49 protein-coding genes (2 of these 49 cut by a window edge) are annotated in these 57,671 nt (G+C 65.3%); 19 read left to right on the plus strand and 30 right to left on the minus strand.

Going from position 1 to position 57,671, the window contains the following annotated elements:
• From QQZ18_RS15350 to QQZ18_RS15405, 12 genes are all read left to right on the plus strand, one after another.
• Nucleotides 1–960, plus strand: partial view of an FGGY family carbohydrate kinase gene (locus QQZ18_RS15350; protein ID WP_284541786.1) — the 3' portion only. Its footprint begins 504 nt before the window's first position; the window shows 960 of its 1,464 coding nt (coding positions 505–1,464); its start codon lies beyond the left edge, outside the window; its stop codon occupies nt 958–960.
• 327 nt (nt 961–1,287) lie between these two features.
• The gene (locus QQZ18_RS15355) at nt 1,288–2,310 is read left to right on the plus strand and encodes a LacI family DNA-binding transcriptional regulator (protein WP_284541899.1); all 1,023 of its coding nucleotides are present in this window, start codon (nt 1,288–1,290) and stop codon (nt 2,308–2,310) included.
• A gap of 48 nt (nt 2,311–2,358) precedes the next feature.
• Complete coding sequence (locus QQZ18_RS15360) at nt 2,359–3,600, plus strand: ABC transporter substrate-binding protein (RefSeq protein ID WP_284541787.1); 1,242 nt, start codon at nt 2,359–2,361, stop codon at nt 3,598–3,600.
• A gap of 163 nt (nt 3,601–3,763) precedes the next feature.
• On the plus strand, nt 3,764–4,684 hold the full coding sequence (locus tag QQZ18_RS15365; RefSeq protein ID WP_284541788.1) for a carbohydrate ABC transporter permease: 921 nt from the start codon (nt 3,764–3,766) through the stop codon (nt 4,682–4,684).
• Nucleotides 4,681–5,544, plus strand: a complete 864-nt coding sequence (locus QQZ18_RS15370) for a carbohydrate ABC transporter permease (protein ID WP_284541790.1) — start codon at nt 4,681–4,683, stop codon at nt 5,542–5,544. Before QQZ18_RS15365 ends, QQZ18_RS15370 begins: the two co-directional genes overlap by 4 nt.
• 26 nt (nt 5,545–5,570) lie before the next feature.
• On the plus strand, nt 5,571–7,538 hold the full coding sequence (locus QQZ18_RS15375) for a glycoside hydrolase family 127 protein (protein ID WP_284541791.1): 1,968 nt from the start codon (nt 5,571–5,573) through the stop codon (nt 7,536–7,538).
• Between the two features lie 5 nt (nt 7,539–7,543).
• Nucleotides 7,544–8,611 (plus strand): ABC transporter ATP-binding protein, encoded by a 1,068-nt coding sequence (locus QQZ18_RS15380; protein ID WP_284541900.1) that lies wholly within the window; start codon nt 7,544–7,546, stop codon nt 8,609–8,611.
• 199 nt (nt 8,612–8,810) lie between these two features.
• A complete protein-coding gene (locus QQZ18_RS15385) occupies nt 8,811–10,739 on the plus strand; it encodes an autotransporter assembly complex protein TamA (protein ID WP_284541792.1) in 1,929 nt (642 codons plus the stop codon).
• A gap of 10 nt (nt 10,740–10,749) precedes the next feature.
• Nucleotides 10,750–14,673: a translocation/assembly module TamB domain-containing protein gene (locus QQZ18_RS15390; RefSeq protein ID WP_284541794.1), complete on the plus strand. Its 3,924-nt coding sequence runs from the start codon at nt 10,750–10,752 to the stop codon at nt 14,671–14,673.
• A gap of 192 nt (nt 14,674–14,865) precedes the next feature.
• Nucleotides 14,866–15,795 carry an aldo/keto reductase gene (locus tag QQZ18_RS15395; protein ID WP_284541795.1) on the plus strand — a complete coding sequence of 310 codons (930 nt, stop codon included), beginning with the start codon at nt 14,866–14,868 and terminating at the stop codon, nt 15,793–15,795.
• 62 nt (nt 15,796–15,857) lie between these two features.
• Nucleotides 15,858–16,709: an aldo/keto reductase gene (locus tag QQZ18_RS15400; RefSeq protein WP_284541796.1), complete on the plus strand. Its 852-nt coding sequence runs from the start codon at nt 15,858–15,860 to the stop codon at nt 16,707–16,709.
• Nucleotides 16,710–16,819: 110 nt separating this feature from the next.
• Nucleotides 16,820–18,529, plus strand: a complete 1,710-nt coding sequence (locus QQZ18_RS15405) for an ABC transporter ATP-binding protein (RefSeq protein ID WP_284541797.1) — start codon at nt 16,820–16,822, stop codon at nt 18,527–18,529.
• On the opposite strand, the gene dmeF is transcribed toward QQZ18_RS15405, so the two are convergent.
• From dmeF to QQZ18_RS15435, 6 genes are all read right to left on the minus strand, one after another.
• Nucleotides 18,511–19,443, minus strand: a complete 933-nt coding sequence (dmeF, locus tag QQZ18_RS15410; RefSeq protein WP_284541798.1) for a CDF family Co(II)/Ni(II) efflux transporter DmeF — start codon at nt 19,441–19,443, stop codon at nt 18,511–18,513. The genes QQZ18_RS15405 and dmeF overlap by 19 nt on opposite strands.
• A gap of 9 nt (nt 19,444–19,452) precedes the next feature.
• Nucleotides 19,453–19,992 (minus strand): metal/formaldehyde-sensitive transcriptional repressor, encoded by a 540-nt coding sequence (locus QQZ18_RS23720; RefSeq protein ID WP_342398925.1) that lies wholly within the window; start codon nt 19,990–19,992, stop codon nt 19,453–19,455.
• Nucleotides 19,993–20,158: 166 nt separating this feature from the next.
• Complete coding sequence (tnpA, locus tag QQZ18_RS15420; protein WP_446728664.1) at nt 20,159–20,596, minus strand: IS200/IS605 family transposase; 438 nt, start codon at nt 20,594–20,596, stop codon at nt 20,159–20,161.
• A gap of 208 nt (nt 20,597–20,804) precedes the next feature.
• Nucleotides 20,805–21,863, minus strand: a complete 1,059-nt coding sequence (locus QQZ18_RS15425; RefSeq protein WP_284541800.1) for a substrate-binding domain-containing protein — start codon at nt 21,861–21,863, stop codon at nt 20,805–20,807.
• Nucleotides 21,864–21,963: 100 nt separating this feature from the next.
• Entirely contained in the window at nt 21,964–23,016 is a 1,053-nt protein-coding gene (locus QQZ18_RS15430) for an ABC transporter permease (RefSeq protein ID WP_446728654.1), read from the minus strand.
• Nucleotides 23,017–23,044: 28 nt separating this feature from the next.
• On the minus strand, nt 23,045–24,562 hold the full coding sequence (locus tag QQZ18_RS15435) for a sugar ABC transporter ATP-binding protein (RefSeq protein ID WP_284541801.1): 1,518 nt from the start codon (nt 24,560–24,562) through the stop codon (nt 23,045–23,047).
• Between the two features lie 205 nt (nt 24,563–24,767).
• On the opposite strand from QQZ18_RS15435, the gene mtnK reads away from it, so the two are divergent.
• Both mtnK and mtnA read left to right on the plus strand, forming a co-directional pair.
• A complete protein-coding gene (mtnK, locus tag QQZ18_RS15440; RefSeq protein ID WP_284541802.1) occupies nt 24,768–26,057 on the plus strand; it encodes an S-methyl-5-thioribose kinase in 1,290 nt (429 codons plus the stop codon).
• 107 nt (nt 26,058–26,164) lie between these two features.
• Complete coding sequence (mtnA, locus tag QQZ18_RS15445; protein ID WP_284541803.1) at nt 26,165–27,265, plus strand: S-methyl-5-thioribose-1-phosphate isomerase; 1,101 nt, start codon at nt 26,165–26,167, stop codon at nt 27,263–27,265.
• Between the two features lie 119 nt (nt 27,266–27,384).
• Here mtnA and QQZ18_RS15450 read toward each other — a convergent pair whose 3' ends face one another.
• The gene (locus tag QQZ18_RS15450) at nt 27,385–28,404 is read right to left on the minus strand and encodes a sugar-binding transcriptional regulator (protein WP_284541804.1); all 1,020 of its coding nucleotides are present in this window, start codon (nt 28,402–28,404) and stop codon (nt 27,385–27,387) included.
• Nucleotides 28,405–28,548: 144 nt separating this feature from the next.
• Between QQZ18_RS15450 and QQZ18_RS15455 the strand changes: the two genes are divergently transcribed.
• Nucleotides 28,549–29,259, plus strand: coding sequence for a class II aldolase/adducin family protein (locus QQZ18_RS15455; RefSeq protein ID WP_284541805.1), 711 nt, complete (start codon nt 28,549–28,551; stop codon nt 29,257–29,259).
• A 13-nt stretch (nt 29,260–29,272) separates the two neighbouring features.
• Here the strand turns inward: QQZ18_RS15455 and QQZ18_RS15460 are convergent, their stop codons facing one another.
• From QQZ18_RS15460 to QQZ18_RS15520, 13 genes are all read right to left on the minus strand, one after another.
• Nucleotides 29,273–30,235 (minus strand): FAD:protein FMN transferase, encoded by a 963-nt coding sequence (locus tag QQZ18_RS15460; protein ID WP_284541806.1) that lies wholly within the window; start codon nt 30,233–30,235, stop codon nt 29,273–29,275.
• A gap of 8 nt (nt 30,236–30,243) precedes the next feature.
• Nucleotides 30,244–30,780 carry a nitrous oxide reductase accessory protein NosL gene (locus QQZ18_RS15465; protein ID WP_284541807.1) on the minus strand — a complete coding sequence of 179 codons (537 nt, stop codon included), beginning with the start codon at nt 30,778–30,780 and terminating at the stop codon, nt 30,244–30,246.
• Nucleotides 30,777–31,613, minus strand: a complete 837-nt coding sequence (locus tag QQZ18_RS15470) for an ABC transporter permease (protein ID WP_284541808.1) — start codon at nt 31,611–31,613, stop codon at nt 30,777–30,779. Before QQZ18_RS15470 ends, QQZ18_RS15465 begins: the two co-directional genes overlap by 4 nt.
• Nucleotides 31,610–32,524 carry an ABC transporter ATP-binding protein gene (locus tag QQZ18_RS15475; RefSeq protein ID WP_284541809.1) on the minus strand — a complete coding sequence of 305 codons (915 nt, stop codon included), beginning with the start codon at nt 32,522–32,524 and terminating at the stop codon, nt 31,610–31,612. The genes QQZ18_RS15470 and QQZ18_RS15475 overlap by 4 nt, the downstream gene beginning before the upstream one ends.
• A gap of 1 nt (nt 32,525) precedes the next feature.
• Nucleotides 32,526–33,845 (minus strand): nitrous oxide reductase family maturation protein NosD, encoded by a 1,320-nt coding sequence (locus tag QQZ18_RS15480; RefSeq protein ID WP_284541810.1) that lies wholly within the window; start codon nt 33,843–33,845, stop codon nt 32,526–32,528.
• An 8-nt stretch (nt 33,846–33,853) separates the two neighbouring features.
• A complete protein-coding gene (nosZ, locus tag QQZ18_RS15485; protein ID WP_284541811.1) occupies nt 33,854–35,767 on the minus strand; it encodes a TAT-dependent nitrous-oxide reductase in 1,914 nt (637 codons plus the stop codon).
• 23 nt (nt 35,768–35,790) lie between these two features.
• The gene (locus QQZ18_RS15490) at nt 35,791–38,034 is read right to left on the minus strand and encodes a NosR/NirI family protein (RefSeq protein ID WP_284541812.1); all 2,244 of its coding nucleotides are present in this window, start codon (nt 38,032–38,034) and stop codon (nt 35,791–35,793) included.
• Between the two features lie 101 nt (nt 38,035–38,135).
• A complete protein-coding gene (locus tag QQZ18_RS15495; RefSeq protein WP_284541813.1) occupies nt 38,136–39,314 on the minus strand; it encodes an NnrS family protein in 1,179 nt (392 codons plus the stop codon).
• Nucleotide 39,315: 1 nt separating this feature from the next.
• Nucleotides 39,316–39,744: a pseudoazurin gene (locus QQZ18_RS15500; RefSeq protein ID WP_284541814.1), complete on the minus strand. Its 429-nt coding sequence runs from the start codon at nt 39,742–39,744 to the stop codon at nt 39,316–39,318.
• Between the two features lie 160 nt (nt 39,745–39,904).
• Entirely contained in the window at nt 39,905–40,771 is an 867-nt protein-coding gene (locus QQZ18_RS15505; RefSeq protein ID WP_284541815.1) for an energy transducer TonB family protein, read from the minus strand.
• A 37-nt stretch (nt 40,772–40,808) separates the two neighbouring features.
• Nucleotides 40,809–41,246, minus strand: coding sequence for a TonB system transport protein ExbD (gene exbD, locus QQZ18_RS15510; RefSeq protein ID WP_284541816.1), 438 nt, complete (start codon nt 41,244–41,246; stop codon nt 40,809–40,811).
• A gap of 51 nt (nt 41,247–41,297) precedes the next feature.
• Entirely contained in the window at nt 41,298–42,041 is a 744-nt protein-coding gene (gene exbB, locus QQZ18_RS15515; protein WP_284541817.1) for a tonB-system energizer ExbB, read from the minus strand.
• 4 nt (nt 42,042–42,045) lie between these two features.
• Entirely contained in the window at nt 42,046–42,498 is a 453-nt protein-coding gene (locus QQZ18_RS15520; RefSeq protein ID WP_284541818.1) for a Tat pathway signal protein, read from the minus strand.
• A 572-nt stretch (nt 42,499–43,070) separates the two neighbouring features.
• On the opposite strand from QQZ18_RS15520, the gene QQZ18_RS15525 reads away from it, so the two are divergent.
• The 4 genes from QQZ18_RS15525 (at nt 43,071) to QQZ18_RS15540 (ending at nt 47,662) form a co-directional block, all read left to right on the plus strand.
• On the plus strand, nt 43,071–44,198 hold the full coding sequence (locus QQZ18_RS15525; RefSeq protein WP_284541819.1) for a GNAT family N-acetyltransferase: 1,128 nt from the start codon (nt 43,071–43,073) through the stop codon (nt 44,196–44,198).
• A 72-nt stretch (nt 44,199–44,270) separates the two neighbouring features.
• Complete coding sequence (locus QQZ18_RS15530) at nt 44,271–45,230, plus strand: aldo/keto reductase (protein WP_284541820.1); 960 nt, start codon at nt 44,271–44,273, stop codon at nt 45,228–45,230.
• 48 nt (nt 45,231–45,278) lie between these two features.
• Nucleotides 45,279–46,916, plus strand: a complete 1,638-nt coding sequence (locus QQZ18_RS15535; protein ID WP_284541821.1) for a GMC oxidoreductase — start codon at nt 45,279–45,281, stop codon at nt 46,914–46,916.
• On the plus strand, nt 46,913–47,662 hold the full coding sequence (locus tag QQZ18_RS15540) for a WecB/TagA/CpsF family glycosyltransferase (protein WP_284541822.1): 750 nt from the start codon (nt 46,913–46,915) through the stop codon (nt 47,660–47,662). The genes QQZ18_RS15535 and QQZ18_RS15540 overlap by 4 nt, the downstream gene beginning before the upstream one ends.
• On the opposite strand, the gene QQZ18_RS15545 is transcribed toward QQZ18_RS15540, so the two are convergent.
• The 10 genes from QQZ18_RS15545 to QQZ18_RS15590 form a co-directional block, all read right to left on the minus strand.
• The gene (locus tag QQZ18_RS15545) at nt 47,625–48,851 is read right to left on the minus strand and encodes a glycosyltransferase (protein ID WP_284541823.1); all 1,227 of its coding nucleotides are present in this window, start codon (nt 48,849–48,851) and stop codon (nt 47,625–47,627) included. The two genes, QQZ18_RS15540 and QQZ18_RS15545, sit on opposite strands and share 38 nt — an antisense overlap.
• On the minus strand, nt 48,848–49,735 hold the full coding sequence (locus tag QQZ18_RS15550; RefSeq protein WP_284541824.1) for a glycosyltransferase family 2 protein: 888 nt from the start codon (nt 49,733–49,735) through the stop codon (nt 48,848–48,850). The genes QQZ18_RS15545 and QQZ18_RS15550 overlap by 4 nt, the downstream gene beginning before the upstream one ends.
• Nucleotides 49,732–51,012: an O-antigen ligase family protein gene (locus tag QQZ18_RS15555; protein ID WP_284541825.1), complete on the minus strand. Its 1,281-nt coding sequence runs from the start codon at nt 51,010–51,012 to the stop codon at nt 49,732–49,734. Before QQZ18_RS15555 ends, QQZ18_RS15550 begins: the two co-directional genes overlap by 4 nt.
• Nucleotides 51,009–52,253, minus strand: coding sequence for a lipopolysaccharide biosynthesis protein (locus tag QQZ18_RS15560; RefSeq protein ID WP_284541826.1), 1,245 nt, complete (start codon nt 52,251–52,253; stop codon nt 51,009–51,011). The genes QQZ18_RS15555 and QQZ18_RS15560 overlap by 4 nt, the downstream gene beginning before the upstream one ends.
• A complete protein-coding gene (locus tag QQZ18_RS15565; protein WP_284541827.1) occupies nt 52,250–52,960 on the minus strand; it encodes a polysaccharide deacetylase family protein in 711 nt (236 codons plus the stop codon). The genes QQZ18_RS15560 and QQZ18_RS15565 overlap by 4 nt, the downstream gene beginning before the upstream one ends.
• Nucleotides 52,950–53,612, minus strand: coding sequence for a sugar transferase (locus tag QQZ18_RS15570; RefSeq protein WP_284541828.1), 663 nt, complete (start codon nt 53,610–53,612; stop codon nt 52,950–52,952). The genes QQZ18_RS15565 and QQZ18_RS15570 overlap by 11 nt, the downstream gene beginning before the upstream one ends.
• Nucleotides 53,609–54,706, minus strand: coding sequence for an endo-1,4-beta-xylanase (locus tag QQZ18_RS15575; RefSeq protein ID WP_284541829.1), 1,098 nt, complete (start codon nt 54,704–54,706; stop codon nt 53,609–53,611). The genes QQZ18_RS15570 and QQZ18_RS15575 overlap by 4 nt, the downstream gene beginning before the upstream one ends.
• Nucleotides 54,707–55,699, minus strand: a complete 993-nt coding sequence (locus tag QQZ18_RS15580; protein ID WP_284541830.1) for a UDP-glucuronic acid decarboxylase family protein — start codon at nt 55,697–55,699, stop codon at nt 54,707–54,709.
• Nucleotides 55,700–55,729: 30 nt separating this feature from the next.
• Entirely contained in the window at nt 55,730–57,127 is a 1,398-nt protein-coding gene (locus QQZ18_RS15585) for a GumC family protein (RefSeq protein WP_284541831.1), read from the minus strand.
• A gap of 304 nt (nt 57,128–57,431) precedes the next feature.
• Nucleotides 57,432–57,671, minus strand: the 3' portion of a protein-coding gene (locus QQZ18_RS15590; RefSeq protein WP_284541832.1) for a YbaK/EbsC family protein. The gene runs 219 nt beyond the window's last position; only the last 240 of its 459 coding nucleotides appear in the window; the start codon falls outside the window, past its right edge — the gene reads right to left on this strand; the stop codon is at nt 57,432–57,434.

Raw genomic sequence — 57,671 nt, forward strand, 5'->3', positions numbered from 1 at the left:
TGGAACTTCACCGGTGGCGCGATCCACGCCACCGACCACTCCAATGCCAGCCGCACCCAGCTCTTCGACACCGAGGCGCTTGCGTGGAGCGACGAGCTCTGCGCGCTGTTCGGCGTGCCGAAGGCCATGCTGGCCGACGTGAGATCCTCCGACAGCCGCTTCGGCGAGACGTCGGCCAACGTGACCGCCTTGCCGGCCGGCATTCCGGTCCACGGCATGATGGGCGACTCGCACGCCGCCCTGTTCGGCCATGGCGTGCGCGAACCGGGCACCGTCAAGGCAACCTACGGCACCGGCACGTCGCTGATGTCGCTGGTACCGAAACGCGTCCGCTCGCGTCACGGTCTTTCGGGCACGATCGCCTGGAGTCTCGGCGGCCGCGTGTGGCACGCCCTTGAGGGCAACATCTCGGTTTCCGGCCAGACGGTCGCCTTCATGGCATCGCTTCTCGGCGTGAAGGACGCCGCAGAGCTTGCCGAGCTCGCCATGACTGTGCCGTCGAGCAACGGCGTCACCTTCATTCCGGCGCTGGTCGGGCTCGGGGCGCCGCATTGGCGCAACGATGTGCGCGGGGAAATTTCCGGTCTGGCGCTCGGTACCCAGCCCGCGCATCTGGCCCGCGCCGCCGTCGAGGCCGTGGCCTTTCAGGTGGCGGACGTGTTCTCGGCCATGGAGGCCGACATCGGCGCTCCGCTCTCGGGTCTGTCGGTCGATGGCGGCGCTTCGCGCAATGACTTCCTGATGCAGTTCCAAGCCGACATTCTCGACCGGCCGCTTCGCCGCGGCAAGTTCCCCGAGGTGAGCGCCCTTGGTGCCGCCTCGGTGGCTTTCCATGGCCTGGGTCTCGGCATGACGACCAGCGGCGAGGGACAGACTCTGTTCGCGCCGGCGATGCCAGCAGACACGCGCCAGGCACACCTTGCCGGTTGGCGCAAAGCGATCGACCATCTCCTCGCCTGACGAACGGCGCGGGCAGGGCTTCAACCGGACGGCGGGACGATTCCACGGAATCGTCCCGCCGTTTTCTGTCGTCCACCGGCCCCGTCCGTGATGACCGAAGCAGACGCTGACCGTCAGCTTTTAGTCTAGCCATCGGCGCTGCAACCGTCGTCCATTTCTTGTCTCTGGTTCAAAAAGAGTGAGTAAAAACCTGTACCGCCAATGACATGGGCCACATGACGGCTTAGCAAGCACCAAAACTCAAAGCGACATGAGAAAATGTTTTCTCATATTGACTTCACCTAAGAGAAAAGGTTTTTTCATCTCCAACAAGCGAGGGAGGAAAAACTGAGCGTCACCAGTGGCAAGCGCGGGCGGGTCACGATCCACACCGTGGCGGCGCTGGCGGGCGTATCGATCTCGACGGCCTCTAAGGCGCTCAACGACAGCGGCCGGATGAGCGCCGAGACGCGGGAGCGGGTGAAGAAGGTGGCGCAGGAGGTCGGCTTCCGGCCAAATGCGTTGGCGCGTGGCCTGATCACCAAGCGCAGCTTCACCATCGGCCTTCTGACCAACGACACCTATGGCCGTTTCACCCTGCCGGTGATGGCCGGCGTATCGGAGGAACTGGTTGGGCACGGCGTATCGGTCTTTCTGTGCGCCATCGAGGACGACCCGGAGCGGGCGCGCGTCCACGTCGATGCCATGCTCGACAAGAGCGTCGACGGCATCATCGCCTCCGGCAAGCGCCTCGACCGGCAACTGCCGGTGGATCTGACCGGCCTCGCCGTGCCGGTGGTCTACGCCTTCACCAAGGGGCCGGCGGACGGAGTGACGCTCCGCTCCGATGACGAACAGGGCGCCCGGTTGGCCGCCAGGTGTCTGATCGACGCCGGCTGTCGGCGGATCGTCCACGTCACCGGCCCAAAGACCTTCCAGTCGGTGCGCGAACGTGCCGACGCCTATCGTACCGCGATCGACGGACCGCCCGAGGTCCTTCATGGCGTCTGGGCGGAAGCTTGGGGACACGAAGCCGTGGAGCAGCTCTGGGAGCGCGGCGGGGAGAGGCCGGACGGCATCTTCTGCGGCAACGACCAGATCGCCCGGGGTGTGGTCGACGCCCTGCGCGAGCGCGGCATCCGGGTGCCGGATGACGTGGCCGTGGTCGGCTTCGATAATTGGGACATCGTGGCGGCGCAGACGCGACCGCCCCTGACGACCGTGGACATGAACCTCAGGACGCTCGGCCGGGAAGCCGGCCGGCTGGTGCTGGCGATGTCCGAGGGCCGCGAAGTGCAGTCCGGCATTCGCAAGCTGCCGTGCTCGCTGGTGGTCCGCCAGTCTTGCCGAGGCGCGGAAGCCCCGGCCTGAAGCGGTGATTTTCGCGGGGGAGAGGAACCCGCTTAGGAGGAGAGAGCAATGAGAATCAACAAGCTGCTGGCCGCGGCCAGCCTCGTCACGTTCTGTTTCGCCGCCGGCGCGGCGCAGGCCGAAACGCTGCAGATGTGGGTGCGCAGCGGCATCGGCGCCTCGTTCACCAAGCTGGTCGAGGCCTTCAACGCCAACCACGAAGACAAGATCCAGATGACGGAGGTCCCCTTCTCCGAGCTGGTGCAGAAGTATGCCACCGCCATCGCCGGTGGCCAGGCGCCCGACGCCCTGTCGCTCGACCTGATCTACAACCCCGCTTTCGCGGCGGCCGGACAGCTCGAAGACCTGACCGACTGGGCCAAGGCCCTTCCCTACTTCTCGGCGCTGTCGCCGAGCCACGTCAAGCTCGGCACCTATGAGGACAAGATCTACGGCCTGCCGCTGTCGGTCGAGACCTCGGTGTTCGCCTGGAACAAGGACCTCTACAAGAAGGCCGGCCTCGACCCGGACAAGGCGCCGACCACCTGGGAAGAGATTTCCGAGAATGCCAAGAAGATCCGGGCCCTCGGCGACGACACCTACGGCTTCTACTTCTCCGGCGGCGGCTGCGGCGGCTGCATGATCTTCACCTTCACCCCGCTCACCTGGGGCGCCGGTGCCGACATCCTGTCGGAAGACGGCAAGAAGGCGACGCTTGATACGCCGGAGATGCGCAAGGCGGTGGGCTACTATCGCGACATGGTCAAGGCGGGTGTCGTTCCGCCGGGCGCCGCTTCGGATACGGGCACCAACTTCCTGTCGATCACCAACGGCAAGATCGGCCAACAGAACCTTGGCGCCTTCGCCATCGGAACGCTGGTCACGGAGCATCCGGACATCCACTTCGGCGTGACGCTGATCCCGAGCGTCGACGGCAAGACGTCGTCGTTCGCCGGCGGTGACAACTTCGTCATCACCAAGGGCTCGCCGCGCGCCGGCATCGCCAAGACCTTCCTCGAGTATGCCTATTCTCTCGAAGGGCAGAAGGTGATGGCCAAGTACGGCAGCCTGCCGACCCGTTCGGACATCGCCGCCGAGGTGCTGAAGGATCTCGATCCGCGCATGCAGGTCGGCGTCGATGCCATCGCCGTCGCCAAGACCCCCTACACGCTGCAGTTCAACGACCTGATCAACAGCGCCAACGGTCCGTGGGCCTCCTTCACCAACGCCGCCATCTTCGGTGACGACGTCGACGGTGCCTTCGCCACCGCTCAGGAAGAGATGCAGAGCATCATCGACAACGCCCAGTAGGGGCCTCTTGCGACCGACCGGCCGGACACCTCCGGCCGGTCCCTCCCTCGGAGCGACGCCGGTCCGCTCGCGACCCGTCCGTGCCCGACCTCCCTGGTTTTGCCCATCCGCCACGTCGCGACCTCCGCGACCTCACAGGCGAATGACAAGAAGAGCGGCAGCGATGACCCTCGCCGAAAGCCTATCCCCGCCCTCCAACCGGCGTCGACCCAAGCGACGGTCGCAATGGAAGGGGCTTCTCTACATCGCGCCGGCCATGGCGCTGGTGATCGTCTTCTTCATCCTGCCGGTGCTGTTCACCTTCTGGATGAGCCTGCACAAATGGCCGTTGCTCGGCGAGCCCAAGTTCATCGGACTCGGCAACTACATCCGGATGGTCTCCGACAGCCGGTTCTATTCGGCGCTGGGCTTTACCGCCTACTATACGGTGATCATCACCATCGCCATCTTTGCGCTGGCCTTCCCGCTCGCCATCTTCGTCGAGCGTCAGCGGCGAATGGTCGGCGTCTACCGGACGGCGATCTTCATGCCGGTGGTGGTGGGCCTCGCCTCGGCGTCGCTGCTCTGGGTGTGGTTCGCCAACGTCGACAGCGGCTTTCTCAATCCGCTGCTCGCCTGGCTCGGAATCGTCGACCTCAAGACCAACTTCTTCGCCAGCTTCGACAGCGCCTTCTTCATCATCTGCCTGATGGTGGTCTGGAAGGTCGCCGGCTTCACGATGATCATCCTGCTCACCGGCCTGCAGGCCATCCCGACGGAACTCGGAGAAGCGGCGCGCATCGACGGCGCCAACCGCTGGAAGCGCTTCTTCTACGTGACGCTGCCCCTGATGCGGAAGACCATGGCGTTGTCGCTGATCCTGTCGGTGACCGGCTCGATCCTCGCCTTCGACCAGTTCTACATCATGACGGCCGGCGGACCGCAGAACAAGATGATCTCGGTGGTCTACTACATCTTCAACCAGTCCTTCGTCTCCTTCAACCTCGGCTACGGCGCGGCCATGTCGCTGGCGCTCCTGGTCATCCTGGTGCTGATCAGCATCTTCCAGCTCTGGCTGCTGCGCGTCGGGGAGGACCGGGCATGACCACCAAGAAAGAAGCTCGCGCCCGTCGGGCACTCATCGGGGCCAGCGGCTACCACGGCACCGGCATCCTGCTTGCCGTGTTCTTCCTGGCGCCGTTCGCCATCACCATTCTGTCGTCCTTCCGTCACGGCACGGAAGCGCGGCTGCCGCCGATACCGCCATGGCCGACCAACGGCTTCAGCCTCGACGCCTACCGCAGTCTCGACAGCTTCGGCGCCGGCGTCTGGCAGCACACGCTCAACTCGGCGGCGGTGGCGATCGGCACCGCCCTGTTGACGGTGATCGTCAGCCTGCTCGCCGGCTACGGTTTCTCGCGCTATCGTTTCATGTTCAAGAACGCGCTGTTCGTGCTGATCATCGCCACGCTGATGATCCCGTTCCAGTCGATCCTGACGCCGCTGTTCATCATCCTCGCCAAGCTGGGCCTCAACAACTCGCTGATCGGGCTGACGCTGGTCTACGTGACGCTGCAGCTGCCGTTCTCGGTGTTCATGATGCGCAACGCCTTCGACGCGGTGCCGAAGGAAATAGAGGAGGCCGCTCGCATCGACGGCGCCCGCGATCTGAAGCTGCTCGTCCGCGTTCTGCTGCCGCTGGTGCTGCCGGGCATCGTCACCGTCGCCATCTTCGCCTTCCTCAACTCCTGGAACGAGTTCCTGGCCGCCCTGGTGCTGCTGTCCGACAACTCGAAGTTCACGCTGCCGATCCTGATCTCGGCCGTGCGCGCGGGCCGGCTCGGCGCCATCGATTGGGGCGCCGTGCAGGCGGGCGTGACGGTGATGAGCGTGCCCTGCCTGTTCGTCTTCCTGCTCCTGCAACGCTACTACATGCGCGGCCTGATGGCCGGCGCCGTGAAGTGACATCTTCCCGCACTGGAATACCGATCATGACCAAGACCAAGAGAGACCGTCAGTTCCGCCCCGTCCCCGTTCCGTCCGTCGTGCTCGGCGGTCTGTTCGGCACCCGTCAGGATGCCGTCTGCGAGACGACGGCCGAAACCCTGCTGGACCGCTGCGTCCAGGCGGGCATGTTGAAGGCGATCGACGTCGACCAGCCGAGCCCCGGCGTCGTCATTCCCTACCACTCGATGAGCCCGACTGTGCCGGCCACCGAGCATAAGGCCATGGTCTCGACCCAGATGTTCTGGGACAGCGACCTGGGAAAATCGATCGAGACGGTGGCCTATTCGCTCTACCGCAAGCCCAACCCCAAGCTCGAGGCGCGCGTCGACGCCATCATCGATCTCTATGGCAAGCTGCAGCGCGAGGACGGCTATCTCAATTCCTGGTACCTGCGCGTGGTGCCAGGCCGCGAGTGGACCAACCTTCGCGACACGCATGAGCTTTATTGCGCCGGGCACCTGATCGAAGGCGCGGTCGCCTACTATCAGGCCACCGGCAAGCGCAAGCTGATGGACATCATGTGCCGTTATGTCGACCACATCATCGACAAGTTCGGCCACGGTCCGAACCAGATCGCCGGCTATTGCGGACATGAGGAAATCGAGCTGGCATTGGTCAAGCTCGCCCGCGCCACCGGCCAGCAGAGATACATGGACCTGTCCAAGTATTTCATCGACGAGCGCGGCACCGAACCCCACTATTTCGACATCGAGGCCCAGCGCGACGGCCGCGATCCGAAGAACTTCGTCTTCGGATCCTACCACTACAACCAGTCGCACCAGCCGGTCCGCGACCAGAAGAAGGTCGTCGGACATGCGGTGCGCGCCATGTATCTCTATTCGGGAATGGCGGACATCGCCACCGAGTACAGCGACGACACGCTGACCAAGGCCCTCGAAACGCTTTGGGACGACCTCGTCACCAAGCAGATGTACGTCACCGGCGGCATCGGACCCTCGGCGGCCAACGAGGGCTTCACCGACTACTACGATCTGCCCAACGAGAGCGCCTATGCGGAGACCTGCGCATCGGTCGGCCTGGTGTTCTGGGCGAACCGCATGCTCGGCCGCGGTCCCAACCGGCGCTTCGCCGACATCATGGAAGTCGCGCTCTACAATGGGTCGCTGTCCGGACTGTCGCTCGACGGCAAGACCTTCTTCTATGAGAACCCGCTCGAAAGCGCCGGCAAGCATCACCGCTGGATCTGGCATCGCTGCCCGTGCTGCCCGCCCAACATCGGCCGTCTCGTCGCCTCCATTGGCTCCTACATGTACGCCGTCGCCGACGACGAGATCGCCGTGCATCTCTATGGCGAGAGCTCGGTGAAGGCCGAGGTGGCCGGCACGAAGATCGAGCTCAGCCAGGCCACGCGCTATCCGTGGCACGGGACCGTGCGGCTGACGCTGAAGGTGGAGAAGCCGACGCGCTTTGCCATCTCCCTGCGCATTCCCGGTTGGGCGAAAGGCGCCAAGCTTTCGATCGATGGAGGGGCTGTGGACCTCGCCTCGATCATGGTGGACGGGTACGCTCGCATCGAACACGAATGGACCGGCAGCGAAGTCATCGATCTCCACCTGCCGCTGATCCCGCGCGCGCTCTGGGCCGATCCGCGCGTGCGCCAGGATACCGGCCGCCTCGCGCTGATGCGCGGACCGCTCGTCTATTGCGCCGAAGGCGTGGACAACGGCGAAGGCCTCAATGCTTTCACCGTCACGGGCGACCCGGCCAAGGCGGGCGAGAGCGAGCTGGCCGAGCTCGGCGGCGCGGTCGCGCTCGACGTCGAGGCGACGCGTGACGTCAGCACCGGGTTCGAGGGCTCGCTCTACCGCGAAACCCCGCCGGCGACGCAGCCCGCCAAGATTCGCTTCGTGCCCTACCACCTCTGGGACAACCGTGCTCCCGGCGAGATGCTCGTCTGGATGCGGGGCGGCCCGAAGAAGACCGGAGCGTGACGACCATGTCGGAGAACGGGGTTCAGCTGACCGAGGTGCGCAAGAGCTACGGCTCGATGGAGGTCATCCACGGCGTCAACCTTTCGATCCCCGATGGCGCCTTCGTGGTGTTCGTCGGTCCGTCGGGTTGCGGCAAGTCGACGCTCTTGCGCATGATCGCCGGCCTTGAAGAGGTGACCGACGGCGAGATTGCCATCAAGGGTCGCGACGTCACCGACGTCGATCCGTCGCAGCGCGGCATTGCCATGGTGTTCCAGAGCTACGCGCTCTATCCGCACATGACGGTCCGCGACAATCTGGCCTTCGGGCTGAAGATGCAGCGCACCGACAAGGCGGTGATCGACGAGCGGGTGGCGGCGGCGGCCGCCATCCTGAAGATCGAGCAACTTCTCGACCGCCGCCCTGGCCAGCTTTCCGGCGGGCAGCGGCAGCGTGTCGCCATCGGTCGGGCGATCGTGCGCCAGCCGGAGGTGTTCCTGTTCGACGAGCCGCTGAGCAACCTCGATGCCGAGCTGCGCGTCTCCATGCGCGTCGAGATCGCCCGGCTGCATCGCGAACTCGGCAACACGATGGTCTACGTGACGCACGACCAGACCGAGGCGATGACACTCGCCGACGTGATCGTCGTGCTGCGCGATGGCCGGGTGGAACAGTCGGGATCGCCCCGCACGGTCTACGAGGATCCCGACAACGCCTTCGTGGCCGGCTTCATCGGCTCGCCGCGCATGAACCTTCTCGACGCCGTCTGGCGGGGCAATGGCAAGGTGGAGCTTGCCGGGCGGAGCGAGGATGCGGCAATCGTCGGTGCCGGTTTGACACCGGGCGACAAGGTGACCTTCGGCCTGCGGCCGGAACACCTGATCGTCGGTGCCGCCGGCGGCATCGAGGCACGCGTCGACGTGCTCGAATATCTCGGCGGCACGCGCTACCTCTATTGCCAGCTCACCGACGGCCAACCGCTGATCGTCGAGTATCGGGACGGACCGGACGTCCGCTCCGGCGACACCATCACGCTCGGCTGTCCACCGGACCGGCGCTACATATTCAACGAAGGCGGCTCACGAATCCGCTGACCTCTCCTCCAAACTCCAAGAGGCAACTCGGCCCGCGCTCCCCCTCGCGGGCCTTTTCTCGTCGTTTCGACCAGCAGGACGAATTGCGATGATTGGCATCTTTCCTGTTCGGTAACCTCAATTTATTCTAATCCCCTCGAACGAGGTGCCGGCACCAAGCCGGTCGTCGTGCGTCGTGTGAGTTGGAAGGGGCGTTTTCATGCGGGCCAAAGGGAAGAGATTACCCCCGACCATCGCCCGCCTCGTCGCCGTGGCGGCGTCTCTGCTCTCCGCCCCCCTGCTGTCGGGCGAAGCCACCGCCTTCGAGCTTTTCGGCCATCGCTTCTTCGAGGCGGAGCCCGACCCCGACATTTCGCCCGACGCCCAGCGCTACACCGTGGCGATCGATACGGTCGGCGCCGACGACGACCTGCACGCGGCGGTGCTCGCCGCCTCGGCTCTCTGGTCCGGCCGCGACCAGACGCCGCCACCCTCGACGGCCGCCTTCCTCAGCCGTGTCAACGCCGAGTATGCCCGCGTCACCGCCGCCCTCTACAGGGCCGGGCACTATGGCGGCACCGTCGACATCACGATCGACGGTCGCGATCCCGATTCGGTCGCGCCTGATTCGACCTTGCCGCAACCGGTGAAGGTCGCGATGCGCGTGACACCGGGGCCGCTCTTCCGCTTCGGCAAGGTGGAGATCACCGGCGCACCGCCGCTTGGGCAGGAAGACGCCGACTTCGTAAAGTCGACGCCGGCCGAGATCGGGCTTGCCGCCAGCGAGCCGGCACGGGCCGGCGCCGTGACCGGGTCGGAGAAGCTGTTGATCGACGCTTGGCGACGGCGCGGCCATCCGCTGGCCAGCATCGTCAAGCGCGACACAGTCGCCCAGCACGATACCTCCACGCTCGACGTGGCGATCACCGTCGATCCTGGTCCGGCGGCGACCTTCGGGCCGCTCGCGGTCACCGGCACCAGCCGCATGAACCCCGAGTATACCGCATGGATGGCCGGCATCGAGCCCGGCACGCCATACGACCCCGCCGCCATCGAGCGCGGGCAGAAAAACCTCCGGCGACTTCAGGTGTTCTCCAGCCAGCGCATCGAGGAAGTGAAGACACTCGGCCCCAACGGCGAGCTGCCGCTGACCCTCAACGTCGCCGAACGGCCGCTCCGCGTGTTCGGCGGCGGCGTCAGCTACGCCACCGAGGACGGTGCCGGTCTCGAAGCCTACTGGCAGCATCGCAATTTGTGGGGACATGCCGAATCTCTCAGGCTGTCCGGTGCGGTGAACGGCATTGCCGGCGTCGACCCCAAGGATTTCAACTACAATCTCTCGGCCACCTTCACCCGCCCGGGCGTCATCACCCCGTTCACCGATTTCAACGCCGCGCTGGGGGCGACGCGGGAAACGCCCGACACCTACACCGAGACCGCGGTCACCGCGAAGGTGGGGTTGACCCACGCTATCACCGAGCAGCTTTCCGCCTCGTTGGGCCTCGGCGTCACCGCCTCGCGCGACGAGGACTCCCAGGGCACCGACAAGTTCCTGTTCACCGGTCTTCCGCTCGGCCTCACCTACGACAGTCGAGACGACAAGACGGATCCGCACGAGGGGTTCAACGCCAAGGCAAGCCTCGAACCGTTCTACGAGGCCAACTTCGGCAATGCCGGCGTCATCGTCGACGCATCCGTCGCGTCCTACTGGCCGGTCGATCGCGACGGTCGCTTCGTGATCGCCGGGCGCCTCGCCGCCGGCTCGATCCTCGGGGCGCCGATCGACGAGATGCCCAATGGCCGCCTCTACTACGCAGGCGGCGGGTCGTCGGTACGTGGCTATGCCTATCGCAGCCTTGGGCCGGAGAAGAACGGCGCCGTGACGGGCGGCCTGTCGCATCTCGAAGGATCGCTCGAAATGCGCGCCAAGGTGACCGACAGCTTCGGCGTGGTCGGGTTCGTCGATGCCGGCAACGCCTTCGCATCGAGCTACCCCGATTTCTCCGAGAGCCTGCGGCTCGCAGCCGGTGGTGGCCTTCGCTACTATACGGGGCTCGGACCGGTGAGGCTCGACGTGGCGGTGCCACTCGATCCCAAGCCGGGCGACTCCGCTTTCGGCCTCTACATCGGCCTCGGCCAGAGCTTCTGAGGAGGCCCACATGAAACTCAAAGCCGCCCTCCTCGTCCTTTCCGTCCTGGCCATCGGTCCGCTGGCCCTGACGTTCGCCGGCGCGCAAGAGGACGACAGCGCCGAAAAAGGCTCCTTCGTCCGCTTCGTCGAAGACAAGATCTCGACGCCCGATCGCAAGATCGAACTCGGCGCCATCGATGGCGCCCTGTCGTCGGACGTTCGCCTTGCGTCGATCACCGTATCCGACCGCGAAGGCGCATGGCTCCGGATCGAAGGCGTTCACCTCGTCTGGAGCCGACTGGCGCTGCTGCGCGGCAACCTTGATGTCGACAGCCTGGAAGCCGAGAAGATCGAGGTCGTCCGCAAGCCGCTGCCCGCCGAGACCGTCGATCCGGCGGCGAGCGAAGGCTTCGCCATGCCGGATCTGCCTGTGGCGGTAAAGGTCGGACGTCTTGCCGCCCCCAACGTCGTCCTCGACGCGTCGGTGCTCGGCGAGGAAGCCCGGCTCGCGGTCAACGCATCCGCCAACCTTGCCGATGGCTCGCTCGACGCCAACCTCGCTGTCAGCCGAACAGACAGCAAGCCCGGCGAACTGTCGCTCAAGGCGGCCTATTCCGCCGAGACCAAGGCGCTCGACTTCGACCTCAAGGCCGACGAGCCGGCGGACGGCATCATGGCCACCCTCCTGAACCTGCCGGGCAAGCCGTCGGTCGGCCTGACGCTGAAAGGCGCCGGCCCGCTTGACGATTTTGCCGCCGACTTGACGCTGGCCACCGATGGGGTCAACCGACTGGCCGGGCGCACCACCATCGCCCGCGACGGCAATGGGTACCGCTTCGGCTCGGCACTGGCCGGCGATCTCGCGGCCCTGGCGCAACCCGATTACGCGCTCTACCTGGCCGGCCGCTCGACGTTGGACCTGTCGGGCCGCGTCGACGATGCCGGTCCGATCACCATCGACAAGCTGGCGCTCGCCGCGCCGGTGCTGACGCTGCAAGGCTCGGCGGCGCTCGCCGCCGACCACTTCCCGACGGCCATCGACATCGACGGCCGCCTCGCGGGCAAGGACGGAGCCCTGCCGCTTGGCGGCGCGGGCGCCACAACTCGGCTCGGCGAGGGACGACTGCGCTTTTCCTTCGGGCATGATGGCGCCTGGAGCCTGGAACTTGCCGCGGAGGGCCTGTCGACACCCACCTTCGGTGCCGGGGCGCTGGCGATCAACGGCCGTGGCGCCGCCACCGATCTGGCCGACGCCGAGAAGCGCCGCATCGACTTCACACTCAGCGGCGGCTCGAATGGCCTCAGCTTCACCGATGCCGCCGTCGGCGCGGCCGTGGGGGGCGAGCTGTCCTTCTCCGGCTCCGGCCGCTGGGCGGCCGGTGTCCCGCTGACCATCGACGCCTTGAAGCTGGCGACGCCCACCGCCGAGGCATCGTTCGCAGGCAAGGTGGAGGATGGCCGCATCGAAGGGCAGCAAACGCTTCTGGCTCCCTCGCTTGCGCCCTTCTCGGCGCTGGCCGGACGATCGCTTGACGGCCGCGTCGAACTGGCCGCCAGCGGAACCCTCGCTCCCACGACTGGAGCGTTCGACCTGACTCTCGACGGCGAGGCCGGTGCGCTTTCGGCCGACATCGCCCGACTGGACAGCCTTCTCTCCGGTGCGACCAAGCTGAGCGGCCGCGTTGCCCGCGACACCTCGGGGCTCAAGCTTCAGAATGTCAGGATCGCCAATCCGGCGCTGACGCTGACCGCCGACGGCAACCATGCCCTCGAGAGCACCGATGTCACGGCGACGCTGACGTTGCCGGACGTCGGCCGCGTCGAGCCGAAAGCCAAGGGGGCGGCCGGGTTGATGCTGTCGGTCCGCGGCAGCGGCGGGCCACTCGATCTGACGGCGCGGCTTTCCTCCGACCGTCTCACGCTGGCCGGCAACGCGCTCGACAATCTGGGCGTTGATCTGACCGGTCGCCTGGATGGTGGCGACTTCAACGGCAAGATTGATGGCACGGGGCGCCTGAAGGGGAAGCCCCTGGCGCTGTCCGCCGGGCTCAAGAGTGCCGACGACGGTAGCCGGCGCATCGAGGGGCTTGCCCTTTCTGTGGCCGATAGCCGAATAACAGGCGATGCGACGATCAACTCCGATGGGCTGACCACCGGCCGGCTGGCCATCGACTCGCCAGATCTCTCCGCGCTGGCTCCGCTTGTCCTCGTCGATCTCGCCGGCCGGCTTTCCGCCGATGTGAGCCTGACGCCGGAGAATGGACGGCAAGCGGCGCAAACCAAGATCAAGGCGGCCAATCTCGCCGTTGCCGGGACCAGGATTGCGTCGGCCGACGTCGAAGCGACCATTGCCGATCTTCTCGGCGCGCCGAAAATCGACGGTCGCTTCGCGGCGAAGGGCCTTGCGACCGAAGCCGCGAGCGTGACCAGCCTCGACGGCACCGCGAAAAGCGAGGGCAACGCAACGGCCTTCACCGTCCGGGCCGACGGAATAGCGGCACCGCAGCTCACCGCGGCAGGGCTCTCCGGTTTTGCGGCGACGGCATCCGGCCGGCTTGACGGCAACAAGGTGATGCTCGCCAGCGCGAAGCTGACCGGTCCCGCCGGGTTTGGCGCCGACGCCAATGGCATCGTTCCGTTTTCCGGCGGCGGTCTCGGCGTCGACGTCAGGGCGAATCTGCCGCTCGCCCTCGCGCAGTCCTTCGTCGCCACGCGTGGCACGCGTCTGACCGGGACAGCCAATGCAACCGTGAAAGTGTCCGGCAGCCTTGCTTCGCCCGACTTTTCCGGGCGCGTGACGGTCAGTGGCGCTTCGGTTGCCGATCCGCTGACCACCATGCGCCTCGACGCCATCGACGTGGCGCTCCAGCTCACCGGCGACAGGGTCCGCATCGAGAGGGCGACCGGCACCGTCAAGGGCGGCGGGCGTCTTTCGGCCGAAGGCAGCATCGGGCTTTCGACCGGCCTGCCGGTCGATGTCCGCGTCACGGCGGCCAGGGCGCGCGTCACCGACGGCCGAATCGTGACGGCCGATCTCGATGCATCTCTCGCGGTGGGCGGCTCGATGGTCGACGGCCTCAAGGTCACCGGCAAGGTCGACATCGCGCGGGCCGAAATCACCGTTCCCGAAGGTGGAAGCGGAGCGGCGACCCTGATCGAGGTCCGTCACAAGAACACGCCTGATGACGTGAATGCCACGCTGAAGCGCATCAGCAAGGCGGCCGGCGACGGCCGGACAAAATCGGGAGGCGGCCTCTCCGTCGGTCTCGACGTTGCCGTCAACGCACCGCGCCAGCTGTTCGTGCGCGGCCGAGGCATCGATGCCGAACTCGGCGGTCACCTGACCGTGCGGGGCACGCTGGGCGACGTGCAGCCCGTGGGCAGTTTCTCGCTGATCCGTGGCCGTGTGCTGGTGATCGGCCAGCGCATCAGCCTCACCGAGGGCACCGTGACCCTCCAGGGCGACCTCAATCCCTACCTGTCCCTGTCGGCGACCACCACGTCGGAGTCGATCTCCGTGACCGCCACCGTCGAGGGCTATGCGGACAATCCCAGCATCGTCCTCTCCTCGACGCCCGAGCTGCCGCAGGACGAAATCCTTGCCCGCTTCCTGTTCAAGCGCTCGGTCTCGGATCTTTCGGCCTTGCAGATCGCCCAGTTGGCCGAGGCGGTGACCCAGCTCGCCGGCGGAGGCAACGGCAATGGCATCGTCGACCGCCTGCGCGCCAGCGTCGGCCTCGACGATCTCGACGTGAACACCGATGCCCAGGGCAACGCGGCCGTGACGGCCGGCCGCTACGTCACCGAACGCGTCTATCTCGGCGTCACGGCTGGCGAAGGCGGGCGGAGCGGCGTGTCGGTCAATCTCGACATCACCGACGACGTCAAGGCCCGGGCCGAGGCGACACAGGAACAATCGAAGGTCGGCGTCTATTTCGAAAAGGAATACTGACCGCTCCCCGATCGAGACCGGGTGCCTGGCTTGTCTGGGCACCCGCATCATCCTTGCCAGAGATCAATAGCATCTCCGTAATCTGTTGGACGGATGGCCGATGGTGGCGCATCGTCCGCAGCATTCCTTTCTTCCGCTCGTTCGGTCGCCGGCAGAGGCGCGACGACGTGGGCACCAAGGCGAAGGCAAACCATGCAGACCTACCAGATTCCCAAAAGCGACCTTTCGGTCTCCTCCGTCATCCTCGGCCTGATGCGCATTGCCAAAATGAGCGATGCCGAGATCCGGACCCTGGTCAACACCGCCATCGAGGCGGGCATCAACATGATCGACCATGCCGACATCTATGGCGGCGAGCTGCATCTTTGCGAAAAGCGGTTCGGCGAGGCGATGAACCTGACGCCGGCCCAGCGCGAGAAGATCGTCATCCAGAGCAAGGCCGGCATCCGCAAGGGCTTCTTCGACTTTTCCGAAGCGCACCTCCTTGAAGCCGTCGACGGATCGCTGAAGGCGCTCAAGACCGATTATCTCGACGTACTGCTCCTGCATCGCCCCGATGCGCTGGTCGAGCCGGAAGAGGTCGCCTCGGCCTTCGACAAGCTGCAGGCATCCGGCAAGGTGCGGAACTTCGGCGTTTCCAACCAGACGCCCGGCCAGATCGAACTGCTGAAGACGGCGGTGAAGCAGCCGCTTCTCGTCAACCAGGTACAGCTGTCGATCACCCACGCGCCGCTGATCGCCCAGGGCGTCGCCATCAACATGGCCGGCCTCGAGCAGTCGGTCGACCGCAACCTCGGCCTCCTCGACTATTCGCGCAAGGAAGGCATGACGCTGCAGGCGTGGTCGCCGTTCCAGCGGGGCTTCTTCGACGGGCCGTTCATCGGCGACCGCGAGAACTGCGCCGCCCTCAACGACGCGCTCGATGAGATCGCCGCCGCCCACGGCGTGACGCCGACCGGCATCGCGGTGGCCTGGATCATCCGCCATCCGGCGAAGATGCAGGTGGTGCTGGGCACGACCCGCACCGACCGCGTCAAGGAGTGCGTTGCCGGCGCCGGCGTGACGCTGTCGCGTGAGGAATGGTACCGGCTGTTCACCGCCGCCGGCTACATCGTTCCCTGATCGCCTTTGGCCGGCGGCGGGGGGCCCGCCGCCGCGCCTCCACATTGCGAAAGGACAAGAGGATGAGCACCATCGATGCCGGCCTGTCCGGGCAATTCAAGATCGGCGACCTCACGGTCAATCGCCTTGGCTTCGGCGCCATGCGCATCACCGGAAAGGGCATCTGGGGCCCGCCCGCCAATCGCGATGCGGCGCTCGCCACGTTGAAACGGCTGCCGGAGATCGGCGTCGACTTCATCGACACCGCCGACAGCTACGGGCCTGATGTTTCCGAGCAGTTGATCCGCGAGGCCCTGTACCCCTACAAGGGCATGCTGATCGCCACCAAGGGCGGCCTCACCCGTGGCGGCCCGGACCAATGGACGCCGAACGGTCGGCCGGACTACCTGATCGAGCAGGCCAAGAAGAGCCTTGCCAAGCTTGGCGTCGACCGGATCGACCTCTGGCAGTTGCATCGCATCGACCCGAAGGTGCCGCGCGACGAACAGTTCGGCGCGGTGCGCCGGCTCCTCGACGAGGGCATCATCGCCCACGCCGGCCTTTCGGAAGTCTCGGTGGCCGAGATCGAGTCGGCGCGGAAAGTGTTCCCCGTCGCCACCGTGCAGAACCGCTACAACCTCACCGATCGCGCCAGTGAGGACGTCCTTGCCCACTGTGAGGCGAACGGCATCGGGTTCATTCCCTGGTTCCCGCTGGCGTCCGGCAAGCTCGCCCAACCGGGCGGCCTCGTCGACCGCATCGCCAAGGCGCACGGCGCAACGGCCGGTCAGGTGGCGCTCGCATGGTTGCTCGCTCGCAGCCCGGTGATGCTGCCCATCCCCGGCACATCGAGCGTCGCCCATCTAGATGAGAACGTGGTCGCCGCCAGCCTGAAGCTCACCTCGGCGGAGATGGCCGAGCTCGACGCCGCGTGAGGGCAGCATAGGTTCCAACCGATGCGGCAGCGACACGGATCGCTGCCGCTCTTGGCCCGTGGTGCCGTCGGGCCTTTCGCGCAAGGTTAGGATGGGGCATTGTCCGCCCCATGCTCAAAACCTTCTTTTCCTATTACCGCCCTTATCGCGCGTTGTTCCTGCTCGACTTTGGCTGCGCCGTCGTCGCAGGCCTGCTCGAGCTCGGCTTTCCTCTCGCGGTCAAGGTCTACATTGACCGCCTGCTGCCATCGGCCGACTGGGCCCTGATCGTCGCCGCCGCTCTGGCCCTTCTGGCCGTCTACCTTCTCAGCGCCGGTCTCAACGCCATCGTCGTCTATTTCGGCCACATGCTCGGCATCAACATCGAAACCGAACTCCGGCGCCGCAGTTTCGATCATTTGCAGAAGCTCTCCTTCCGCTATTTCGACAACCAGAAGTCCGGACATCTGGTCGCCCGGCTGACCAAGGACCTCGAAGAGATCGGCGAGATCGCCCATCACGGCCCGGAAGACCTGTTCATCGCCGTCATGACCTTCATCGGCGCCTTCCTCCTGATGCTGTCGGTCAACACCGAGCTGGCGCTGATCACCACCGCCATCGTGCCGGCGGTCGCCTTCATCACCGCCCGCTACGGCGGCCGCATGACCGAGAACTGGCACCAGCTCTACGGGCGCGTCGCAGGCTTCAACGTGCGGATCGAAGAGAACGTCGGCGGCATGCGCGTGGTGCAGGCCTTCGCCAACGAGGACCACGAGCGCCGGCTGTTCGCCGTCGACAACTCCGCCTACCGGACCACCAAGCTCGCCGCCTACCGGCTGATGGCCGCCACCAACGCGCTGTCCTTCCTGTCGATGCGCCTCGTTCAGCTCGTCGTGCTGATCGCCGGCAGCCGGCTGGTGTTGACGGGCGATCTCACGGCTGGCGGCTTCGTCGGCTTCCTGCTGCTGGTCGGCGTGTTCTTCCGCCCGGTCGAAAAGATCAACGCGGTGATCGAAACCTATCCCAAGGGCATCGCCGGCTTCCGCCGCTATCTTGAGTTCCTGGGCACCGAGCCGGACATCGCCGACAGGCCCAACGCCATCGTCGCCCCGCCGTTCAAGGGGCATGTGCGCTTTTCGGATGTCGGCTTCAGCTATGGCGGCGACCGGCCGCTGCTTTCCGGCATCAACCTCGACATAGCCTCCGGCGAGACGATTGCCTTCGTCGGACCGTCGGGTGTCGGCAAGACGACCCTCTGCTCGCTGCTGCCACGCTTCTACGAGGTGACGGAGGGCGCCATCTCCATTGACGGCATCGACATCAGGAACATGACCGTCGCCTCGCTGAGGCGGCAGATCGGAATCGTGCAACAGGACGTGTTCCTGTTCGGAGGCACCATTCGCGAGAACATCGCCTACGGCCGGCTGGATGCCACGGAAAGCGAAATCGCGGCTGCCGCCGAGCGCGCTCAACTCGGCAGTCTCCTGTCCGACCTGCCCGATGGGCTCGACACCATCGTCGGCGAGCGCGGCGTCAAGCTGTCCGGTGGCCAGAAGCAGCGCATCGCCATCGCCCGCATGTTCCTGAAGGATCCGCCGATCCTGATCCTCGACGAGGCCACCTCGGCGCTGGATACCGCGACGGAACGTGAAATCCAGGCCTCGCTGGCCGAACTTGCCAAGGGGCGCACCTCGCTGGTCATCGCCCACCGGCTCAGCACCATCCGCAATGCGCACCGCATCGTCGTGGTGGATGCCGACGGCATCGCCGAGCAGGGCAGCCACGACGACCTTCTGAAGCGCGGCGGCGGCTATGCCCGTCTCTACGCGGCGGGTGGCTGAGAAGCGGACGCCCTGGCCTCCACCGTCAGGTGGACGATCTCGTGAACCGGTCGGAGGCGGCGACGCACATTGTCCGCGTCGTCGCCGACCACCGACACGATGGCGGCATGGCCGGCCGGACCGACGCGCCAAAGATGAAGATCGACGATGCGGGCCTCGGTCTCGTCTTCAACCAGTTCGCGGATCTCGCCCTCGACATGTGGATCGGCCATGTCGAGAAGCACCGAGGATGCCGCGCGCATCAGTGACCAGGACCAGACCGCGATCACGGCTGCCCCGACGAGTCCCATGGCCGGATCCAACCATACCCAGCCCAAGAACCGCCCGCCGAGAAGCGCGGCAATCGCAAGGACCGACGTCAAGGCATCCGCCAGCACGTGGACGTAGGCAGAGCGCAGGTTGTTGTCATGGCCATGTTCGGCGTGGTCGTGGGGTTCGTGATGGTGATCGTGGTGATGATCGGGACCCAGCAGAACGGCGCTCAGGAGATTGACCAGGAGTCCCAGCACGGCAATGGCCGTCGCTTCCGAGAAAGCCACCGGTTGCGGATTGAGGAAGCGGAGAGCCGACTCGACGGCGATGCCCAGCGCCACAAGACCGAGAACCAGGGACGACGCGAAGCCGGCGAGATCGCCGACCTTGCCTGTGCCGAAAGTGAACCGCCGCTCGGCGGCGTATCGGCGCGCCAGGAGATAGGCGAAGGCTGCCACCGTCAGAGCACCGGCGTGCGTGGCCATATGGAAACCGTCGGCGAGCAGCGCCATGGAGTTGAACACAACACCGGCGACGATTTCGCCGACCATCATGGTCAGCGTCAGGAGCACGACCCAGAGCACACGGCGGGTGTTGCGGTCGTGGTCACGGCCAAGAAAGACGTGATCGTGAGCCATCCCGCCAACGTCAGACTGCTCCATTGCCCTGCCTCATTTTCCGTAGCGACGAATGGCTTCCATCAGTTCGTCCGCTGCCGCCGACCGCGTGGCATCGTCGATGCCAGGGCGGGCGACATGCTCGTGGAGGTGTCCCTCGATCAGCTCGTCCATCAGCCCCAGCACCGCGCCGCGCACACCGGCCACCTGATGCAAGACGACGGCGCACTCCGCCTCGTCCTCCAGCGCTTTTTCAATGGCGGTCAACTGTCCGGCGATGCGCCGGACACGGGCGAGCAAGGGTTTTTTGTTCGTTTTGGTATGCATGATAGGATACCCCCCTATCCTATAGAACTGGGAACCGTTGGCAAGACCTGAGTTCGCACTCGCGCCGTCGCCTCGGCGAAGACTCTTCCGCCCTAAAACAACCGAAACATCGGGCAGCGCAAGGCGTTCACGGAGCGATCCCAACAATCGCAGTCGTTCTCCTCGCACCGTCGAGGTGTCGACGAGACCGGCACGATGCCATTGCCAGCCGACCTGAGGCACGATGCAGAGCGAGCGGGTGAGTCCGGATCGCCTGAGCGTCGCCAAGCGGGCTGTATCCATCCCGGCGGCCTTATGGCGACCCCGCGCGGGCGCTTTCCGAAATATAGGCGTATCCGTTGAGCGATGCCCCGCATCCGGAAAATCACGAACCTCCGCCAGAGGCGGAGGTTTGGGACGCTGCGCTTGGGCCACTAGAAGTGGCTTTGTTACATCAGGGGTTCAGCTTGAACAGATCGTTGTGATCTGATGCCTTGTCGGCTTTCTCCTGGTCCCTGATGTAACGTCTAACGACCTGTTCATTGTAGCCGGTGGTGGATACGAAGTAACCGCGCGCCCAAAAGTGATAGCCGCGGAACTTGCGTTTGCGGGCATATTTGTTGGCGACATAAAGAGCCGTCTTGCCCTTCAGAAACCCGACGATGTGCGAAACGGAATACTTCGGCGGGATCGATATCAGCATATGCACATGGTCAGTCATCATGTGCCCTTCGACGATCTGGCAGCCCTTCTGGAGACAGAGTTTCCGGAATTTCTCAACCAGTTCCCGACGCAACTCTCCATAAAGCCTTTTCATTCTGTATTTACTTGCAAAAACCAAGTGGTATTTGCAGTCCCACGTTGAGTGGGCTAGATGGTTATCGTCCACTATAACCTCCGTTCTTGACCCACTTCGTGGCCCAAGCACGGAGGTTTCTTTTATACTGTGTAGAACCCATCCAATCCTCCACCATAGGTGGAGGTTTTCTTTCGATAAGCAAAAAGCCGACACCCCGAAGGATGCCGGCTTTCTGGAGCGGGGTTACCTGGATCGGCACCCCGACGGAGGAGCGGTCCGTTTTCTCACGTTCAAAGATCGATCAGCGCTTCGGCTCGGGAATCCAGGGCGCCATCGACACGTCGGCCTTGGAGAACTGCGGCAGCTTGGCCGCGAGGTCGTCCATGTTCTTGATGCCCTTCTCAAGGAGAATCTGCCGGGTGATCAGCGTCGGCGGCACCACCACCTGCGCCCCGGTGTCGACGCCGGCAAGCTGCAGGGCCAGCGTGCGCACGCAGACTTCGCCAACAACCGCCGAGGATGTGGCTGCCGTGGCCGCCCAGGCGCTCTTGTCCTCGACCATCGCCGAGATGTCCGGCGTCGAGATGTCGGCCGAGTAGATCTTGATCTTCTCGCTGAGGCCGGCCTCGTCGACTGCGGTCTTGGCACCCTTGGCGAACTCGTCGTAGGGCGCGAAGATGACGGTGATGTCGGGATTGGCGCGCAGCACCGCCGCCGTCTGGTCGGCGACCGAGTTGGCGATCGGGTTGTTCATGGTGCCCCAGTGCGCCACTTCCTGGATGCCGGGATACTTCTTCTTGAACGCCTGCCAGGTCTCGTCGCGACGGTCGAGCGGTGCGATGCCCGGCACGTAGACATAGCCGGCCTTGAAACTCTCACCATTGTCGGCGATGGCCTGCTCAAGAGCGAGACGGGCGAGTTCGCGGTCGTTCTGCTCGATCTGCGGGATGGCCGGGTTCTCGCAGTTGACGTCGAAGGCGACGACCTTGAAGCCCTCCTCAACCGCCTGGGCAGCCGGATCCTTCAGCGTCTCGGTCAGGCCGTGCTGCAGGATGATGCCGTCGACGCCGAGGTTCATCGCCTGCTGCAGCATCTCTGCCTGCAGCGCCGCATCCTGGCGGGAGTCGAGCACATGCAGGTCGAAGCCGAGCGCCTCTGCCTGACGGGTCACGCCGGCCAGATAGAACTGGAAGAAGTCGCCGGTGGAAAGATAGCGCACCAGCGCGATCTTCACCTTGCGCTCGCCGACAATGCCGGGGGCGCCGGAAATGCCTTCGGCGAAGGCGGAACGAAGCGGCAGGCCGCCGGCCACCGTGGCGGTGGCAAGACCGGCAAGAAATGTCCTTCTGTCGATAGTCATTTTCTCACTCCTCAAATGACGGTTCCGTTGACCTTGCCGGGGTGCGCCTCCTCCGCGCGCCGCGGCATACCTCGCGTTTTCCTATTGGGCCGAAGCCGGCTCAGCGACGCTGCGAGGAGGCGAAGCCGAAGGTGAAGAGCAGGGCGAAGACAAGGACGAGGCCCTTGACGAAGTCCTGCGCGTAGTAGGGAGCGTTGAGCATGGTGAGGCCGTTGAGCAGCGTGCCGACGAACAGCGCGCCGACAGCGGTGCCGAACACGTTGGGCTTCTTGGCGCCCAGCACGGCGTAGCCGATCAGCGCGGCGGCGACCGAGTCGAGCAGCAGCGACGAGCCGGACGTCACGTCGCCACGGCCGACGCGGGCGGCGAGCAGGATGCCGCCGATCGAGGCGAACAGGCCGGAGATCATGTAGGCGGCGATCTTGTAGCGCTCGACCGGCGCACCGGCGAGGCGGGTGGCCTTCTCGTTGCCGCCGATGGCGTAGAGCACGCGGCCATAGCGCGAGCGCTCCATGAACACCCACAGGATGATAGCGGCCACGACCATGATGATGACCGGCAGCGGGATCAGATCGAACACGCGATAGCGACCGAGTGCCAGAAAGGTGTCGGTGAAGGTGCCGGTCGCCGCCGAACCGTCCGACAGCGTCATGCCCTTGGCGATCGAACGACCGCCGGTCGGAATGAGCTGCAAACCGAGTAGCAGGAACATCATGCCGAGCGTCGCCAGAAGATCCGGGATGCGGCCCTTGACGATCAGGACACCGTTGAGAAAGCCGATGAACACGCCGAGCAGCAGGCAGATCACAACGGCGAGGAAGGTGCCCTGGTTGAGGATCACCATCACGTAGCTCGACGCCATCAGCGACATGGCCGCCGTCGAGCCGATGGACAGGTCGAAGCCGGCGATGGCCAGCGTGACGGTGACGCCGAGCGCCAGGAGCGCCGTGACCGACACCGCCTGCAGGATGGAAAACATGTTGCGGGCGTTGGCGAAGGCCGGCTCGAGACGCCAGAAGACGATGATCATCACGGCCAGGATGATCAGGAGGCCGAACTTGATGATGAAGTCCTTGACGGTGAGGGCGGACTTCGTGGCGCCGGCTTGCGCGGCGCCCGCCGGCGCTGCCGGATGGGGAGACTGGGTGCTCATGGTGAAAAGCCTTTTGTCTTGCGAAGCGTCAGGCGAAGGTTGCGTGGGTGCCGGCACCGCTGATCTCGGCGACCAGGGCATCGAGCGACAGCCCGTCGATGGAGTGCCCACCGACCACCGAAAAGTCGCGCATCACGATGATCCGGTCGGCGATTTCGGTTGCCTCCTCCAGATCGGCGCAGATGACCAGCGTCGCCCGTCCGGCGGCCGTCTCGCGCAATCGTCGGCCGATATCCTGCCGGGCACCGATGTCCACGCCCTGGAAGGGCTCGTCGAGAATGAGCAGGCGACAGGGCTGGATCAGCCAGCGGCCGAGCACGACCTTCTGCTGGTTGCCGCCCGACAGAGAACCGATCGGCACGTCGATGGAGGCGCACTTGATGGAAAGATCGCTGACCTGGCCGACCGCCGCCCGCCGTTCCTGGTCCGGGACGACAAGCGACAGTTTGGAGAAGTGCCGGAGGAAGGGCAGCGTCATGTTGTGCAGCACCGAAAACTCGGACACCAACGACGAGTTGCCGCGATCCTCATGCGCCATGAACACGCCCTTGGCGATGGCGTGTTGCGGCGAGGCGGCGCGCAGCGGCTTGCCGTCGATGGTCACCGAACCGGCGTGAGCGGCGGCCGTCCCGAACAGGCATTCGGCAAGCTCGGTCTTGCCGGCGCCGATCAGCCCCGTCAGCACCACCACTTCGCCCTCGCGAAGATCGAGGTCGAAGGGGGCGGACGTCGGCGTGATGGCAAAGTCGCGGATCTCGACCACGGTTCGTCCGCCGGCCACGGCAGCGCGGGCGCCCTCGCTGACGCGGTGGCCGACCATGGCATGGACGATGCCGTCGAAATCGAGCGGTCGCGCGAACTCGGCGCGGACGCGGCCGTCGCGCATGACGACGGCCCGATCGGCGAGGCGACGGATGTCGGACATGCGGTGACTGATGTAGACGATGGCGACGCCGCGTGCCCGAAGATCCTCGATCAGCACGAACAGCCGGGCCGCCTCCGCTTCCGATAGCGACGACGTCGGCTCGTCCAGGATCAGCACCTTGGGATCGTGCGACAGGGCGCGGGCGATAGCGACGAGCTGCCGTTCGGCCTGGCCGAGCTCGCTCATGGCCCTGCCGAGCGGCAGATCGAGGCCGAGGATCGCCTGAATCTCGCGTGCCCTTGCCGTGATGGCCGCCCGGCTGAGGAGCATCGGCCCCTCGGGCCGGCAGATCTCGTCGAGCGCGAGATTCTCGGCGACCGTGAGCTGCTGGACGACGCCGTCGTTGATGATCTGGTGAACGGTATGGATGCCGGCGGCGCAAGCCTCGAGCGGCGAACGGAAATCGACCGTCGCGCCATCGATCTCCATCGTGCCGGAATCGGCCGGATGCACGCCGCAGAGAATCTTGATCAGCGTCGACTTGCCGGCGCCGTTGGCGCCCATCAACGCCAGCACCTCGCCACGCCGAATGTCGAGATCGACGTCGATGACCGCATGCGTGCTGCCGAAACGCTTGTTCAGCCCGCGGATGCGGATCACCTCCCTCCCTGGTTCTGTCATGCCGAAAACCGCCTCCACGGATGTTTGGCAGGGGGCCTCCTCCAGACCCGATGGCGGCAACCTAGCCACTGGAATGTCAATTGTCAATCGATCTTGACAAATGACTAAAACAGCGACAATTTCTACCTCCAGCAATCTCTGCCAGCGTGAGGAGCGACGGACTGTCGCGGCAGAGGCTGAGGTAGCGAGGGATGGAGAAGACCCCATGACAGACGTTCGGAGCGCCCGCACCGGCGGCGCCGATTATCGGCCGATGACTGAAAGCACGCTGGCGCCCTATCTCGCCGGCTTCAACGACGTCGCGGTCATCCTGGGCGGCACGGCGCGGGACTGGAAGGTCTCTGAGGTTGGCGACGGCAATCTCAACCTGGTGTTCATCGTGCGCGGGCTGGAAGGAGCGCTGATCGTCAAACAGGCTCTGCCCTACGTGCGCCTCGTCGGCGATTCCTGGCCACTGCCGCTCGACCGTTCGTTCTTCGAGAGTCAGGCTTTGATCACGGAGGATGCCGCCGCGCCGGGGCTGGTGCCCAAGGTCATCCTGTTCGACGCGATGCAGGCGCTGGTGGTGATGGAGTTCCTCACGCCGCATATCATCATGCGCAAGGGACTGATCGATGGCGTCGAGTTCCCGCGTTTCGCGGCGGCGCTGTCGGAGTTCATGGCGCAGTCGCTGTTCAAGACGTCCGACCTCTACCTGCCGGCGGCCGAGAAGAAGAAGCAGATGGCGGTATTCTGCGCCAACACCGAGCTCTGCAGGATCACCGAGGATCTGGTGTTCACCGATCCCTATCGGGCTGCCAAGCTCAACCACTGGACATCGCCTCAACTCGACGACATCGCGCTGGAGTTCCGCGCCGACGGTCCGCTCAAGGCGGCGGCGCAGGCGATGAAGCTCAAGTTCCTGAGCCACGCCGAAGCGCTGGTGCACGGCGACCTGCATTCCGGCTCGATCATGGCGACCAGCACCGACGTTCGCATCATCGACCCGGAGTTCGCCTTCTTCGGACCGATGGGTTTCGACGTCGGCGCGCTGATCGGCAACATGATCCTCGCCTACCTCAGCCAGATCGGCCACGAGGATGAAAAGGGCGGACGCGACGCCTATCGCGCCTGGATCCTGAAGCAGACCGTCGACGTCTGGAACATGTTCTCGGCCCGCTTCCTCGAACTGTGGTCGACCGAAAGCAAGGGCGATGCGTTTACCGCCGAATTGTTCGCCGATGCGGAAAGCCGGGCGGCCCTTGCCGAGGAACAGGCGCGCTACATGCGTGCGCTGTTCGAAGACACGCTTGGATTTGCCGGCTGCAAGATGATCCGCCGCATCCTCGGCCTCGCCCACGTTGCCGATTTTGAGAGCATCGCCGACAAGGACCTCAGAGCGAGCGGCGAACGGCGCGCTCTGCGGCTCGGTCGCGAGCTTGTTGTCAACCGGGCCCGCTTTGCCAATATCGACGCCGTGGCAGCCGCCGTGGTTGCCGCCGATACCACCCGCTGACGGCCATCCGGCCCGACTCGAACAAACTCCCAGGGGCGGCCTTGTGCCGCCCGCCACCCACAAACTGCCAGCGCATCATGGCGCTCGGCGGCGACCGGAGGCCTTTCATGAAAATCTACGGCAAATCCATGCGGACGATCTGGGTCGCGGACGACAGCTGGGGCGTCGAGATCATCGACCAGACCAAGCTGCCGTTCGAGGTCAAGACTCGGACGCTGCGCTCCTGGCAGGAAGCGGCGACCGCCATCCGCGACATGATCGTGCGCGGCGCACCGCTGATCGGCGCCACCGGCGCCTACGGTCTGGCGCTGGCCATGCGCGAGGACTCCTCGGACGAGAACCTCGAGCGCGCCTACACCGCCCTGCTCGCGACGCGGCCGACGGCGGTCAATCTCCGCTGGGGGCTCGACGACCTCAAGGGCCGCCTCATCAAGGTTGCTCCGTCCGAGCGCATGGGCCTTGCCTATCGTCGCGCTGCGGAAATCTGCGACGAGGACGTCGAGACCTGCAAGTCGATCGGCCGGCATGGCCTTTCCATCATTCGCGAGCTCTGGGAGAAGAAGGGCAAGCCGGCGCGCTTCAACGTGCTGACCCATTGCAACGCCGGCTGGCTGGCCTGCATCGACTGGGGTACCGCCCTCGCCCCCATCTACATGGCCTTCGAGGCAGGCATTCCCATCCATGTCTGGGTCGATGAGACGCGGCCGCGCAACCAGGGCGCCAGCCTCACCGCCTTCGAACTCGGCCAGCATGGCGTCGACCATACGGTGATCGCCGACAACCAGGGGGGCCACCTGATGCAGCACGGCCTCGTCGACATGGCGATCGTCGGCACCGACCGCACAACGGCGACCGGCGACGTCTGCAACAAGATCGGCACCTACCTGAAGGCGCTCGCCGCCCACGACAACGGCGTCCCCTTCTACGTCGGCCTGCCGTTCACGACCATCGACTGGACGCTCGAAGACGGCGTCCGTGAGATCCCGATCGAGGAGCGCGACGCCCGCGAGCTCAGCCATATCACCGGCCGCACCGCCGATGGCCGGCTGGAGACGGTGGACATCCTGCCCAAGGGAAGCACAGCGCTCAACTACGGCTTCGATGTGACGCCAGCCCGTCTCGTCACGGGGCTCATCACCGAGCGCGGCGTCGCCGACGCCAGCCGCGAAGGTCTTCTCAAGCTCTACCCGGAGCAGAAGGCCAAATGACAACCCGCCCCTGCCCAGCATCGGACACCCGAGCCGGCGCAGGGGCGCGCGCCGGCTCCCCCCGGCCGGCGCACTTCCGGTTCGCCTTCGACCAGAGACCGTTCGCCCGTCTGGCCGGCCTAGAGCCGTCCGAGAATATTGCGGGCCGTCGGTTCGTCGGTGATCAGGGCGGTGACGTAGCCACCGCGCAACGCGCCGAGAATAGCGTCGGTCTTGTCGGGACCGCCGGCGGCGGCGATGCGGGTCGGCACGCTGCGGACGTCCTCGAGGGTGATGCCGATCATCCGGTCGTCCATGGTGCCGCGCAGCCAGTTGCCGTCGATGTCGTAGAAGCGGCCGGCAATGACGCCGACGGCGCCGTTGGAGATGTAGTACTTGCTTTCATCGACCGAGATCAGGCCGGAGGCGAACACCAGGCTGTTGGCCTTCACCGTGCAGACGCCGAACAGCAGCTTGTTGCAGGAGCGGATGCGGGCGAACTGCTCCTGGATGGTCGGCTCGCGCATCAGCGCATCGCGCAGCGCCGCGTTGGACAAGGCCGCCGGAGCGTGCAGGTTGATCGACCGGGCATGCAGCCGACGGGCAATGAAGGCGACGCACTCTTCCGCCGTGAAGCCGTCGTAGGCGGACCGCTGACTGCCGATCACCTGCACGACGCAACTGTCGGGCATGGCCTTTTCCGGCAGGTTTTCGGCCAGCGACAGCACGGTACGACCCCAGGCGACGCCGAGAACGTCGCCGTTCACCAGGATCTGGTCGAGATACTGGGCGCCGGCCCGGCCGATGCGCTCGCTCGGCGGGCGCACGCCACCGTCGAAGGGAATGACCATGCACTCGGTGAGGCCGAAAGCCTGCTTGAGCTGTTGGGCGAGGTCGATGGAATTCAGGAGTTCCGGCCGCACCACCACCTTGACGTAATGCAGATCCCGCGCCTGCTGCAGATAGTTCACCACCGTCGCCCGCGACACGCCCATCAGGTCGGCGATCTGGCTCTGCGTCATCTCATCGTGATGGTAGAGCCAGGACGCCCACAGGAGCGGATCGACGAGGTATTCCCCCGGCCTCGGCAGCGGCGTCCGATTGTCCCCATCGGCCGCCGACCGGTCGGCCTTATCCTTCGTCCTTGAGCGTGGCGCCATGATCTTTCCAATCCCATCGCCCGAAGCGCATCGCCCCGGATCGACAATTGACAATCTGAGTTAACATAAGCACCTACCCGCGCCAAGTGCCATTGCTCGTCTTACGTGTCCAACACGCCCTTCGCCCCTCACGAGGACCCCAGAATGCCCGCCAGCCTTTCCGCCCTCTCCCATCTCGCCCTCCGGACGGAGATTATCGCCACCTGCCGCGAAATGAACGCCTCGGGCGTCAACCAGGGCACCTCGGGCAATGTCAGCGTCCGCGTCGGCAAGGATCGCTTTCTGGTGACGCCCACCGGCATCCCCTATGCCGGCATGACCGAAGACCAGATCGTCGAGATGACGTTCGACGGGACCTACTACGGTCCCTGCCGGCCGACCAGCGAGTGGCGCTTCCACCGGGATATTCTGCTCCATCGGCAGGACATCGACACGGTGATCCACACGCATTCCATGTTTTCGACGGTCATGTCCTGCCTGCGGCGCGACATTCCGGCCGTCCACTACATGGTGGCCGCAGCCGGTGGCGAGAACATCCGCTGCGCCGACTATGCCACCTTCGGCTCGCAGGCGCTCTCCAACCACGCCCTGAAGGCGCTGGAGGGCCGCCTCGCCTGTCTGCTCGCCAACCACGGATTGATCGTGCTCGGCGCCAATCTCAAGAAGGCCTATTCGCTGCTGGTCGAGGTGGAGACCATCGCCGCCCAATACTGGCGGACGCTCGCCGTCGGCACGCCGATGATCCTCGACAGCGCCGAAATGCAGAACGTATTCGCGATGTTCAAGGTCTACGGCCGGCAGGACGTGGCAGACACCGACCTCCGCTGCGGCGGTCCGGTGGCGCCTGCCGCCTGAATCCGTAGACGGATCAGACCGGCGTCGCGTGGATCTCGACGCCGGGAAGGGTGAACCGCGACAGTTCGTCCGCCGTCATCAGCACGGCCGCCGTCGACAGGGCGTCGGCGAGCGCGGCATCCGATGCCACGACGCTGACGGCCGAGAAGGCGGACACAACCGCGCCCTTCCGGGGGTGCAGGATATGACCGATGCGGCCGCCGGCATCGAGAACGGTGCCGGCCATCATCGAGGTGGCAACGGCTCGATCCCGGACGCGAAGCGTTGCCGCCAGCGCATCGCTATCCGGACGGGCAGCGAGACCGACTTTCCAACCGGCACCGTCGCGGCCGCCGCCAAGCGCCCTGATCTCGCCGATGTCGAGCAGCACGTTGTCGAAGCCGCGCGCCTTCAGAAGATCGGCGACGCGGTCGGTGACGTAACCCTGGGCGATGCCGTTGAGCGTCATCGCCATGCCCGGACGGGAAAAGCGCACAGCATCCTCATCGAAGGCCACCTGATCGAAGCCGACCAGCACCAGCCGATCGGCAAGCTCCGGCGCAGGCAGCCCATCGCTCCTCCCACCGGCGTAATGGGCAGCGTAGGCGGCAAACAGCGGCTGAACCGTAGGATCGAACAATCCCTCGGTTTGCCGATGTGTGCTCCGCGCCAATGCCAGCAGACGAAGAAAATCGGCTTCCGGGGCATCGAGGCGGCCGCTGGCGTTCAGGCGGGACAAGGCACTGTCGGCGCGATAGAGGCTGAAGAGTCCCTCAAGGCGAGATATCTCCTGCTCCACCGCCGCGAAGGTGGCTTCGGCGAGCGCCGTATCCGCACCGATGAGCTCGATCGTGGCATGGGCACCAAGTGCCGAGCCGGACCAGCGGCGAACAGGCGCCGCGGCGAAAGCCACCGGAACGAAAGCCGTCGCCGCAAGCGTGGCTCCGATGCGGATGAAGCGGCGCCGGCCAATCGGGCGGGCGAGGAGATCTGCCATGACGAGCCTCACATCTGCATGTCGGAGTGATCGGGAGCGGCATTCGCCGGGCCGAGGTACTTGTCCGGGATGTCCGCCAGCTTGACGACCGCGCCCCCCTCGCGTGCCACGAAATCGTCGGCCGCTTTCTGACTGCCAAAGGGGATTGCCTCGGGCATGCCCATGGCGCCGGCCTGCCGGCTGCCGATGACGAACATCGCCGCGTCGGCGTCGATCCAGTTGTCACGGCCGGGTTCGGCCCAGCTCGGCGCCTTCTCCATGTCGGAGACGTAGACGGCGGTCACGTCGCCACGCTTCTCGCCGCCGCGCAAATAGGTGACGGCGTCGCTCACCTGCGAGAACCACAGGGGCTGCTCCTGTCCCTTCTCGTGGATCTGCGCCTTGGGGCCACCGTGGTCGGCAAGATACATCTGGCAGTAGTAGCCGAGCGCCTCGTCGGTCATGGATATGGCGGCAGGCTTGACCGCCGCGTCCTCTTTGCAGGCGGCGAGCGGCAGAGCCAGAGCGGCGGAGAGAACCAGAGCGGAAAGAAGACGGTTGGTCATGGGCGGATTCTCCGGGTGAGGGCCCAGGCGACGGCAAGGCTCGCGACAAGCCAAAGGACGAGCACGACAAGCGCGCTGGAAACCGGGAAGGGAAGCGTGTGGGCGAGACCGTCGAGGCCGGCGATCGGCGCGTTCGATTCGATCAACGCCAGATTGTAGAGACGGAAGGCGTCGCCCGGATTGGCGAGCACGAGCGCCGGGAACACCGTCTTGGTGAAGGCACCCCCCTGATCGACGATGACGGCGCCGAGGAGCGCCAGATCGTAGAGCACCACCAGGACCAGCCAGGCACCGATGGCGAGCGCGGCGGCGGTTCCGGTCTGGCGCGGCAGGCCGGACAGGGCCATGCCCAGGGCGATGAAGACGGCGCCCAGCAGGATGGCGGTGGAGAGAAGCCGTGCCCAAGCGATGAGGCCGGCGTCATCGGCGCCATGAACGCCGGCAATCACCGCGCCGGCGATGCCGTAGCCGATGGCGATGGCCAGCGCCAGCACGGCAAGATGGCCGCAGAACTTTGCCACCACCAGTTCGCCCCGCTTCAGCGGCGTCGCCAGCACCAGCGCCAGCGTGCCGCGCTCGATCTCGCCGGCGATGCTGTCATAGGAGACGAGCAACGCCATCAGCGGCACAAGGTAGACGGTGAGCGTCGACAGGCTCGCCGCCGTCAACGTCAGCGCGCCAGCCTTGAGGGCACCGCTCGGCCCCGAGCCGAGAAAGGCGAGTGCCAGCGCGAACAGCGTGAAGGCCAGCGTTGCCAGCAGGACCCAACGGTTGCGGAAGGCGAGGCGGAACTCGGTCGCGGCCACCGCCGCCATGCGGTCGAGACCGGTCATTGGACGGCTCCCTGAACGGTTAGGCCGGAGTAGTGACGATAGACGTCGTCGAGATCCGGCAGGGCGATGTCGATGTCGGCGACGTCGGAGCCAAGCTCGGCGAGGCGGGCCAGCGCGCCCACCTTGTCCTCGGCGCGGCAGGTGACGATCACCGACCGGCCGTTGACGCGCTCGCCGCCGAGACGGGCATGTACGGCCTCTACCCGGCCTTCCGCCGCTTCGACGCGAATGCGGATCGGCAAGCCGGCCCGGCGCGACAGGTCGGCAAGCGCCCCCTCGGCACGCAACCGTCCCTTGGCCAGGATGGCGATGCGGTCGATGCGGTTTTCGATCTCCGACAGCGAGTGAGAAGATAGCAGCACCGCCGTGCCGGCGCGGGCCGAGGCCTCCAGCACGTCATAGAACTCGCGCCGCGAAACCGGGTCGAGACCGGAGGTCGGCTCGTCCAGCAGCAAAAGACGGGGCGTCCCGATCAGCGCCTGGGCGAGGCCGAGCCGCTGGCGCATCCCCTTGGAATAGGTGCCGACCGCCCGACCGGCGGCATCGGCTATGCCGACGGTTTCCAGGAGCGGCATTGCCGCCTTCGGTGCGACGCCCTTCAGACGCGCGAAATGGGTGAGGACCTCGGCGCCGGTCAAAGCCTTCGGGAACACCACCTGCTCGGGCAGGTAGCTGACCGCGCGCCGTGCCGTGTCCGAACCGGGAGCGGCGCCGCCAATGGACAGGCGGCCGGCGGCCGGCTTCAGGAAGCCAAGAACGGTCTTGAACAAGGTCGACTTGCCGGCGCCGTTGTGGCCGAGCAGCGCCACCCGTTCGCCCGGCGCAACGCCGAGGCTGACGCCGTCGACCGCCGTCACGGCGCCGAAGCGGATCGTCAGCTCTTCGACAGAGAGAATGGTGGCATTCGTCATGTCAATTCTCCCCGACGGGAATGAAGCCGACCGCAAAAGGGGTGGCCAGCGGACGCGGCCCAGTTCCTTCGGGCGACATCAGCGGATGGCTGTCGATGACGCCGCCCGGCAGCAGGCCCGGAAAGCGCGATTGCGCCCAGCGGATCAGTTGCACCGCAGGCGCGCCGAGAAGCAGCCGGGTCATCGGCTGGCTCCAGGTCAGAATGTCCACCGTATCGTTGGGCCGGTAGGGGCTGTCGGCCATGCCGTCGCCGTCGATGTCGAAGGCCACGTGATCGGACCAGTAATTGCCGCGCTGAGCTTTTGTCTTTCCGTCCGTCTCGGGTAATCCGCTCCACTCGAGCCAGCGGGTGCCGACGTACTTCACCTGCGTGCGGTTGCCAATGACGGCATTGCCGGTCAGCACGTTCTCGGAGGCGCCGCCGGTCAGATGAACACCGATGTCGCAGCCTTCCAGCCGATTGCCTTCGAAGCGGTTGCGCGTCGCCCCGTAGACGAACAGGCATTTCTCGCCACCGTCGCGGACTTCGTTGTGTATGAGCTTCGAATCCCTGACGGAGTTGAGGAACAGACCGTGGGTGGCGTCACCCACGGAAAGGTTGTCGGTCGCCGTCACGTTGCGCGAGAACATGAAGGCGAAGCCCAGAGTGTTGCCGCGTGACAGGTTGTTCTCCAGCACGATGTCGTTGGCGTACATCGAATGGAAGGCGAAGCGCAGTTCCTGCATGCGGTTGAAACGATAGCGCGCCTTCATCGAGGTCGAGACGAAGATGCCGTCGCGGCCGCGACGGATATCGTTGTGCTCGACCAGAAGCCCCGGTGCATTCCAGACGTAGATGCCGGAGCCCATCTCGGCGCGATGGAGATCGGTGCGCCCGACGATGGTGTTGCCGCGCACCGTGGCATCGATGGCACCCTGCACGTCGACGCCGATCAGGTTCATGACGACACGGTTACCCTCGATCAGGCCGCGGCGCGTCCCTTTGGCAAGGGCGATGCCGCTGTCGAGCTGGTCGAGCCGGCGACCGGAACCGGTGATGTAGAGGCCTTTCAGGGTGACATCGTCGGCTTCTACCGCAACGACGGTGCCCTCGCCGTTGCCGACGATGCGGCTGTCCCGATCTCCGATCAGCGTCAGCGGCCGATCGATGACGACGGGGCCGTCGTACTGGTGATTGCCGAGCCGGAGGGTATCCCCCGGCGCGGCGGCTTCAATGGCCTCGCGGAGCGCGCCCGCTCCAGCGCCGACAACGATCTCGGCGGCGCCGGCGGAACCGGTGCAACTGAGAAGGACGGCAAGGAGACGGAGCGCGCGCTGCATGGCTTACCTCAGACGGCCTTCGGCTTCACCAGCATGCGGCCACGCATCTCCATGTGGAGGGCGTGACAGAACCACTGGCAGTAGTACCAATGCACGCCGGGGCGGTCGGCGGTGAAGGTCACCGATGCCGTGGCCTGCGGCGCAACTTCCATGGCGACACCGTAGTTGGAGACGGTGAAGCCGTGGGTGAGGTCGTCAACGTCGTCAAGGTTGGTGACGTAGACGGTCACCTCGTCGCCCTCGTTGACTTCGAAGCTTTCGAGACCGAAGGCCGGCGCCACCGACGTCATGTAGACGCGCACCTTGTTACCGTCGCGGATGACCGTGCTGTCGGCCTCGATGTCGACGCCATCGGCCTTGGCCTGCGCCACGGCATCGGCGAAGAACGGGTCGTCGCGCTTCCAGACCGACAGCGGGTTGACGATGTCGGCGCGCACGAGAATGCTGTCGTGCGGCTCGGCAAAGGTCGGGCTGTCATGCACCAGCTTCATCTCGTCGCCGGAGATATCGATCAGCTGCTCGTTCTCCGGCTTGAGCGGACCGACGTTGAGGTAACGGTCCTTGGAGAACTTATTCATCGACACCAGCCACTTGCCGTCGGCTTCCTTGGTTTCGCCCATGGAGGTCGAGTTGTGGCCGGGCTGATAGGCAACGTCGATCTTCTGCACGATCGGATCCACCTTCTCGCCGCCGTAGGCGCGGATGGCCTTCTCGATGTCCCACTTGACGATCTGGCTGTCGAGGAACAGCGTCGTATAGGCATTGCCGCGATTGTCGAAGGCCGTATGGAGAGGGCCGAGGCCCAGTTCCGGCTCGGCGACGACGCAGGAGCGCGGGTCGGCGTTTTCCTTGAACAGCGCGTCTACCTTGGCGACGTCGATGACCGATACCGTCGGCGACAGCTTGCCGTTGATCATGATGTACTTGCCGTCCGGCGACGCGTTGACGCCGTGCGGGCTGTTCGGAATCGGGATGTAGCGGGTGTACTTGGACTTCTTGTCCTTGCGGCCGTCGAGCACCTTGACGCCGTTCAGCTCCTGATAGTCGCCGGCAGCGACGCCCGCCTCGATCGCCTTGATGTCGAAGACGACGACATGGTCGGTCTCGTTGGCGGTCATCTCGGCGAGATTGACGCCCATTTCGGAGTTGTAGGACGTCGAGAAGACGTAGTTGCCATGATAGTCGGGGCTGGTGTTGTCGAGGTTGCCCGAGACGATGACCTGCCAGGAGACTTCCATCTTGTCGCCGTCGACGGCTGTGAAGATGTTCACGTACTGCTTGGGATCGTCGAGGATCTTGCCGTCGTTGACCAGCGGCGCCTCATGTTCGCCGTTGGCGAAGATGTAGCCGGTGCGCGGATACTTCTGCGGGCGCAGGCCGTGAATGTCGGACGCGTTGGGGATCTCGATGATCTTGTCGCAACGCATCACGTCGCAGCGCACGCGGGCGATGCGCGTGTTGGCCTTGTCGTTCATGAAAAGGTAGCGACCATCGTAGGTGCCGTCGGTGAACGACATGTGCGGATGGTGCAGGTCGCCGTTCTGGTAGGTCTTGAGGCCGCGCTTGGCCAGAAGCTCCTTGGTATCCGGCAACAGGCCTTCGGTCAGCACCTTCAGGCTTTCGTTGGTCATGCCCCAACCGGTGGCCGAGCAGCGGTTGAACACCGGCACGCGCATCATCTCGCGCATCGACGGCACGCCGAGAATGCGCAGCTCGCCGGTCTGTCCCGACGACCAGAAGCCATAGTATTCGTCGAGTTCGCCGGGCTTCACCTCGGCCTTGTTGGCGGGCTCGGCTGCCTTGCTGCCGTTGGTTGCCATCAGGCCGCCGACGGCGGTGGCCGCGACGCCCGCGAACACCGCGGTCTTGGCCGTGCCGCCCAAAAGCGACCGGCGGGACAGATTGTTCGTCTCTTCAGTCATCGTGCTCTCCTCGGTTTTCTTTCTCACGCTTGTGCCGAACCGCCCACTTCGCTCCGGATGGCAGAACTGCCGCCGGTTGCCGCTGCCCCCGTCTGGGCGAGACCGTTCTGGCGTTCGAAGCGCTCCCGCTTGCGCAGTTTGCCGATCACCACCGGGCAGCGGGTCGTGCTGCGGTAGAGCACCTGGCAGTGCAGACAGGAGACGCATTCGTTGGGGTTGATCTCACCCGTCGGGTGGATCGCCTGCACCGGACATTCATGGGCGCAGGTCTGGCAGGGATTGCCGCATTCCCGATAGCGCTTGAGCCAGCGGAACATGTGCAGCCGGGCCGGGATGGCGAGGCCGCCGCCGAGCGGACAGACGTAGCGGCAATAGAAGCGCTCGATGAACAGGCCCGGTGCGAGCATGGCGAGCGCAAACAGCACGTAGGGCCAGGGACGATCGAACTTCAGGATGATCGCCGTCTTGAAAGGCTCGACCTCGGCATAATGCTCGGCCATGTCGAGCGAATAGAAGGAGATGCCGAGAAGACCGAGGAAGATCACGTACTTGATCGGCCAGAGGCGCTCGTGCAGGCCCCAGGGCAGGCGGATCTGCGGTATGCGCATCCAGCGGGCGATCTGGTTCGACCACTCCTGCAAGGCGCCGAACGGGCAGAGCCAGCCGCAATAGGCGCCGCGTGCCCAGAACAGCAGGGCCGCCGCCACCGCGAACCACAGGATGAAGATCAGTGGATCCATCAGGAAGGTTTCCCAGCGGAAATCGCTGACCACGGCCGACAGGACGGCGAGCAGGTTGACCACCGAGAGCTGGGCGTTGGCGTACCAGCCGATGAAGACAAGCGTGAAGGCGAGGTAGCTGAGCCGGATGACCCGGAACACCCGCTCGTTCTTCGTCGCGAAGGTCTGGAAGAAGAAGATGCCGGTCAGCGCCGCCAATGCGGCGACGAGAATGGCGACCTCGGTGCGCTTGGCCTCCCAGATGCGGAGCCAGAGACGGTCACGGGCCGGTACGTCGTCGGCGGAAGCAACCTCCGCCGCGGGCGTCACGACCGGCGTGACGGTCGCCGGTTTCGGCGCCGCGACGAGGTAGCCGGATGGCAGCGCGTAGTCGACGTCATAGGTCAGGAACAGCTTGTCGATGGCGCCGACGGCGCGCGAGGCCAACAGCTGCAACCGCCAGGGCGCCGTAGCATCAAAGCCGGATGCCTTGGGAATGACGAAAAGATCCATCTCGTTGAAGGTGGGAGCATCGGCGGGCGCCATGCGGACGACACGCAAATGGTCCTTGTCGCGGAAACGGATCGTCGTCTCCCCCTGCAGCACCGTGATGCGGTCGAAGATGCCGCCGCGCACATAGCCCGAGCCCTTGAAGGACCAGTGCCCGGTACTGGCCACGAAGATCGCCTCGTCGCCTTCGCCAAGCCGGCGCATCAGGTTGGCATAGGCGGCGTCTCCAAGCAGAGTCCGGCCGATCGACGGCTGGCTGGCCAGTCCGACATAGATGTCGATGTAAGGGTCGGCATCGGCGCCAGCCTCGCGATGGGAGGCGGCACGGGGATCACCCTGCTTTTCGAAGGCGGCGTTGATCTCGGCCACCGACATGTTGAACCGGCGCACCGAGCCATCGCCGGTGAGCGTCGTCCAGTCGCTGACCGCGTCCTTGCTGCGATCCACCATCTTCAGGTCGGCAGCGGGGCCGGCGCCCGCCGCTGCAAACCCTTCGAGCCCGAGAGTGCGAGCGGCCTTCAGGCCGGACCGGCGGACCGAATCGTCGATCACCATGATGGTGACGGTGGCACCGGAGACAATGTCGAGATCATGAGCGGGGCCGTCCGCCTCGCGCTTCAGGTCGAGACCGGTGTATTTCGCGATCACCGCCGTGATCTTGGCCTCGGGAATGCCGACGAGGACGATCGGCTCGGAGTGCTTGACGAGACGGGCGCCGGTGATCACCGCGTGATCATCGACACCGACGAGAATATGAATCGGCTTGCCGGAATAGCCTGTCGCCGGCACGAAGTCGGTGTTGAGAAACACCCATCCGATGCGCTCGCCTGCCCTGAGGGCAGGAACGACAGGCATGTCGTCGCGCACGGGGCCATAGGCATCCGCCCCGGGGACCAAGTCGGAAGGGGTCGCCTTGCCAAGGAAATCGGCGAGGCCGGCTGCCTGAGACGGCATGGCGACGAGCGCCAGAACAAGTGCCAGGCAAAGGGACGTCACAAACCTGACAAGCCAGGGCGTCGCTGTATCCGTCGGTCTCATCTCGCCCCTCCCCGGAATCGCACGAATATGAACTATGCCATCATGTTTTCACGAGACGGCTTGGACCTTCGTTGCGCTGGCACAAATTCGATTGGTGTAGATCACAAGGGCCGATCGGCCCGCGGCCCGGCGAGTACGCGGGCATAACCGATGGCGAAAGCCAGAAAGGCAGCCGCCCACAACGCCCCGGCGCAACCGATAAGGTGGTAATAGGCCGCGTCCGCGTAGGGCGCCGCCACGCGCAGCAGCGCTCCGGCCGATACCAAGGCGTAGATGAAGACCTCAAGCTTGCCGGCGGAGAGCGGCCGGCCGGTATGGCCTCGGCTCACCCGCGTCATCACGCCGAGCACCGTCAGACCGACGCTGCCGGCGGTCCAAAGATGCAGAGCGGCGGCAGGATCGACCACGACGGGCCAAACAATGGCCAGCGCCTCGACGACGAAGCCGACGGCGATCGAGGCGATCGCGACGTGCAGCACCAACAGCATCGGTTCGCGTCGCGTGGCAAGCCCTCTCCAGCGAGTAAGTCTCGCGGCCGTCATCAGGCCGGCGAGCCCCAGGGCGATGGCCGTACCGATCCAGTCCGGAACGACCGTCCACGCCACGAAGGCAAGCCCCGAAACAACCATTGCGGCGGCATCGAAGCGGTTAAAAGCTGTGGGAAAGCGCGTTTCGCCCCGCGCTTTCAGCCAGTTGCGGGTGAACGCGGGCGTGATGCGTCCCCCCATCAGCAGGATGAGCATCAGCACCGCCGACAGAGCGACCCGAATGGAGACGTTGGCGAGACCGTCGAACGCTGCCTCGGCATGGAAGCCGGCATCGGCCAGCGCCAAAAGCAGCACGAGGCCGACGACTCGCAGATTCCGCCAGTTGCCGGCCAACACCACCTCGCGCCCAAGCACGGTGGCAAGTCCGAGAGGGAAGGCAAGATCGATCAGCGCCGCGGCGATCGGCCCGATCAAGGCCGACACGGACACGGCGATCCGTCCCGCCAGCCAAACCAACGCCAGCATGGCGAGGGGGCGGCCGGTTATGGTCGGCCGGCCGGTCCAGCTCGACACGGCGGTGAGCGTGAAGCCGGCGATGATCGGCGGCACGCCACCGAACAGCATGGCGTGGATATGCCAGTCACGCGGGGCGAAGGCGGTGGGCAGCTCGACATGCCCCATGTAGAGGGGCACCCACATGAGGATCGAGCCCGCCATCCATAGCGCCGCCAGCATGAAGAATGGCCGGAAGGCACCCGAAAGCAGGTGCCAACGCCCCGCGGTGCTGGTCATGTCAGAGGCTGCCGAGCAGTTCGGTGAACAGCTTGCCAGCCTTGCCAGGGTTCTTGGCCTGCTTGGCCGCTTCGAGGTTCGACGAGGGATCGCCCACGACGACGACGCCAACCATGCCCATGACGTAATGCGGCTTGCACTTGACGCCATAGACGCCCGGCTGGGTAAAGGTCACGGTAAGGTCCTTGCCGATCTTGCCCTCGAAAGGCTGGGCGCCTTCGGGCAGCATGCCCGGAACGCTCTGGGCATCATGTCCGGGATCTGTGGCGACGAAGGTCACGGTATCGCCCGGCTGAACCTTCACGAGGTCCGGCTCGAACACCATCATGCCCTTGGCGCCCTTGTTGAGCATCTTCACCTGAATGTCCGCAGCATTGGCGGGCAGGACTGCGATCGCGATGGCAGCGGCGGCGAGGAGGAGAGTTTTCATTTTTTCAGCCTCGTTTGTGGATTCTGATGTTCATATTACGGGTTTTTACCCCGCCGAACATTGCGAAAACGCAAACTTCAGACCCAAGGTTTGATTGTTCTCACAAATCGTCACCGAGGCATCGAAGGCCGCGTCCGCCCGAGCCCTGGCCTGCCGGCTGTCAATCCCTCTTGAACTCGATCGGAACCGACACCTTGAAAGGCACATCGAGTGAGTGGGGAACGGGCGGGAAGGCGCCGACACGGCGAATGAGACGTTCGGCGGCGGCTGTGACGGCGGGAGCCCCTCCCACGGAAAGACCAATGATGGAGCCATCGCGGCCAATGGACAGCGACACCGTCGCCCGACCAATGGCGCCATCGGCGTCGCTCGCGCGGCGCTTGCCGACGATTGCCCGCCGGACCGAGCTGCGATAGGCGGCGAGCGCATCGACAGTCTCTCGCCCCGCTCCGGCACCGGCTGCCTGGGCGTCGGCCGGTGGCGTCGGTTTCGCTTCCGGCTGCATCTTGGGCGCCGGCTTCCTGCGCTCGGGCTTTTTCTGTTCGGGCTTGGGCTTGACCTCGGCCGTCTCGACCATCTCCGGCGGAGGGCTCGGTGGCAGCGGCACGGCCACCTCCGACGGCGGCAGCATGTCCGGCTTGGGCAGAGGCGCATCGACCGGCTCGGGCGGCGCTTCGACCAGATCCTCGACCGGTTCTACCGTCTCGATCTCATCTGGAACAGGAAGCGCCTCGGCTGGCTCCGGCTCGGGCGCGAGGTCGACGACGTCCTCAACGGGAACCTCGGCCACCTCCTCGACGGCCGCCTGCTCGACGCTTTCGAGCGGCGGCAACTCCGGTTCCGGTGGCAGGTCGATCATCACCACGGCCTCCGGCGCAGCCACCGCCGCCGAAGGACCATCAGTGGGAACGAGCCACCAGAGCGCCGTGCCGTGCAACGCCAGACCGACCGCACCGGCCAGCGACCAGCGGGCAAGCCCCGATCGTCGAGACAACAGGTTGGCCATCGTTCCTGAAGGAATGCCCATCGGATCGGTTCGGTCTCTCGGCGTCTTGAAAAACGGCTCAGCCGCCGGCCGGAACGGGACTTGCGACCCGCTCGATGCCGACCAGCGCCACCTTGAGGTAGCCGGCCGCCCTCAGAAGGTTCATCGCCTCCGTCAGGTCGCCATAGGCCACCGTCTTGTCGGCACGGAGGAAAATGCGCTCGGCTTTGTCGCCGCCCGTCGCCTCGTCGAGACGGCTTGCCAGCGCCTCGCGCGCAACCTTGTCCTCGCCGACGCTGATCGTCAGATCCTCGCCCACCGTCACGTAGAGCGGCTTGTCAGGGCGCGGAGCGGCCGCGGCCGTCGAACCTGGCAGATCGACCGGCACATCGACGGTCGCGAGCGGCGCCGCCACCATGAAGATGATCAGCAGCACCAGCATGACGTCGATGAAGGGCGTCACATTGATTTCGTGGTTCTCGGAAAGCTCGGTTCCGTCATCGAGCCGGGCAGCCATGGCGGGTTCTCCTTCAGGGGCCGGGCCGACGAAGCCGGCCGTATCTTCGCGTCATCGGGCAAGCAGACGGGCGTCGAGCCGGCCGGTTTCGAGATCGCGCGACAAGGTGCGGATGAGGCCTTCGGAAAGGTCGGTCATCTCGGCGCGGTAGGCGGTGGTCCGTCGGGCGAGGTGGTTGTAGACCACCACCGCTGGTATGGCCGCGACAAGGCCGGTGGCGGTGGCGAGCAGTGCCTCGGCGATGCCCGGCGCCACCACAGCGAGATTGGTCGTCTGGCTTTCGGAGATGCCGACGAAGGCATTCATGATGCCCCAGACCGTACCGAACAGGCCGACGAAGGGCGCCGTCGAACCGATGGTGGCGAGAAGGCCGGTACCGGCCATCGCCCTGCGACCGGCAGCCGCTTCAAAACGGGCCAGGCGCGAACGCACCCGCTCGACGAGGCCGCCGGCAACCGGGCCGCTACCGGTCGTTCCCGTTTGATCGATCTCCTCGCCGACCTCGGCCAGCATCAGGGCGAGCGGTCGCGGCAGGCGAGTATGACGGACGAGACCGGCAATGCCGGCCTCGCCGGCAACCACCGCGATGCCGCGCCGGGCCGCCCGGCCGAGGGCCGAGAGCTCCAGCACCTTGCCGACCAGGATCACCCAGGTGACCAGCGAGGCGGCGATCAGGCCGACCATCACCGCCTTGACCACCAGATCGGCGGCCATGAACATGCCGAAGGGCGTCAGATCGTGCGGCAGGGCAACGGCGGCCGCACCGGCTGCGGCGAGAGTGTCGGGGTTCATCATTGCCTCACTTGTCGAAGGGGGCGGCGACGCGCGAACGCGGCTCCACGAGGTCAAGGCAGGCATCGGCTGCGATCCCCTCCGCCTCGCAGGCCAGCACATCGTTGATCAGCAGCCGGCCGACGCCGTCGCAGGCAAGGCCCTTGAGGTCAAACGTCTTGACCACAGTTCGGCCCGCCTTGAGCGGTCCGGCGTCGACCCCGACCCGCTTGGTGACGATGCCGGCGGCGTCGAACACGACGAGATCGAGTTTCAGGGCAGCGAAAGCCGACTGGGTGCCGTTCTTCTCCACCAGTGTCACGCGGCAATCGTCGGCCACGGCATCCAGCCGGTTCAGCTCCAACGAGAAGGTGCCCGCCGAAGAGGACTGCGCAAACGCCGGGCCGGCGGCAGTTGCCAAGGTCGCGGCCAACAGGAAAGCAAGCGAGCGCCGGACGGGCGCGTGAACGGAATCGGTCATCGAACTGGCCCCTGAACTCTGCGGTACGGACAGGCTTCCATCAACTTCGGCATGAGTCCCACATGCATGTTTGGCGGAGCCCGGACTATGGCCCCACACTCATCGGCACCGATGTCCGCCAAGGGCGACCACCGGCCGAACTGCCCGAGGACAGACATCGGCACTTATTGCAAACGCCTCTCAATGTCAGTGCTATTTCAAACCTGTCGGTATTCAAACCTATAAACTTGATTTGTGCACTCATCTTTTAACGCCGGTTCGCCGAGCTGGCAATCCGGCGGAAAGCAAGGCGCTGGCGACCAATTCTCGGCCGCAGTGATTATCCCAGGACCACCGTGCGAGACCGGCATCGTCGGCCTCGTGAGCGTCAGGAGAGATCGGCAGACCACTGCTGTCACCACGCCATCCCTCAGCCTCTGTCGGCCATCGCCCTGATCGCGCCGCACGGGCCGCCTGATCTCGGACGGCCGGCGGCCTTGCCAGCACATGACGGCCTGCGCGACGCATGACAGCGTGGCCGCTGAGATCGGTTGTCGCTATAGTGGCGGCATCCGGGGTAGGCAGAGGTCGCAATGGCGCGTTCAGGGGGCAGTTGGCTCGTCGAGGTCCATGACAATATCGATGGTCTCGAAGCCGAATGGTCGACATTGGTCGGCCAGCACAATGCAACGCCGTTCCAGAGTTACGGCTTCATGCATCTCTTCATTCGGCAGCTTCTGGCCAACGGCGCCGATGCGCCGGTGGTGGCTTTGGTGCGATCGCTAGACCGCCGCCCTGTCGCCCTCTTCGTAATGCTGCGATCGCGCCAGTTCGGACTGCGCTGGCTTCGGACAGATGCCAGACCGATCGATTTTTGCTCGCCGGTTTTCGACAGCTCGCTCGCTCAGGACGACCTTCACGACATCGTTCAGGCGGTGCTCGTCGCGATTCCCGGCGTCGACCTGCTCTATTGCAACCGTATGCCCGAGCGATTCGAGGGAGGGCTGAACCCGTTCGTTCGCCTATCCAACGCGGCGCGCCTTCGGCTTTCGGCGTGGAAGATCGAACTGGCCGGCCGCAGTGCCCAGGACCTTGCTGCGGCCCGTCCGGCCAAGTTTCGGGCCAATTTGCGCCGCAGCACGAAAAATCTTGCCCAGGCGCATCGACGAGACTTTTCGCTGGCCATGGGAAGCGAGATAAACAGCGCCGACATTGCCGCGTTCAGGGACCTGAGAACGACCAGTACCGAGGAAAAGGGGCGCAAGGACATCCTGTCCCAGGACGAATGGTCCAACATTTATCTCAGCCTTCTCAATGGCCAAGGCGGAACTTGCCAGGGTTGGCTGTCAAAGCTGGAGGCCGACGGCGAACCGATCGCCTATCTGTTCGGCATCTGCGTGGGACGGTGCATCGTGGCGACGCTTACAGCCTCCAAGCTCGGCCCGTGGAAGCATTACTCGCCCGGGCTCCAGCTGTTTTCCGAGACCATCGAGCATTTCCGTGCTGCCGGCTACGACTGCTTCGACCTGTCCATTGGCGACATGGACTACAAGCGCCGTTTCGGCTGCGAGGAAATCCCGCTTCACGATGCGCTCTTCCCCAAGACCCTCGCAGGTCGAGCCTACTATCTTTTTTGGCGGCTCAAGGTGGCGGTCCGCGCCCGCCTGAAGCCTCTTGCCGAAGCGCGCGTCAGCAAAGACAAGGGCGCCAAGTCTGCTTGACCGACCTCGCGGGTCGGTTGGCGAACCAGCCGTCGCACCGACCGGCGGCGGCTTCATCGGAGATCTCGTGCGATGCGAACGATCGTCATTCCGGGGACGGATATCAGGACGTCACCGATCGGCCTGGGTTGCGCGTCGCTCGGATCGCGCATATCGCCGACGCTGGGCCGGCGCATGCTGGAGGCGGCGTTCGAAGGCGGCGTCACCTGGTACGACGTCGCTCCATCCTATGGCGCCGGCCGGGCCGAGGAGATCCTGGCGCCCTTCGTCGCCGCCCACCGCGACGATCTGTTTCTCTGCTCCAAGGCCGGGCTTGTGCCGCCCAAGAACAACGGACTGATGCGGCTCGCCTACGATCTCGGCCGCCCCCTGGTCTCGGTAGCGCGTGGGCTGTCGCGCCGCTTCCGATCGATCAAAGCGACGCGAAACCGGCGCGTCGCACTCAGCGGCGAGTTCCTTGAAGCTTCCATCGCCTCGTCGCTGAAGCGATTGCGCACCGACCATCTCGACGTCTTTGCGCTGCACGACCCCGACCCGGCCGATCTCGACCGCGACGACGTCATCCGCGCCCTGGAACGGATCCTGGCGCGCGGCGACGCGTGTCACATATCGATGGCCGGATCCCTCAACGCGGCGCTTTCGGCGGTGGCTCTCCCGGTGTTCACTTTCTTCCAGATCGCCGACGACCCGGACGGGCGGCAGTTGCCGGCCCTCAACGAGGCGCTGGACCGGCCAGCCGGCCGCATCATCCATTCGGTGTTTGGCGTCGGCGGCGCCAGAGACAGAATGATAAACCGGCTTAGGAAATATCCGGCGCTGGCGGCAGAGGCCACCGCTGCCGGCTATGGCGAGCGACCGGAGGAGATTGCAACGACGCTTCTCATGCGACGGGCCTTCGCGGTCAATCCGGAAGGCGTGGTGCTATCCTCGATGTTTTCGGCCGGCCATCTCGCCCACAATCTTCGGCTCGCCTCCGAGCCACCCGACCCTGCCGCCCCGCAACTGGCAGAGAGAATCCTGTCCGCCCCTTGACGCCGCCCGTCCGGCCGCAGATAGCTTGAAAAAACAGAGGAATAGACTTTGATCTCGACCTCGTTGACGGCCCCGCCCATTGCCGATCACGACATCTGCATCGTGGGATCCGGCCCCGCCGGCCTCGTGCTGGCTCTCGAAGCGGAGCGACTCGGAAAACGCGTTCTGGTGCTGGAGTCCGGTTCGGCGCGGCCCGACCGCCTGCAGCAGGGCCTGTCGGATGCCGACATCGTCGACCCATTGCGCCACGACGACATGTCGATCGCGGTTTCCCGGCAGTTGGGCGGCACCTCCAACCTCTGGGCGGTCCGATGCCAGCCGTTCGACCCCATCGACTTCGAGGCCCGCCCGAAGTTCACCGATGCCACCTGGCCGATCGGGCATGCGGACATTGCCCCCTATTACGATAAGGCCGTCGACTATCTCACAGCCGGCGCCGACGTATTCCGGGCGCCGATTGACAACGTCGACATCGACGACGATGCCATCGACTACACGCGACTTGAGCGCTTTTCGCGCGTTGCCGCCATTCAGGTGGCGCATGCGGCCGATATCGAGCGTTCATCGCTGATCGACGTTCGTCTCAACGCCACCGTCGTCGATATGACCTTCGAAAGCGGACGCATCGCCAGCCTGACGGTGGCCGACCGCGACGGCACGCGACGTACGTTGCCGGTGAAGACGGTCGCGCTCGCCGCCGGCGGCCTTGAAAGCACGCGCCAACTGCTGGCTCTCCAGAGCAAGCACCCTCACCTCTTCGGTGGCAAGGATGGACCGCTCGGCCGCTACTACATGGGCCATGTGATCGGCGAGGTTGCCGACATCACCTTCGCGTCCGACGCCCTCGACGCAGCCTATGACTTTTACCTCGACGAGCACGGCTCCTATGCCCGCAGACGGCTGATTCCGTCGGACGCCGCGCAACGCGAGCACGGTCTCCCCAACGTTTCCTTCTGGCCGGTTGTGCCGCCGGTAGCCGATGCCCGCCACAAGAGCGGCCTGCTGTCGGCGGTCTGCTTCGCCTTTGCCCTGAAGCCGATCGGACGACTGTTCATCGCCGAGGCGATCCGGAAGAGGCATATTCCCGACGATCTCGCCATCTGGCCGCACGTCGTCAACATCGTCCGCGACCTGCCACGCGCCGCCCTCAGCCTGACCACCTTTCTCTACCGGCGCTATGTGGCTCGCCCGCCGATGCCGGGCTTCTTCGTCCGCAACGCGGCACGACGCTACGGTCTGTCCTACCATGCCGAACAGATCCCCCAGCCCGACAGCCGCGTCACGCTCTCCGAGGACTACGACCGCCTGGGCATGCCGAAGCTGCGCATCGACTATCGCTTTGCCCGTGCCGACGCCGAGGCGGTATGGCGCGCCCACGAGCATCTCGCCGCCTGGCTGACGCGGACGGGGGCAGGCCGTCTCGAGTATCGGCAGCCTCCCGAAGAGACGGTGGATGCCATCCTGGCGCTTGCCGCCCACGGCACGCACCAGATCGGCACCGCCCGCATGGCCGCTCGCCCCGAGGATGGTGTCGTCGATCCGGATCTCCGCTGTTTCGGCGTCGACAATCTCTATGTCGTGAGTTCGGCGGTGTTTCCGACATCAGGACAGTGCAATCCGACGCTCAGCATCGCCGCCTTCGCCGTGAGGCTCGCCGAACACCTCTGCGGCGGGGAAAAACCGTGACCCACGTCCATCCCTTTCTCGGCATTTCCTTCAGCTGCGGACCGATCGACGACATCGTCCAACTGATCGTCGATGCGGCGCGCGGGGACCGGACCAGGATGCTGGTGACGCCGAACGTCCACCATGTGGTGGCGCTCGACCGGCAACTGCCGCCGGAAACGGTGGCGACCTATCTCTCCGCCGATCTGTTCCTCTGCGACAGCAAGGTGCTTGGCCGCCTCGGCCGCTGGAGCGGCCTGGCGCTGACGCCGCGCACCGGCACCGACCGGGTGGCCGACGTGCTGGCGGCGCCGGGCAACCGCGATCTCGTCATCGCCATGGCCGGTCCCTCCCAGGTCCAGGCCGAAGCGATGGCGTCCCGGTTCCCCGATTGGCGCTTCCAGCTGATCGAGACGCCAGCGCGGCTGGTGCCGGGCACGGAGGAATGGAGAAAGACCGTCGCGATGGCGGCCGAAGGCGACTGGCAGATCCTGCTCTCCTGCCTGTCGTTTCCCAAGCAGGAACTGTTCGCCGCCGACGTAAGGGCGGCACGGCAGAACAAGGGCGGCGTCATTCTCTGCGTCGGCGCCGCCGTCGACTTCCTGAGCGGCACGTTGCCCCGGGCACCGGATGGCTGGCAGCGGCTGGGGCTCGAATGGCTGCACCGGTTGCTGTCCGAGCCGCGTCGCCTGTGGCGCCGCTATCTCGTGGATGGCCCCAAGGTCTTCCTCATCTATCTGAGGCAACGTCGCTCGGGCTCGTCCTGACCGCTTCGGCTACCGCCGCCCGATAGCGGGCGATCGTCCGCTCCGGAGCAAGGCGCTCGTAGAGAACCGCGGAAGCGGCAGCGATCCTCGCGCGGTACGCGGCATTGTCCTCGACCAGTTTCACGAGGGCGGCGGCGATGTCCGACGTGTTGCCCGGCCGGACCCCGACACCCACATCGAGCCCGTCGAGATAGCCGTCGATGCCGGAGCCGAGCGTGTGGAGAATGGGTGTGCCGGCGAACAGGGCCTCCGGATAGACCATGCCGAAAGTCTCCTGATGCGAGGGCAGCGCCATGGCAAGAGTGCCGCCGAGATGCGCGAGCAAGTCATCGTGCGGCATGAAATCACGCAACAGCACTCGCCCCTCAAGCCCATGCGCGGCGATCAAGGCCCGCACGCGAGCCAAAGCGTCCTGCGGCCCCTCGCCGATCACCTCGAGGCTCACATCGGAAAGTCGATCGCGGACGCGGGCGAACGCGGCGATCAGCTCCGGCAGCCCCTTCTTGTCGATCGCTCGCAGCGACATCGGGGCCACGATGATCGGTCTCGGCGGCTCCGGCTCGATGACAGGCCGTGCGTTGAAGACGATGTTGGGCAGAAGGTCGGTCTTCCGAGGATCGACGCCGGTGTAGCGTTCGAAGCCGCTCCGGTACCAGGCGGACACGTGGTAGATTCTGGCGGCATCGCGCGCGATGCGTCGAAACCACGGACGATAGGTCGGCTTGGAACGGAACACCTTGCGTTCCACCTCGCCCCGCATCGAGCAGAACAGCGCCGCGCCGAAACGGCGGGCGACGAGCCAGCCGGCAATCCCCTCGAAGGTGAAGCGATGGCTGTGCACGATATCCGGCCGGATCCGTTCGGCCGCGAGAAAACGGCTGATCCGGCGCGCAACCGCAAATTGGCAGGCGGCCATGCCGATGCCGAATGGCGGCGCAAAATAGCGATAGACGATCAGCCGTCGTCCTTGGAAATCGCCGAAGTCGCGCCACTCGACCCGGCGCGGATCGACGACGCGCTGAAGGGATACGACCACCTGCGGATGATCGATCATGCGGTCGACGAGCCGGACCACCGCGTCGGTGATCGGCGGTGGTCGGATGGGATCGAGGTAATCGGAGGAGATGTGCAGGATCGTCGGCCGGAGGCCGCTCGCCGGTTCCTTGCTGCCGATTGCCGCGTCCCTCATCCCCACGCCGCCATCGGCCGCGAACCGACGACCCCCTTGAGCTTGCCGATGTTGACGGCGGCGCGCTTGCCGTAGCGGAACGCCCTCGCCCGATCGAACGGCCTCAGGATCAGCCAGAGCCCCGTACCGACCGCGAGTTTCATAACGGCATCGACGGTCAACGCGAGACGTGCCGCCCGACCGCCATCCCTCAGGCGCGTCTCGGCATAGATCTGGCCACCCCGGACGGCTCGGCGGAGAGCATAGGTCGGCGTGGCCCGATCCGGCGGAATGTCTTCGTAAGCGCGGGCTCGGTTGGTGACCACCATGCGATTACCGGCAGCGGCGAAGCGAAGGAAGAAGTCGTGATCCTCGCCACCCGTCCGGCCGAAGGCGGGGTCGAACCGCAAATCGCCGAGCGCCGACCGGCGGATCAAGGTGTTACCGGTGCGCCCGTTCGGATGGGGGCGACCGTCGTCGTTCCAGTTCCAGTCCTGGAAGAGCGGATCGGCGGCGGCGAACCACTCGGGCGTGCCGTTGGGATAGCGCGGGAAGACGGGCCCGAACACGGCGTCGGCCGCAAAGTCGCGCGCGGCCGAGAGATGGCCTTCGAGCCAGTCCGGTTCGACCGTTTCGTCATCGTCGACGAAGATGAGCCAGTCGCCGGTCGCCGCATCGAGGCAGGCATTGCGGGCATGCGAGACGTTGCCGGCACCGACGGGCACGACACGGAGCGGCAGCCCAAGATCGCGGCCGGAGACAAGTTCGGCCACCTTGCCGTCGGGACTGTCGTCGGCGATGACCACTTCGACGGATTCGCCGTCCGGAATCCGGGTCTTGGCCAGACTTTCGAGCGTCGAGAGCAGGAAGGGGCGGCCCATGCTGGCGATGAGAATGGAAATCACGTCAGCGCCCTTCCATTGCGTAGCGTCACGGCCGACACCATCATCAGCATGAAGATGACGTTCGAAGTGGTCATGCCGTGTAGCCAATCGGTTTCAAGCAGATTCTGCCAAAGCAGGTAGAAAAGGCAGGACGTCATCAGGATGCCGGCGCCGACATCCCGGTCGACCAGACGATCGATCCACCAAGCGATCATCAGAATGATGGAAAGGAGCATCGCCACCGCGATCACTCCGCCTTCGAGTGCCATATCGACATAACCGTTGTGCGAATGCGGGGCGCGGGCAATGAAGGTATCGGTCATTCGCGACGCCGGAGACGCCGGCCCGATACCCCAGAACGACTGGAACCCCCAACCGGTCAAGGGCCGCTCCGCGATATGGGTGGCCGAAAACTTCCAAAGGTCGGTGCGGCCAGTGAAGGTTGGGTCTCCGCTCACCGCGCGCGACACGTCGCGGTAGTCGAACCCTGGGATGCCGCCGCTCACCAGAAAGGCCGCAGGAATGGTCAGGATGACCATCAGGATCGGAAGCGAGATCCTGAGGCGACGACGTATGGCAACGGCGAGAACGGCTGTCGGTGGAACGAGCAGCAGCAGCCCGAGCGAAGTCTTGGAGTGGCTGATCAGCAGCAACCCGAGGATCGCCGGCAGGCACAGAAAACCCGCCACCCTGATACGATGATCGGCGCGCGTCATGGCATAGATTGCGAACAGGCCGGCTATGGCTGCGTTGGCCCCGAGCGCGTTCTTGTGGGTGTAGATCCCCGGAAAACCAATGGACGTCGTTGGTATGACGGCAATCGAAACGACATTCACGACAACGGCGGCGACCGTTACCCAGAACATCGGCCTCAAGACGTCGTCCAGGCAGTCGGCCAGCAGCACCGCCGGTATCAGGCTCAGTATCAGGAGGACGTAGAGCGAAAGCCGGGTCAAGGTCGTCGACGGTGCGAGCGCCCAGGCGGCAGTGAGCGCCAGGTAGCCGAAGAAGGCGAGAAGCAGACAGGCGCCGAACAGCCTGAAACGGCCGATCCGATGGCGTTCGGCAACCAACAGGATCACTGCGAGAACGGCTAGCGCTGGGAAGAAGAGACGATTGAGGAGCGCCGGTTGCGCCTCCGCCACCGGACCGGTGGCGAGATCGGCTGGCACATAACCACGGGCGTAGACGAGCGGCCATATCAGCAAGACGTAGGCGAGATGGGCCGCCGGCAGCAAAGCGGCGAGACGACGACGATAGCCCTGTCCGATGCCCCCGTGGGCGATGATGTCGCTCATTGCACACCACCTTGCCGGTTCGCGTCGAAGGCGGGCGAGCGGAGATCGCGCATCGTCAGGGCGCCGAAAACCAGAAACTCCATCAGTGCCACGCCGGCGAGGCCGAGCGCGGCAGTCGAGGCGTCGAGCCCGACGGCCAACAGCGCGAAGACCAGCAGCGGCGCTATTATCGCACCGCCTAGGCCGACGATGGCCAGTGCGCGGAATTGCCGACGGGCCTCCATCAACGCCGCCATCACCGAGGTCTGGCCGACAACGAGGGCATAGAGCCACCAGCAGACGAGATTGCCGGCCATGTCGCCATAGCGGTCGCGGAAGGCATAGGCGTCGATATACGGCCAGGCGACCCAGAGAAACAGGCCATAGAGCGCCGCCGCACCGGCGATGACCACCATGCCGGAGCGGAGAAGCTGCAGTACCGAGGCGACCTCGCCTCTCGCCAGTTTTTCTACCAAGCGCGGTCGGGCGACCCGGCACCAGGCCGTTCCAACCAGAAGCAGCGGCGACACGCCGACCCGCCCGGCGTTGAGCATGCCAAGCGCCGCGGCGTCGCGCATCCTTTCGACCAGAAAGACATGGCTGCGCGCCATGACCTCATTCTGAAGCGCACCTTGCAGCGCCCAGCGGGTATCCTTCCAAACGCCCCGGTAGGCGGACAGATGGGAAGAGAACCGGCCGAAATCGGCCTTGAGGTCGAAACGACAGCAGATGAAGGACAGGCAGTTGCCGGCCGACAGCGCTGCAAGAGTGGCCGTGGCAGGCGGCAGGACTTGCCAGAACGCCACCGCGAACACCACCGTCGCCACGATTGCAATCGCATCATAGAGGAGCGTGAGATGGACGCTCCCCTTCACCACCATGAGATTGCGGACGTACTCGCGAACCATCAGCGTGCCGAAGTAGGCAATCGCGGCCAGCGATAGCGACATGTCGGCACCGATAACGGCAGCAAGACCGAAGCTTGCCGGCATCACCAGCAGCACGAGCACAAGATTGGCCGAGGTGAGCATCGACAGGGCCGCATCCGCCTCCTGCGGTTCCCGTCCGGGCAACAGATAGTTGAGCGGCATGACGACGAGCGCGTTCTGGGCCGAGGCAGCGAAAAAACTACCTGCGAGCAGAAAGGCGAAGCGGCCGAACTCATCGGGCGTGGCGAACGCAATGAAGGCCAGGTTCAGCAACAGGTTGAAGGCGCTGTTCAGAGCCTGATCGACGAGGGAAAGAAAGACGGCACGCTTCATGGCAGACCGGCAAAGGTTTTCAGCCGAACCGACAGGTAGCGCAGACGACACCGAGTTGCGTCGTACCAATTGCCCCGACGGGTGCCCACGGCGAGCAATGCCTGCTCGTTTCCAATCTTCAGCATGTTACGCGGCTTGATCGCCACCGACGTCAGGGCAAGGCCCGGGCGGCAAGTATGCACCTCGCGAAAGCCCATGGCGAACAGATGATCGAGTATGCGGGCGTCGAAGCGACCGAAGGGCGGGGCTACCACATCGACCGGTCGCCCCAATATCCCTTCCAGTGCGGCCCTTCCCTCCTTCACGTCATCGACGAACTCCCGCTCCGATATGGAGGTCCAGTCGAGATGAGCGGCGCCATGCACGCCGATTTCCATACCGAGAGCGTCGAGCGCCCGGATGTCGTCAACCGTGAGGCGACCAGGACGGCCGAGGAAACGCGTCGGCACGAAGAAGGCGCCAGCGACGCCGTTGCGTGCGAGCCATGGGGCGAGCAGATCGATGTCGGAGCGAAAGGCGTCGTCGCTGGTGATCCTCAACCGCGTACCGGTCTTCCGGCTCATGGCGAGCAGGTCGTCGAGAAGCGGCCGCGCCGCCGAAAACGGCATCCAGGACGTCAGCTCGTCGTCGCGCGCGTCCGGCTCTTCGGCAAGGTCATGCAGGCCGACGATCAGTTCGAACCGCGGCGTTCCCCTTTCAACTTCCACGGCGCGCCTCCGACTTCCACGGCGACCACCAGGGAAGAACCGTCGCGAACAGGATGCGGAGATCGAGGAGGAAGGACCATGTCTCGATATACTGAAGATCGCGCGCGAGACGGGCGGCCATGGATTCTTCGGTCGGCGTCGGGCCGCGATGGCCGGTGACCTGGGCGAGTCCGCTCATGCCCGGACGAACGGCATAGCGGGTCATGTAGCCCGGGAGGATGTTCCGATAGTGTTCGTCGAGCGCCAGCGGATGCGGACGCGGGCCAATCAGCGACATGTCGCCGAGAAGAACATTGAAGAGCTGCGGCAGCTCGTCGATGCTGGTCCGGCGAAGAATGTTGCCAAGACGCGTGATGCGCGCGTCCCCAACCGTGGCCTGGCGAAACGCCTCCCGGCTCGCCGCCGCCGTCATGGTGCGGAACTTGTAGATGCGGAAGGTGCGGCCGCCAAGGCCGTAGCGGTCCTGCGGAAACAGTACCGGGCCGGGGCTGTCGAGCCGGATCAACATTGCGACGAAGAGCAGCAGCGGCGCCAGCAACACCAAGCCGCACCCTGCCCCCACGACATCGAAGGCGCGCTTCAACCAGGACCGGGCGGCCACAGGATGGCGGGCTGCGCTGCGCAGGATGTCTTCATCGGTGAAGTCGGTCATGTCGAGTGTCGAGTCCGCGTCGATGCAAAGAGGGAAGCGAGGGCGTCGCGCATCGGGGCCGGCCGATAGGCGTCGTCATAGGGAAGCCCCTGATTGTCGGTCATGTCCGCCGCACGCCGACGCAGCCAGCTATCGTCGTCGGAGAGCCCCCAGGTCACGACGCCGGCAAGCGCCGAGCTGTCCAGGGCAACGGAGAGCACTTTTTGAACCTCGGCCGCCGCCAGCCTGCGGCGCTCGGACATCGAGCGGCCATGGGCGCTCGGCGCCTCGGTAACGTCGAGTTCGGTGACTGCGACCGTCAGGCCGAAGTCTTCGAGACGCTGGAGGAACCGCCGAAAGATGCGCTCGTCGAAGCGAAACCGCGTGTCGAGGTGGCATTGCATGCCGAAGCCATGGATCGGAACTCCGGCCTTGATCAGCCTTTCAAGGAGACGAAGGGTGCCGGTGCGTCGGCGCTCCTGCCAATCCTCGGCGTAGTAGAGGTGGTCGTCGTTGAGGTAGAGGCGCGCCGACGGCGCCGCCTCGGCGGCGAGGTGGAAGGCCTCGGCGACGTAGTCCGGCCCGAGCATGGCATAGAAGGGGGTGCGGCGCATGAAGTCCGCGCCGCCGTCATAAGGTTCGATCGCCTCGTTGACCACGTCCCACTCGAAAATCGCATCGCGGTAACGGCCTGCCACCTCCGCGATGTGCGGGGCGACGAAACGTCGCCAATCGGCGGCGGTAGACAGTCGCTCGGCACCGGCCGGCAGATGTTCGTGCCAGATCAGCGTGTGACCGCGCAACCGCTTGCCACGCCGCGCCGCGCTGGCGACGATGGCATCGCAAGCCCGGTAGTCGGGATCGTCGCCCAGAGCTTGGACCAGCGCACCCCATTTCATCTGCCACGCCGGCACCCAGACCGAGCACTCGCCGTCGAAGAGGCGGATATGGCGGGCCTGATCGGAAACGTCCGAATGAGTCACTGCCACGCCGAAATATCGTCCTGACCGGGCCGCCAGTTCGCCGAGCCGAGCCGATCGCGCCGCGGCGGACACCGGTGGGGCGAGGGAAAGACTTGCGCAGGCGGCGAGCAGGGATCGGCGCGTCAGAGGCATTCAGACGACCGACTGCAGCGGGGAAGAGCGACTGTCGGCCGGCTGATCGGCGACGATATCGCGGAAATAGGCGATGGTCGGTCCGAGACCATCTTTCAGCGAGATGGTCGGCCTCCAGTCGAGCAGGCGCTCGGCCTTGGCGATGTTCGGCCGGCGACGGCGCGGATCGTCGGACGGCAAGGGCAGATAGGTGACCGGCGAGCGCGAGCCGGTCATCGCCACCACCATCGCCGCGAGTTCGGTCACGCTGAACTCGCCGGGATTGCCGAGATTGACGGGCGTGCGGACGTCGCTGGCCATGAGGCGAACAAAACCTTCGACGAGATCGTCGACGTAGCAGAAGGACCGCGTTTGCGATCCGTCGCCATAGATGGTGATCGGCTGGTCCTGCAACGCTTCCACGACGAAGTTGGAGACGACCCTGCCGTCATCGGGCTGCATGCGCGGTCCGTAAGTGTTGAAGATGCGGGCGATGCGGATATCGACGCCCTTTTCCGCCGCATAGGCATGGAACAGCGCTTCGGCCGCCCGCTTTCCCTCGTCGTAACAGGCTCGCTCTCCGAAGGAATTGACGTTGCCGAAATAGTCCTCCGGTTGGGGATGGACCAGGGGATCGCCGTAAATCTCACTGGTCGAGGCGAGCAGCACCCGCGCTCCGGTTCGCAAGGCGAGGTTCAGGACATTGATCGCGCCGAGAAGGTTGGTCTTCAGCGTCGAGGTCGGGCTCTCCTGGTAATGCGGCGGCGAGGCAGGGCAAGCGAGATGATAGATCTCTTGAACCCGCAGGTTGGGAAGCGGGTCGGCGACGTCAGCCTGGATGACCTCGAAATTCGGGTTCGATGCTTGGTGCAAATGGTTCGAGCGACTCCCAGTGTGGAAGTTGTCGAGGCTGATGACCTTGTTTCCTTCCATGAGCAGACGATCGCAGAGATGGCTGCCCAGGAACCCGGCTCCGCCGGTGACGAGAACCGTCTTCTGGCAAGATGCGTACATTTCTCGGATGTGACCTTTTTGGCGGCGAGCTTACTCGGCGGCGGCGAGATGCCGTTTCCGCAGTGGTTGGACGGGTGCCGGCCGGCGTCGCTTCGGTGGGCCGATGAGAAGATAGAGGAACCAGGCCGTTCCGAACCCCACGACGCCGCCCAGAAAAGCGCTTGCCGCGAGGATCACCTTGGCTCTGGGCGCGGTCGGCCTGACCGCAGGTTGGGCCGATGAAATGACGCGCGCCGTCGTGGTCGGTAGCGAGATCTGCTCGCGCGCCTGTTTGGCCTTGGTGGCAAAACTGTCGAAAAGCTCTCGGTTCTGCTTGGCAGTCTGTTCGAGCTCCTTGAGCTTCACCGAAGCCGCATTGGAACGGGCGAGGCTATCCTGCGCCTTGTCGAGCATGCCCTGCAGCGCTGCCTGCTGCGCGGCTGCGGCGCGATAGTCCGCCTCGGCCTTGGCAAGCACGCGGGCAAGTTCGGCATCGAGGGCCTTTTCGAGAGCCCTGCGGTTTTCCCTGGCGCGGACCAGTCTTGGATGGCGAGGTCCGAAAGTGTCGGAAAGCATGCTTTCCTCCGCCTGCGCCTGTCCGATCTCCATGCGAAGCCGGTTCGCCATGTCCGATGCCGAGGTACCGGCGCCGTTTTCGCGCAAGGCGTCGAGCGCAGCCTTGGCGGCCTCCGTCGCCACTGAAGCGCTAACCATCTGGCTACTCAGTTCGCCCACCTGCCGCTCGGCCAACGGAACCCCGGCGGTGTCGAGCAGCCCGTTCTCGCGCCGATAGTCCTCGATGGCCTGCTGGGACTGTTCGGCGGTCCGACCAAGTTCGGCAAGGCGCGCTTCAAGGCTGGCGGCGGACTCGCGTGCACTGTCGTCGACGACGCTTTGCCCGTTGCTGAGATAGATGTCGCTGAGCGCATTGGCGAGCGCGGCGGAGCGGGTCGGCGATTCCGTCGTCACCGAGACGTCGAGAACATAGGTGTTGTCGACGCGCTTGACGTTCACGGCCTTCTGCAAGGTGGCGAGCGCCCGATCGAAGGGCGGCACGCCGCCGGACCCGCCGCTCCCCGCTCCGGTAAGCGACGCAGAGAGCATTCCCCGCAGATCGGCCAATGGGCTGGACGCTTCGCCGACGAAGTCCGGATCGGTGTCGAGCCGCTCTCGGGACACCAGTTCTCCGAGAACCGAACGGGACGTGAGGATCGTCATCTGACTGTCGACCAGCGCGCCGTCGGCACCTTGCGACGACGAGCCCATGCCCGTGGGCGCCACGCCGAGATCGACGAGAGTGCGTGCGCGGGGGTCGATGAAGATGGAAACGGTGGACGTGTAGGTCCTGGGGGTGAGCCAGACGAAGGCGAGACCTGCGAGGATGAACAGGGAGACGATAGCCGCAACTAGCCTCCAGCGCGACGAGAAAGCTCGTGCGACAAGACGCAAGTCATCAGCAAGGCTGGCCTCGCTTGCGCGGCCGCCCGGATGTCCCGGTTCACCGATTTTCATAGCACCGACCCATAAGTGACGCGTGCGTTTCGAATGGGTCTCGTAACACGAACCGCTCGGCGTCGGGGTAGTTGAGTGAAAATCTGGTTAACAGAACCGGCGCACTTTGAGAATAGAATGACTAAAAACTAGGCGAGCAGCAGCCATGCACGATGTGCATTGCCGCCGCCCCGGAGATTTCGGCGAGGCCGGATTTGCAAGAAAAATCGTGACGGAGCAAACCCTCTGGGCGCCGCTGCCTTTACTGGCAGACGTCGACCCAGCTGGCGCCGACAAGCTCGGCCAGACGTGTAGTCTCTATGCGCACCGCCGCATTGGTTGCACCGGCGGCCGGCAGCACTTCGGGGAAGCGCCGGAGCGACTGATCGCAATAGATCGGCAACGCCGTTTTCAGGCCGAAGGGGCAAACGCCGCCGATGGGATGGCCGGTCAGCTCGACGACTTCATCGAGACCGAGCATTCGCGCCTTGCCGCCGAAAGC

It is taken from the genome of Pleomorphomonas sp. T1.2MG-36 (assembly GCF_950100655.1).
GTDB lineage: Bacteria > Pseudomonadota > Alphaproteobacteria > Rhizobiales > Pleomorphomonadaceae > Pleomorphomonas.

Coding starts and splice junctions, on each gene's coding strand:
- QQZ18_RS15360 (WP_284541787.1), top strand. CDS start 2,359: ATGAGAATCAACAAGCTGCTGGCCGCGGCCAGCCTCGTCACGTTCTGT.
- QQZ18_RS15365 (WP_284541788.1), top strand. CDS start 3,764: ATGACCCTCGCCGAAAGCCTATCCCCGCCCTCCAACCGGCGTCGACCC.
- QQZ18_RS15370 (WP_284541790.1), top strand. CDS start 4,681: ATGACCACCAAGAAAGAAGCTCGCGCCCGTCGGGCACTCATCGGGGCC.
- QQZ18_RS15375 (WP_284541791.1), top strand. CDS start 5,571: ATGACCAAGACCAAGAGAGACCGTCAGTTCCGCCCCGTCCCCGTTCCG.
- QQZ18_RS15380 (WP_284541900.1), top strand. CDS start 7,544: ATGTCGGAGAACGGGGTTCAGCTGACCGAGGTGCGCAAGAGCTACGGC.
- QQZ18_RS15385 (WP_284541792.1), top strand. CDS start 8,811: ATGCGGGCCAAAGGGAAGAGATTACCCCCGACCATCGCCCGCCTCGTC.
- QQZ18_RS15390 (WP_284541794.1), top strand. CDS start 10,750: ATGAAACTCAAAGCCGCCCTCCTCGTCCTTTCCGTCCTGGCCATCGGT.
- QQZ18_RS15395 (WP_284541795.1), top strand. CDS start 14,866: ATGCAGACCTACCAGATTCCCAAAAGCGACCTTTCGGTCTCCTCCGTC.
- QQZ18_RS15400 (WP_284541796.1), top strand. CDS start 15,858: ATGAGCACCATCGATGCCGGCCTGTCCGGGCAATTCAAGATCGGCGAC.
- QQZ18_RS15405 (WP_284541797.1), top strand. CDS start 16,820: ATGCTCAAAACCTTCTTTTCCTATTACCGCCCTTATCGCGCGTTGTTC.
- dmeF (WP_284541798.1), bottom strand. CDS start 19,443: ATGGAGCAGTCTGACGTTGGCGGGATGGCTCACGATCACGTCTTTCTT.
- QQZ18_RS15425 (WP_284541800.1), bottom strand. CDS start 21,863: ATGACTATCGACAGAAGGACATTTCTTGCCGGTCTTGCCACCGCCACG.
- QQZ18_RS15430 (WP_446728654.1), bottom strand. CDS start 23,016: ATGAGCACCCAGTCTCCCCATCCGGCAGCGCCGGCGGGCGCCGCGCAA.
- QQZ18_RS15435 (WP_284541801.1), bottom strand. CDS start 24,562: ATGACAGAACCAGGGAGGGAGGTGATCCGCATCCGCGGGCTGAACAAG.
- mtnK (WP_284541802.1), top strand. CDS start 24,768: ATGACAGACGTTCGGAGCGCCCGCACCGGCGGCGCCGATTATCGGCCG.
- mtnA (WP_284541803.1), top strand. CDS start 26,165: ATGAAAATCTACGGCAAATCCATGCGGACGATCTGGGTCGCGGACGAC.
- QQZ18_RS15450 (WP_284541804.1), bottom strand. CDS start 28,404: ATGGCGCCACGCTCAAGGACGAAGGATAAGGCCGACCGGTCGGCGGCC.
- QQZ18_RS15455 (WP_284541805.1), top strand. CDS start 28,549: ATGCCCGCCAGCCTTTCCGCCCTCTCCCATCTCGCCCTCCGGACGGAG.
- QQZ18_RS15460 (WP_284541806.1), bottom strand. CDS start 30,235: ATGGCAGATCTCCTCGCCCGCCCGATTGGCCGGCGCCGCTTCATCCGC.
- QQZ18_RS15465 (WP_284541807.1), bottom strand. CDS start 30,780: ATGACCAACCGTCTTCTTTCCGCTCTGGTTCTCTCCGCCGCTCTGGCT.
- QQZ18_RS15470 (WP_284541808.1), bottom strand. CDS start 31,613: ATGACCGGTCTCGACCGCATGGCGGCGGTGGCCGCGACCGAGTTCCGC.
- QQZ18_RS15475 (WP_284541809.1), bottom strand. CDS start 32,524: ATGACGAATGCCACCATTCTCTCTGTCGAAGAGCTGACGATCCGCTTC.
- QQZ18_RS15480 (WP_284541810.1), bottom strand. CDS start 33,845: ATGCAGCGCGCGCTCCGTCTCCTTGCCGTCCTTCTCAGTTGCACCGGT.
- nosZ (WP_284541811.1), bottom strand. CDS start 35,767: ATGACTGAAGAGACGAACAATCTGTCCCGCCGGTCGCTTTTGGGCGGC.
- QQZ18_RS15490 (WP_284541812.1), bottom strand. CDS start 38,034: ATGAGACCGACGGATACAGCGACGCCCTGGCTTGTCAGGTTTGTGACG.
- QQZ18_RS15495 (WP_284541813.1), bottom strand. CDS start 39,314: ATGACCAGCACCGCGGGGCGTTGGCACCTGCTTTCGGGTGCCTTCCGG.
- QQZ18_RS15500 (WP_284541814.1), bottom strand. CDS start 39,744: ATGAAAACTCTCCTCCTCGCCGCCGCTGCCATCGCGATCGCAGTCCTG.
- QQZ18_RS15505 (WP_284541815.1), bottom strand. CDS start 40,771: ATGGGCATTCCTTCAGGAACGATGGCCAACCTGTTGTCTCGACGATCG.
- exbD (WP_284541816.1), bottom strand. CDS start 41,246: ATGGCTGCCCGGCTCGATGACGGAACCGAGCTTTCCGAGAACCACGAA.
- exbB (WP_284541817.1), bottom strand. CDS start 42,041: ATGATGAACCCCGACACTCTCGCCGCAGCCGGTGCGGCCGCCGTTGCC.
- QQZ18_RS15520 (WP_284541818.1), bottom strand. CDS start 42,498: ATGACCGATTCCGTTCACGCGCCCGTCCGGCGCTCGCTTGCTTTCCTG.
- QQZ18_RS15525 (WP_284541819.1), top strand. CDS start 43,071: ATGGCGCGTTCAGGGGGCAGTTGGCTCGTCGAGGTCCATGACAATATC.
- QQZ18_RS15530 (WP_284541820.1), top strand. CDS start 44,271: ATGCGAACGATCGTCATTCCGGGGACGGATATCAGGACGTCACCGATC.
- QQZ18_RS15545 (WP_284541823.1), bottom strand. CDS start 48,851: ATGAGGGACGCGGCAATCGGCAGCAAGGAACCGGCGAGCGGCCTCCGG.
- QQZ18_RS15555 (WP_284541825.1), bottom strand. CDS start 51,012: ATGAGCGACATCATCGCCCACGGGGGCATCGGACAGGGCTATCGTCGT.
- QQZ18_RS15560 (WP_284541826.1), bottom strand. CDS start 52,253: ATGAAGCGTGCCGTCTTTCTTTCCCTCGTCGATCAGGCTCTGAACAGC.
- QQZ18_RS15570 (WP_284541828.1), bottom strand. CDS start 53,612: ATGACCGACTTCACCGATGAAGACATCCTGCGCAGCGCAGCCCGCCAT.
- QQZ18_RS15575 (WP_284541829.1), bottom strand. CDS start 54,706: ATGCCTCTGACGCGCCGATCCCTGCTCGCCGCCTGCGCAAGTCTTTCC.
- QQZ18_RS15580 (WP_284541830.1), bottom strand. CDS start 55,699: ATGTACGCATCTTGCCAGAAGACGGTTCTCGTCACCGGCGGAGCCGGG.